Source organism: Arthrobacter sp. Y3221114, from assembly GCF_059092625.1.
This window is the reverse complement of sequence record NZ_JBNHHW010000006.1, coordinates 57,672-115,342: the sequence shown is the minus strand read 5'-3', so window position 1 is coordinate 115,342 and position 57,671 is coordinate 57,672. Positions and strand designations below refer to the sequence as shown.

Genomic DNA, 57,671 nt, shown 5'->3' with positions numbered 1-57,671 from the left:
GCCCTCTGCCGGCGGCCCGTGCCGCCGAGTCGCATCGAGGTCGGCAAACGTGGCAAAATGGACACTTGTGCCACCGGGTCAGCGTTCGTGGCGGCACAGTCCGCCCTGGTGTAATGGCAGCACCCCGGCCTTTGGAGCCGTGGAGTATAGGTTCGAATCCTATGGGCGGAACGACCACCGGCCGGTAAACGGGCGGTGTTGCGGCAGGTAGTATGCCGTTAACCGAAATGCACCGGCCACACCGGAATCAGCGCAGCGAGGAGTGCCACTTAGTGAGCCCCCAGGACGTCCCTGAAAAAAACGTCAAAAACGCTTCAACACCGGCAGCGGTCATCGTCCTGGCCGCGGGGGCGGGCACCCGGATGAAGTCCAAAAAGCCCAAGATTTTGCATGAGATCGGCGGAGTCTCCATGGTGGGCCACGCGCTCGCCGCGGCCCGCGGCCTGGAACCCACGGTGCTCGCCGCCGTCGTACGCCACGAGCGCGACCGTGTGGCGGAGCACATTTCCTCGCTGGACCCGGACGTACTGATCGTCGACCAAGACGAGATCCCCGGTACCGGACGTGCAGTGGAAGTGGCGCTGGATGCGCTTCCTGCCGACCTGGACGGTCCTGTGGTGGTCACCTACGGCGATGTTCCGCTGCTGACCACGGCGCTGCTCAAGGAACTCGTGGCCGAGCACGCGTCCAGCGGAAATGCCGTTACCGTGCTGACCGCGGTCCTCGATGACGCCGGCGGGTACGGGCGGATCATCCGCTCCGACGACGGCAGTGTCCAGGGCATCGTCGAGCACAAGGACGCCACGGAAGAACAGCGTGCGATCCGCGAGGTCAACTCCGGCATCTACGCCTTCGACGCCGGTGTCCTTCGCGCTGCCTTGTCCAAGATCACCACGGACAACGCTCAGGGTGAAAAGTACCTGACCGACGTGCTGTCGCTGGCCCGGACCGACGGCGGCCGGGTGGCCGCCGTCGTCACCGCCGACCGCTGGCAGGTGGAGGGGGCCAACGACCGGGTCCAGTTGGCGGCCCTTGGCGCGGAGCACAACCGGCGGGTTTTGGACGCTGCCATGCGGTCAGGCGTCAGCATCGTGGATCCGTCATCCACCTGGATCGACTCGACGGTGACATTCGGCACCGACGTAACGCTGCTGCCCGGCACGCAACTGCACGGCGCCACGCATGTCTCCTCCGATGCGGTGGTGGGGCCGGAGACGACCCTGACGAACGTGACCGTGGGCGAAGGCGCCTCGGTGGTCAGGACGCACGGCACCGATTCCGAGATCGGGCCCGGCGCCACGGTTGGCCCGTTCACCTACCTGCGCCCCGGCACGGTGCTGGGCGAAAAGGGCAAGATTGGCGCGTTCTACGAAACCAAGAACGTGAGCATCGGCAAGGGCGCCAAGCTGTCCCATCTGGGCTATGCCGGCGATGCCGAGATCGGTGAGAACGCCAACATTGGCTGCGGCAACATCACCGCCAATTACGACGGCGAGAAGAAGCACCGGACCGTCATCGGCTCGAACGTGCGCACCGGCTCGAACACCGTCTTTGTCGCTCCCGTGCGCGTCGGCGACGGTGCCTACTCCGGCGCAGGCGCGGTGATCCGCAAGGATGTGCCGCCCGGAGCGCTCGCGGTCAGCGTCGCGCCGCAGCGGAACCTTGACGGCTGGGTACAGAAGAACCGCCCCGGCAGCTCATCTGCAGAAGCTGCCTCCCGAACTTCCTCCACGCAATCCCCAACTGCAGAAAGTGATCCTTCATGAGCGGAATCAAGGCACAGGGCGAAAAGAGGCTGGTGCTGGCCTCCGGACGCGCCCATCCGGAACTGGCGCGGGAGATCGCCAAAGAGTTGGAGATCGACCTCCTGCCGACGTCCGCCTACGACTTCGCAAACGGCGAGATCTACGTGCGGTTCGAGGAAAGCGTGCGCGGTACCGACGCGTTCGTGATTCAGGCGCACCCGGCTCCCATCAACGAATGGCTGATGGAGCACCTGATCATGGTCGACACGCTGAAGCGGGCTTCCGCTAAGCGCATCACCGTGGTCGCTCCGTTCTACCCGTATGCCCGGCAGGACAAGAAGCACCGCGGCCGGGAACCGATTTCGGCCCGGCTGGTGGCCGACATGTACAAGACGGCCGGCGCGGACCGGCTGATCTCCGTCGACCTGCACACGGCGCAGATCCAGGGTTTCTTCGACGGTCCAGTCGACCACCTCATGGCTATTCCGCTCCTGGCCGAGTATGTCCGCACACGGGTCGACCTGGACAACTTGACCGTCGTGTCCCCGGATACCGGCCGCGTCCGTGTTGCTGAACAGTGGGCCGAGCGACTGGGCGGGGCTCCGCTGGCCTTTGTGCACAAGTCCCGCGACGTGAACGCGCCCAACCAGGCCGTGTCTAAGCAGGTCGTCGGTTTGGTCGAGGGACGCACCTGCGTGCTGATCGACGACATGATCGATACCGGCGGAACCATCTCCGGCGCCGTCCAGGTGCTGAAGAACGCCGGCGCCAAGGACGTCATCATCGCGGCAACGCACGCCGTGTTCTCCGATCCCGCCGCCCGCCGGCTTTCCGAGAGCGGTGCCCGGGAAGTGGTGGTCACCAACACGCTGCCAATCCCGCCGGAGAAGAACTTCAAGGAACTGACCGTCCTCTCCATTGCTCCGCTGATCGCCCGCGCGGTCCGCGAGGTCTTCGAAGACGGCTCGGTCACGAGCCTGTTCGACGGCAAGGCCTGACAACGGCGTTCTGAACTAAGTTCCAACCAGCCATAACGGGTTCCCGAACGGGGCCGGCGGCGGGGGCCTGAAGAAACGGGCCACCCCATCGTCGGCTCCGTTTCCCATGTCCGGCGGAGGATTGCCGCGGAGCGTCGCCCGAAGCATGAACTTAGATGCGCAGCCCTACGGCTGGAGTGGCAAGCGACCGCTGGCTGTGAGCTGGTTCCACCCGGGTAGCCCGCAGCCGATATCTAGGTAGCGCAACGTCAAGACGCGTAGCGTCCCCCCGTGCAGGCGTGGTCCCAGGCTCCTACATTAGGGATGTGGGCCGGGAGCGGCCATGGCAGAATCGGCCGGAGCGCCAGCGGAATTCCCCCTCACCGCTGATGCGAAGGCCGAGAGTGGTCCCGAGGTGGAGCAGTCCTCCGAGACCGGGACTGTGCCTTCGCCACCGTGGATCGTCTGCCGCTGCCGTTCCCGGCCCACCTGCTACTCGTATACAAGGCCCGGCTTGCTGGCTATGGTTAATTTCACGTCCGATTGGGGTTGGGCGCTGGGGGCAGGGGAAGAAAGACGGTCTCGCCATGAAGGCTGGAACTTTATTCAGTCATGCGCTTGTGCCCGGCCCGGACACCGTTCTGATCGGCCGGGTGGAAGCAACAGGAGCGGTTCTTGAAGCGCTGACGGACAGGGAATCCGCGGGCGCAGTCGTGGTCGCGCCTTCCGGATACGGGAAGACCCTGCTCGCACGGCATGTGGCCGGGCATCTTGGGGCGAGTGTTCTGGTCGTCCAGCTGCGGGGCACCGCGTACGCGCGCAGCCGGTCCTACGGCGCGCTGACCTACTTGCTGGCCGAGTTGGATGACTCGCAGTTGGCGCACCCCATGCTGGTTCTGGACGGATTGTCACAACAGTTCAGCCAGGCAGCCGGCAGGAGAAACGTCGTCCTGCTCATCGATAATGCGGAGCATTTCGACGGCGACTCCGCCACACTGCTCAGCCAACTGGTCACACGGGGAGACGCGCGGGTAATCATCCTCGCCCGGGACTTTTCGGCGGTTCCACCGGCGTTCCTGCACCTGGGCCACGACCCGCGAATGCAGCGCATCGACCTGCCTCCGCTGGATCAGGCGGAAGTTGGCGAGTTGGCTGCGGCCGGGCTGGACGGAAGGCTTTCACGCGAGGCAGCGCGGGTGCTGCAGGCGCATTCCGGCGGGAACCCGAGGTTCGTTCCGTTGCTGGTCAGGGACTATGTTTCGTCAGGTGCTCTCCGGGAACGGCACGGTGTATGGGTTCATACCGGGAACCCAGTCAGACTGGGACCGCTCACGGTAAGCACGGTGTGTGCGACCCTGAGCGGCTTAAGCGATGACGTGCTGGATCTCGCCCGCCGGCTGGCCGCAGCCGGCGGTCTGTCATTGTCCGATCTGCAAGCGACCGGCCGCGGCGACGCCTTGGACCAGCTTCAGCACCGCGGAATAGTTGGCATCGGCTACCGTCCGTTACCAGTGGCCGAAATCGCCGACCGGCTCATGGCCGAAGCCCTGCGCGCCACGTCGCCCGACGGCCATTATCGGTCCCGGCCGCTAGCGGTGAACCGGAGGGCGGGCGCCGCCCGCAGCCAGCCAGAACCGGTTCAGCACGGGTTGGTGCCGCCGCTGGACGCGGCCCGGTCCATGGTCTTCCACGGTGAGTACGATGGGTCGGTAGGGCTGCTTCGGAACTGTGCGGAGGATCCCTTTGTCCCGACCTGGCAGAGGCTGCTCAGCCGGGCCCTGCTCTGCGAATCCCTGGTCATCACCGGGCGCGGCGATGACGCCCTCGCGTTCGCCGACGGACTCCGGCCGGACCTTGCAACGGTGTCCGAGGAATTCCGCCTTGAAATTCAACAGCACCGGGCCGCGGCTTACTTGCTGTCCGGCTCGTGGCTGGGCTCTGGTGAAAGTATCCGGCGGTACGGCCGCCACGGTGATTCCGGCGGTACCTGGGAGGAACTGGTTGACGGCATCGTGCTGGCCTTGACCGGTGAACTGCACCGTGCAGCGGGCCTGCTGCGTTCCGCCCGCGCCCAAGTGTCGGAAGCGGACCCGGACGGCTTGGCACCGCTCGCCGAAGCGGCCTGGGCTTACTGCCGCGCCGTGCTCAATGAAGTCGGGGGTGAGACGGGAGGAGAGCCCCCCGGCAGCGGTCCAAGCCCTTGGCTCATCAGCCGCTTGGAACGGCATTTTCGCGCCTTGGCGCGGGCGGCCGGCGGTGACGTCGATGGTGCGCTGCGACTGCTTCGGCAGCAGGCGGCTGCGGACCGATCGGCGGCGGTGGGCACCATGGAGCTGATGACGTTGGCGGCCATGGCGCGACTTTCCGGAGTCGACGAGGACCAACGGATGCTGGAACTTGCCACACGGTGCCAGGGACCTTTCGCGGCCGTCTGTGAAACGTATGCGAAGGGGCTTGCCGCCGGAAACGCCAGCCTGCTTCTCCAAGCGGCCGAGCAAGCGCAACGTGCCGGTCACCTGGCCTTCGCCCGCGACGTGGCCGGCCAAGCTGAGGCGGCCGCAGCCAGAGCTGGACGGGCCGATGTACTCCGCAGGGTCAGGCGCAACATTCGTACGCTCTTGGCGGACGGGGCGGAACCAGGCTACGAGGCCGCATGGCGCGGGCGCCTCACGGCGCGTGAACAGGACGTAGCCCGGTGTGTTGCTGAGGGCCGCAGCAACCACGCTGTTGCCCAGGAACTCGGTGTCTCGACCAGAACGGTGGAAGGCCACTTGTACCAGGTATTTGCTAAGCTGCTCATTCGCAGCCGTCAAGAGTTGGCCGAGATGCTGGCTCCGGAATCTCCGGGCACAACGGCATGAACGTCCCCGGCTCCGGGGGCGGGCGCCGGAACCTCATCGATGCCGTAGCAGGATGTCTGGCCGGCCATGCCACCGGCGGCGCGGTGCTTTACGGGGACACCGGGATAGGGAAGTCAACCCTCGCGGATGAGGTAGTCCGGAGCCTTGGGGACACGGTGCGGGTGCAGCGGGCACGGGCCGAACAAACGCTGGCAAACGTTTCCTACGGGGCGCTCTTTCCTTATCTGAGGGGAGTGACCGCGGCGGAATTGGACTCTCCGCTGGCAGTCCTGCGGACAGTGCGCTCCTCCCTTGCCGAAGGCTCCGACGGCGAGGCACGTCCAGTGTTGCTGATTGTCGATGATGTCCATGACCTGGACGACGCGAGCAGTTATCTGCTGGCGCAACTGGTCATGGCGCGGTCGCTCAAGATCCTGGCGCTCTGTAGAAGCTGGAACTCGCAGCCGCGTGAACTCCTTGGATTGTGCCAGGACGGGATCCTGGAAGCCTTCGAAGTACCTCCGTTGACGACGGCGGAAGTCCGCAACACCCTCGAGCAGATGCTCGGAGGGACGATAGCGGGCGGAACTGTGCAGTTGCTGCAGCACAAGTCTGTGGGAAATCCGCACCTGCTAAAAGCGCTGGCCGCCCACGCTGCGCAAACAGGCGCTGTGGTAGAGCACCACGGATTGTGGCGGATGATCCGGGAACCCGTTGGACTCGATCCAGTCACCACTGATCTGTTCAAGGGACTGGTCAATGGGCTGGATGCATCACAGCGGCGTGTAGTGGACATCGCCGCACTTGCTGGCTCGGTGCCGGCGGCAGTGGCCGGTTCCCTCTTCGACAGCGCGGTGGTCCGATCGTTGGAGGAGGCTGGGCTGCTGGCCGACATGCAGGCCGGGGACCTCACCGTGCGGCTCCGGTTCCCGCCGTACGCCGATGTTATCCGGTCCATGGTTCCCGCAGGACGCAGCGCGGAACTGCTGGACCAGTTCCTTGATGTCCTGCAACGTCTGGAACCATCACCTGGAAGAACCAGTGTGGAGCTGGTGCGTTGGAAGATCGATGCCGGCCGGCCGCCATCACTGGAAGAATCGTTGCGCGCCGCACGTCATGCCAATGACGAGTGTGACCATCCGCTGGCCTTCCGGCTTGCCAATGCCGCGGCCACAACCGGCGATTCTGCCGCGGCCCATGTGGAACTGGCGCGCGCCCATTGGGGGCTTGGCGACAGTACGAATGCCAAAACGGCATTGGACCTGGTCAAGGACACCGCGGACCATCGGACCATCGCGGCCGCCGCACTGCTCCGGGCGTCCCTGGTTGAGCCGGAAGCCGGCTACCGGGTTGAGCTGGAAAAGATTTCTGGCGGTTGGATGGAAGCAGCGGGAGTGCAACCCCCGACAGGCCCGGGCGACGCTCCGGTCGCCGCGGACGCCTGCCTGGATGCAGCAACCGGCGCTTGGTTGCTGAGGGCTTATGCCCACATGTTGGAAGGAGACTTCGGAACGGCCCTTGATCAGCTGGCGGCCCCTTCCGGTGGAGTTGAGCGCGCTGTTGCCCGGCTGCTTGCCGGGACCGTCAAGGCGCTGTGTCTCGCGGAAACGGGCCACTTTCGGCAAGCGGCGGAAGCCGGGACAGAGGCCCTGCAGTTGGTCCAAGCGACTCCCTCGCTGCGGGCACTCTATCCTTTCGTCTTCTCCCGCCACGTGGAGTCCTTGTTGATCTCCGGCCGCTACCAGGAAGCCGAACGTGCCCTGGATGATTACGGCAGGAGCGCTCCGTGCCGGCACCGTTGGTTTTCAGGTACCGAACCCGCTCTCCGAGGACTGCTTCTCTTTCGACAGGGCCGAATGAAGACTGCGGTCCAAGCGTTGGCGGAGGGTTTCGGGCCGCTGCGGCATGAGGATCACGGGATGCTGCTTCCCTCCGCGGTCGGAGCTGCGGCAGCTGCTGAAGCGATGTTGTGCAACGGCGAGCAAGCCACAGACTTCCGCATGGGCTTGCAGGACGAAGCGGGCACCGGGAGGCGCCCGCGCCTGCTCGTGGCCTCTGCCTTCACTGCGGTTGCTGCAACGTGCCGCGAGGGTCCGCCGGGGAAGGCACGCCCGATTCCGGTCCTTCTGCAGGGAGAACTTGAGTCCTGCGCGGCGACGGCCAGGGCCGCGGGATGGGTGAGCGCGGAGAAAGAGATCCTGGAGCAGCAGTTGCTGCTCGGGGACGGTGCCGGGGCGGACCGTCTCGCGGAACTCTGCGCCCCGTTGGATGGACTCGAAACCCAGGCTTTGGCGGCTGTCGCTTCCGGCCGGGCATCATCGGATCCGGGGGACCTGATGACAGCAGCCGAGATGGCGACGCGGGCAGGCAAAGACCTACTCGCGGCCACGGCAATGGCATGGGCATCGGGCATCTACGAGCGGCAGGGGCTTCAGCGCCAGCACAACGGTGCACTGCACCAATTGCGGGTGGCGCTGCGTCAACTCGAGGGTGTAGCGACTCCTGCGATCGAGCGTGCCCGTGGGGGTGGACCGGCCTTGACCGCGCGGGAGCAACAGATTGTCTTCCTGGTGCGTCAGGGTGCCACCAACAAGCAGATCGCGGAGTCCTTGACGCTCTCTCCCCGGACAGCCGAGGGACACCTTTACCGGATATATCTAAAACTCGGGGTTGAGAACCGCAAACAGCTGATTCAGTATGCCGAAGTACTCGATCAGTGAGGCCATCAGTAAGTGTCTGAACGCGCGAATCCAAGTACCGCTTGGCAAGCAGCAAGTAGGCAGTCGGGCCAGCCGTGCGGGAATCAGCCGATTTGGCGGTCCAAGTCGAGTGTCGGCTACTGGGGCAAACAACGTAGCCGCTTCCTAGGCTGAAACTGTCGAAAGCACCGGAAAACACAAGGGGGCATGGGGCTTTCGACGACATCGGTTTCGGGACAGTCCGCAGACATGCGTCGGCGGGCTGTGCATCCATCCCGGCACCGCATTGGGGATACGGGTCTCACCTGAGCCACGGGCAGCAACGCGCTTCACAGCGTCACGGCAGTAGCGCAGCGCACGCTGGTCGAGCGCAGAATCCGTCTGGTGGAACGGATTGGGGACCCGGTTGAACGCATTGGGGAATGGTCATGATCGAAGAATTCGTCAAGGTCTCGAGGGTCCGCCACCCGCATGGACATTCATGCGACGGCCCCGCATCGTCCGAGGCAGCAGGATGGGACGCCGGGGTCGTCCGGGCCCCCGGCAGTCGCCCCGAGGAGATACCCCCGATACCCCCGGGCCAGTCCACGACAGCTAAGGCAGACAAATGATGGACATTTTTGCATCCCTGGAGTCGGAGGTCCGCAGTTACTGCCGGACGTGGGACACCGTTTTCGACCACGCCGCCGGGGACAAGTTGTATAGCGAGGATGGCAGGGAATATCTGGATTTCTTTTCCGGCGCAGGCGCACTTAATTACGGGCACAATAATCCGCTTTTGCTGGAGCCGCTGATTGCGTATTTGCGCTCCGGCTCTGTCATTCATTCACTTGATATGAAGACGACGGCAAAGCGGCGATTCTTAGAGACGTTCCTGGAACTTATCCTGGCGCCACGCGGGCTGGACTATAAGGTCATGTTCACGGGCCCCACCGGGACGAACAGCGTCGAAGCGGCGCTGAAGCTGGCGCGCAAGGTTACCGGCCGGCACCAGGTGCTGAGCTTCACCAATGCATTTCACGGGATGACGCTCGGCGCCTTGGCGGTGACGGGCAATTCAATGAAGCGCCAAGGCGCAGGAGTCCCGCTCAATAACGCCTCAAGCATTCCTTACGATGGTTATTTCGACCAGCCGACGGAAGATTTTCTGTGGCTGCAGCATGCGTTGGAGGACAGCGGGTCCGGAATGGATAAACCCGCCGCAGTCATCGTGGAGACTGTCCAGGGCGAGGGAGGGCTCAGAGCGGCCGGTGGAAAGTGGTTGCGGCGGCTCGCCGATCTCTGCCACCAGCACGGTGTGCTTCTTATTGTTGACGATGTTCAGGCCGGGTGCGGGCGCACCGGCACGTTCTTCAGTTTTGAGGAAGCAGGCATCCGCCCCGACATTGTCTGCCTGTCCAAATCGCTGTCCGGCTTCGGACTGCCGCTTGCCCTCATGCTGTCAAAGCCCGAACTAGACATCTGGAAGCCTGGCGAGCACAACGGCACCTTCCGCGGGCATAACCCGGCCTTCGTCACCGGGACCGCTGCGCTGGAGCACTTCTGGAACGGCCGCGGATTCGAACAAGACATCGCTGCTCGGGCCGCACAGTTGCACGCAGCTCTTGCAACGATGGCGGCCGGAACCGAAGGCGCCCGTGTCCGCGGCCGCGGACTCTTGGCCGGCCTGTATTTTCCGGACCGGACAATGGCACGAAAAGTTGCCGCCGAATCCTTCGCCCGAGGCTTGCTCGTAGAAACCTCCGGACCGGAGGGAGAAGTGGTCAAAACCATGCCGGCGCTGACCATCAGCGCGGAAAACATGACCCGCGGGCTTGACCTTCTTGCAGAGGCGGTCCGGTCGGTTACCGGTGAGCGGCGCGACGAAGTGTCAATCAACCGCGGCGGGGAAGTTCCGAGGGCACGAGCGTCCGCTTCCGTTCTGCAGCAGGCAGTCAGTGAGCCGGCCGAGCACATTGGCAGATAGGTGGAACACGCTCCGGCCGCGCGCCGCAGGGCGGTCCGGAGTTGTGGCGGGCAGGGCACCGCACCGAGGTGCAGCGCAGTCCACGAAGATCGGGGGGCCAGGGTGAAAAACTTCAAGCGCATGGATGGGGCTGCTGTCCGGACGGCGAAGGACTCATTCGCCCTCCCGCGCAGTGCCTCGACGAGCGGCGGGGCGCTGCCGGGCGGATTGCCGGTAACGATGGGCACGGCGGGACGACCGACGAACGTCATAGTGCAGAAGTACGGTGGCTCGTCGGTGGCGAATGCCGCAGGCATTCGACGCGCTGCTCAGCGGGTGGCTGAGACACAGGCCTCCGGATATCAAGTAGTGGCGGTGGTTTCCGCCATGGGCGACACCACCGACGAGTTGTTGGATCTCGCGGCCAGTGTCTCGCCGCATCCACCTGCCCGCGAACTCGACACCCTGTTGACGACCGGCGAACTCGTTTCGGCGGCTTTGCTGGCGATCGCCTTGGCGGATTTGGGGGCCGATGTCCGGACTTTCACCGGCAGCGAGGCGGGCCTCATCACCGACGACTGCCATGGCAAAGCGCACATTATCGATGTCGATCCGCGCAGGATCCGCACCTGCCTGAAGAACGGTCAGATCGCCGTCGTGGCAGGGTTCCAGGGTAAAAGCCGCAAAGGGAAAACGGTCACCACTCTGGGAAGGGGAGGTTCGGACCTGACCGCCGTCGCGCTCGCCGCAGCACTGGGTGCAAGCGTCTGTGAGATCTATACGGATGTGGACGGTATCTATACGGCGGATCCGCGGATAGTACCCAATGCCCGCAAGATTGACGTGCTCGCCAGCGAGGAAATGCTTGAGTTCGCGGCCGCGGGAGCAAAGGTTCTCCACCTCCGATGCATTGAATACGCCCGTCGTTTCGGTGTCCCCATTCATGTCCGATCCTCGTTCGTGCAAAAGCGGGGCACCATGATTCTGCCCAGTCTCGACCAGCCCCATTCGAATGCGCACGCAGGCGAACAGACCCTGGTTTCGGGCGTGGCAAGCGTCAACTCTGCAGCACAAGTCACCGTCACCGGCATCCCAACCTGCTCGAGGACCGCAGCGCGGCTCCTTCAGGAACTCGCCGCATCGGGGCTGCACATCGAGATGATCGCCCAAAATCCGCGGGATGCGGGCGCCGAAACCGCCGATATCACCTTCACCCTTCCATCCGCGGAGGCGCCGGCAGCCATTTCGGTTTTGGACGCGGCCCAGAGCTGCATCGGTTTTGAAGCGCTCTATCACAATGACGAAGTGGGCAAGGTCTTGCTCACTGGACTCGGGATGCGCTCTTCGCCCGCTACCTTGAGCACTTTCTTCAAAGCGCTCTCGGACGCCGGAATCAGTCCTGAAATGGTCTCGATTTCGGAGCTGTGCATCGCGGCTGTGGCACGCACCGACGAGCTTGCCGATGCTGTCCGCGCGCTCCAGATCGCCTTTGGCCTGACGCCATTGGAAAAAGAAGCCGCGCCATTGGAAAAGGAAGCCGTGAGGGACCGTACGCAAGACACACTTCCGCCGTTCGTCGTTCAGGCGGCTGCCTCTACCCGGCCAGGATCTTCCCTCTGACGTCGGGCTGGAAGGAAAGGCCCAGGCGCAGACCCTCTGCCGAGCCGGCACAAGGACATTGGCTTTCTGCACCACGTGAGCAGGGGTTAACCGCAGTAACCCCATCTACCCAAAAGCACCGCCGATACGGGAGGTACCAATGGCTCCAGCCGAGGACTCGTACTCTGGATCAGAGGACACCACCATGCTCGTCGGTCAGTTGCCGGTGCGGAAGCGGCGGGCCGGTGCCCACAAGTCGGCTCCGGAAACATTCGCCACGCTGGCCGCCCGCACCGGCCAGGCCCCGGCAGGACTCAACGGACGGGCCGGCAGCACGGTTGCTCCCACGACCGCAGTGTACTCAGGGGGCCCTGCACCGACCCCTCGAACTTTGTTGGACATCCTTTTTCACACCGTGGACGAGTACCCGGACGCCCTAGCGCTGGATGATGGCACCACCTCGTTGAGTTACCTGGCGCTGCTGGGGCGGATCGAGTCCCTGGCCCTGGACCTGCGCGAACGCGGGATCGGTGCCGGCGACCGGGTCGGCGTCCTGATGGCCGCGGATACGGTCGACCTCTACATCGCGGTGCTGGCCGTGCTCGTCCGCGGCGCGGCATACGTCCCTGTCGATCCTGACGAGCCAGGGGACCGGGCTGCGAGCGTCTGGGAAGAGGCTCAAGTATGCGCTGTAGTCGAATCCGGGCTGCGGGTCCGTCCCGTTATGGACGCGCCCTCCCATGGGGAAGTTCGCCCGCCCACCGCCGACGATGATGCGTGGATCATCTTCACCTCCGGCTCGACTGGCAAGCCCAAGGGGATTGCCTTTTCCCACCGGTCGGTGGCCGCTCTCGTGGACGCCGAAGCGTCCGTCTTCTGCACCGAGGAGCCGCTCGGGCCCGGCGATCGTGTGCTGGCCGGTCTTCCCATCAGTGCCGACACTTGCGAAGAGATGTGGCTGGCCTGGCGGCACGGCGCCTGTTTGGTGCCTGCCCCACGCGAGGTGGTCCGCTCCGGCGAGGAGCTGGGTCCGTGGATGGCGGCACGGGGGATCACCGTCGTCCCTACGGTGCCGGCCCTGGCTGCACTCTGGCAGGCGGAATCGCTGCAAAACGTGCGGTTGCTGATCTTCGGCCGCGAGGCGTGCCCCGCGGATCTTGCGGCGCGACTGGCCGCCCCCGGCAGGGAGGTCTGGAACACCTACGGGCCCACCGAAACCACCGTCGTCGCCTGCGCTCAGGCCGACGGGTCGACTCCGGTGCGCATCGACCGGCCGTTGCCCGGCTGGCAACTGGCCGTGGTGGACAAGGGCGACGCGCCTGTCGCTTGGGGCGAAGAAGGAGAACTGGTCATCGGCGGCGTCGGGTTGGGCAGGTGCCTCGATCCCAGCAAAGATGCCGAGAAATATGCTCCCATGGACACCCTGGGCTGGCCTCGGGCATATCGCACCGGAGACCTTGTCCGCGCCGATCATGAAGGTCTGGTATTTATCGACCGGGCCGACGGTCATGCCGAACCTGCCGCACGGAGACTCGAACTTAGCGAGACGGAGCGCGGTGCGGCGCCGTACGAGGTGCGCTCGGACGATTCCGTACCCGCGGCTGACGCGGCTCGTGAGGCGGCGGCAGCTACTTTGGACCCGTTGCTGTTGCAGTCCTCGCACCGCCAAAGTGTGCGGTGGTCGCCGGGTGAGCGTCTGGAGGCGCTCTTCGAGAGCCGATGCGACTCGCTGCGCCGCGAAGGCCGAGCCGGCCAGTTGGCGGTCGACTCCGGGGACTCGACGTTGACCTACGACCAGCTTGACGCGCGGGCCAATCAGCTGGCCCGTCACCTGCTCGCCGACGGAGCACGGTCCGGCGACCGTATTGCGCTGCTGTTCGACGATGCGCTGTGGTCCTACGTCTCGATGCTGGCGGTGCTGAAGATCCAGGCGGCGTATGTGCCGTTGGACGCCGGATTCCCGCCAGACCGGATGGGTTACATCATGGAGGACTCCGGCGCCAGCTGCGTGTTGACCCTGAGCCACCTGGCCGACCTGTTGCCGGAAAACTGCCCCCGCGCCCTGAGTTTGGATATGGCCGCCGCGGACATCGCGGGCCTGCCCGGCTCCCGGCTCACCGACAGCGAGAAGCCCGACCCGGTCGAGAACTTGGCCTACATCATCTATACCTCGGGGTCCACCGGCCGTCCCAAGGGGGTGGCCATCGAACACACCAGCATCTGCAACTTTGTCCGGGTCGCCGCCGAGGTCTACGGATATCAGAGCGATGACCGCGTCTATCAAGGGCTGACCATCGCCTTCGACTTCTCCATCGAGGAGATGTGGGTGCCGTGGATGGTCGGTGCGACTCTGGTGCCCAAGCCGAGTTCGAAGAGCCTGCTCGGGGCAGACCTGGAACGGTTCGTCATCGACAACCGTGTTACCGCGATGTGTTGTGTACCCACCCTGCTGGCCACACTTGAGCATGAGCTCCCTGGCCTGCGTTTTCTGCTGGTCTCCGGTGAGGCCTGCCCGCGGGATCTGGCCGAGCGCTGGCACCGGCCGGGCCGGAGGTTCCTCAACGTCTACGGGCCTACCGAAGCGACCGTGACCGCCACGTGGGACGTTATGCATCCCGACAAGCCGATCACACTAGGCCAACCACTGCCGACCTACACGATCATGATCCTGGATCCCGAGGAGCCACGGGCCCTGCCACGGGGCGAAATGGGTGAGATCGGCATCGCCGGGATCGGGCTGGCGGTCGGTTACGTGAATCATCCCGAGAAGACAGATTCAGTCTTCATCCCCGACTTCATGGGCATTCCGAACAACCCCTCCGGACGAATCTATCGCAGCGGCGATCTTGGCCGCATCACCGACGACGGGTTGATCGAGTACCACGGCCGGATCGACACCCAGGTCAAGATCCGCGGATACCGGATCGAGCTGTCCGAGATCGAATCGGTGCTCCTGCAAGTCCCCGGGATTGCTCAGGCAGTGGTCGAGACGCATGAATCAGCACCGGGGATGACCGAGCTCGCCGCGTTCTATACGTTGCGCAAGGGTGTCTCCGATCTCGCGCCCGAAATCATCAGGGAGGAGCTCCGCGACCGACTGCCGAGCTACATGGTCCCGGCCTTCTACGAGCAGCTTGAGACCATACCGATGCTGCCCAGCGACAAGGCCGACCGTAAGAACCTGCCGACGCCCAGCAACCGGGTGGGCGCTTCGGTCGACGCCGAGTACTGCGAGCCGGCGACGGACGCAGAGGCGGCGCTGGCGGAGCAGCTAGCTGACGTGCTGGGATTGGGACGCGTCTCCGTCGAGGCTCACATCTTCGACAATCTCGGGGCCAACTCGCTGCTGATGGCGCGCTTCTCCGCTGCGCTGCGCTCAAACACCGACCTGCCGCCGGTCGGTCTGCAGGTCATTTATGAGCATCCGACGATTCGAGCGCTCGCTGCGGCGATCGCTTCTCCGACCGCCGCCGACGTGTGGGCGGAACAGGAAGCGCCCGCCCGGCCAAAACGAGGGCGGATTTCCACTTTCGACATCGTGCTGTGCGGTGTCCTGCAAGCAGCGCTCTCCATCGGCTACTCCTACGCCTTCATCACGGCGATCGTGGCCGGCTATACCTGGGTCATTGCAGGGGCCGACGTTCTGGAGATCTGGGGACGTTCGATCGTCGTCGGGGTCAGCTTCTTTCTGGCCCTCAGCATCGTGCCGATCCTGCTCAAATGGCTGATCCTCGGACGGTGGAAAGAGCAGAACATCCGCATCTGGTCCCTGGCATACGTCAGGTTCTGGTTCGTCCGTGCGCTGGTTAGACTCAACCCGCTGGCCTTCTTCGTGGGCACTCCGATCCTTCCCTTCTATCTGCGGTTGCTGGGGGCCAAGATCGGCGCCAACGTCACCATCCTCACCCCCATTACTCCGGTGTGCACCGACCTCTTGACGATCGGCAGCGGGACGGTGATCAATAGGGATACGTTCTACTTGGGTTACCGGGCCCATAACGGGTGGATCCAGACCGGGCGGGTCACCCTTGGCCAGGACGTCTTGATCAGCGAGAGGTGCGTGCTGGACATCGACTCGACGATGGGTGACGGAGCGCAACTGGGCCACTCGTCGTCGCTGCAGCGACTGCAGTCCGTACCCGCCGGCGAAAGCTGGCACGGATCCCCTGCGGTACCAACGGACGTGGACTACCGTTTGGTTGAGCCGCTGCCGGTTAGCCGGCGGCGACGGGTCACCTACAGTGCGTTCGTCCTGATCAGCAACACCGTCCTGTTCGGCCCGCTGCTTCTGCTGGCCATCGCGCTGCTCCTGCCGGCCTACGTGGAAACCGGTCATGTGGACCATGCGAACCCGGGGTTCTACCTGGATCTGGCATTGGCTTCTTTCGTCTTGCTGTTCGGTGGCATGCTCGTCGGTCTGGCAGCAATGTTGACGGTTCCTCGAGTGCTTAACCTCTTGATCAAACCGGGGGAGGCCTATCCGCTGTATGGTCTGCGCTACGCGGCCCACCGACTCATCTTCCGGATGACCAACGTCTTCCAGTTCATGCATATCAGCGGGGACAGCTCCCTGGCCGTGCACTACCTCCGGTTGCTCGGCTACAAGCAGCCCAACCTGGAGCAGACAGGGTCGAACTTCGGGACGGAACTCGACCACGACAACCCTTACCTGACCACCGTGGGATCCGGAACCATGATCTCCGACGGGGTGTCGATCAGCAACGCCGCCTACTCGAGTACGTCCTTCCGTGTTTCCGAGGTAAAGATCGGGGCGAAGAACTTCTTCGGCAACGACATCTCGTATCCCGCCGGCGCTCGTGTCGGCGACAACGTTCTTTTCGGCAGCAAAGTCATGGTTCCCATCGATGGCGAGGTCCGGCAAAACGTAGGCCTGCTCGGTTCACCGGCATTCGAGATTCCCCGATCGGTCGATCGGGACACAGCATTCCTCAAGGTAAACCGCCGGGAGGAAATCGTCCGCGGGATACGGGCCAAGAACCGGCACAATGCGCTGTCGATTGGACTGTATCTGGCCAGCCGGTGGGTTCTCGTCCTCGCCGGCATGCTGGCGTTCTCACTCGCCATCATCCTCTTCCCCGGTGTACCGGGCCCCGGGCTCTATGTGGGCACGGTCAGCTTCGGCGCCTTTATGATCGCCTTCTTCATCGTGCTCGAGCGTGCCGCCCAGGGATTTAAAGCGATGGTCCCGACCGTCTGCTCCATCTATGACGTGAAATTCTGGCGGCACGAACGGTTTTGGAAGTTCATCTCGTATCCGCTGTATTTCTTCGACGGCACCCCGTTCAAGCCCCTGTTCTGGCGCCTGCATGGCGTGCGGATGGGTAAGCGGGTCTTTGACGACGGCTGCGTCATCCCGGAGAAGACGTTGGTGGCCGTCGGCGACGACACGACCCTCAACCTCGCCAGCGTCGTGCAGTGCCACTCGATGGAGGACGGCGTCTTCAAGCTCGACGCCATTACCATCGGCCGGGAGGCCACCTTGGGCGTCGGCGCCTACGTGCTCTACGACGTCGCCATGGGCGACGGTTCGGTGCTGGAGTCCGACTCCTTCCTGATGAAGGGTAGCCAAGTGCCGGAGGGCGCGCGGTACGGTGGCAACCCGGCACGGGAAATTGTCTAGGCACCGGAAGGCAGGGACGAAGATGGGCCCCAGTCAGGACAGCCAGGGACGCGACGTGAGCCCTGCGGCCGGTGAGTCGATGCAGAACCGGAGGCGTCTGGTCGGCATCGACGCGGCCCGCGGTCTGGCCCTCGTCGGGATGATCGCCATTCACATCCTGCCGGACGCGAATGAGGAAACCCACGAGCCGACCCTGGCGTGGATCCTTTTCGCCGGCGACTCGGCTGCGCTGTTCGCCCTCCTCGCCGGAGTGGGTCTGGCCTTCTCCTCCGGCGGGTATAGACCGCACACGGGGCGGCGAATGGCGGGGGACCGTCTGGGACTGGCCGTGCGGGCCGTCCTGATCGCAGCGATAGCCCTGACGATCGCGCCCTTTTTGCAGCAGGAGGACCCTCCTGCCTACGGCATCTTGATTTACTACTCGGTGTTCTTCCTGCTCGCCATTCCTTTCCTCCATCTGCGGCCCAAAACATTGTTCATCAGCGCAGCGGTCTTCGGCATCGTCTCGCCGATCCTGCTGCAGAAGCTGGATCCAATGCTCCCGACATCGTCGACGTTCAACCCCACCGTGGGGCATTTCTTCTTCGAACCGGCCGGCGTGGCCTCGGATCTACTGCTGACCGGCTCATATCCGGCGCTGGCGTACATGTGCTACATCCTGACCGGCCTGGGGATCGGACGACTGGACCTGCGAAAGCCCAAGGTGCAGGGATATATCGCCGTTATCGGTGCAGGCTTGGCGATCTTGTCCAACGCAGCCTCAGCCATCCTGCTGTATGCCATGGGAGGCTTCGAGCGGCTGCTCGCCACCAGCGGGCTGACGGAGGAAGAGTTGGACAATGGTCTTGTCTTTGGGCCCGGGATCATTCCGGACACCTCCGCTTGGTGGCTCGCTATCGCGACACCGCACTCCAACATGCCGCTGGCAATCGCCAGCAGCCTCGGTCTCGGTCTGTTGGCGACCGGCCTGTTCCTCCTGGCCGAGCGGGCGGCCGCGCGCTTGCTGGCACCCCTTGCCGCGATGGGCTCGATGACACTGACCCTCTACTCCGCTCACCTGCTCGCGCTCAGCCCGGAGGTGCACTACGAGGCACCCTTTGTGTGGTTCATCGTGCATCTATCGGTCGCCGTGGCGTTCGGTGTAATCTGGCGCCGCTGGCTGGGACAAGGCCCCTTGGAGAGACCGGTCGCCGCGGCTGCCAGAAACTTCGGACAGATCGCGGACGACGGGTCGTCCGGCTCTCCTGCGGCATCCGGAACGGTTCCCCGCTGATTAGGGACCTCCTGCCCCGGGCGCATAGGCCGGGAAGTACTTCGGCAACCTTGTGGGCACCACAGCATCCATACTGAACTGGCCAAGCGAGGTCTACCCCTGGGGCCTTCATCCTTGTGCCTGCATGCCTGCCACGGAACGCCTGCATGCCTGCCACGGAACGCCTGCATGCCTGCCATCGACGTTCGCTGGCCGACAGCCCGGACGCTAGAATGCTGTCGTGATGTTGGACACATGAGGGTGACATGAAACGGCACTGGCCCCGAACCCTGTATCAGAGGCCAATTGTCGTCATCGCAGCGCTCGGGCTGGTCGTTATCCTGGTGGCGCTTGTCCTGGCCATGGTGCGGAAGGACAATTCCGGGCCGCAGGCGCTGGCTGCCACAGCGTACGAGCACCTGGAAGAGTTTCAAGCAATTGCGGACGAGCACGGTGACCGGGCGACCGGCACCTCCGGATACGAGGCCGCGGCTCAGTACGTAGAACAGCAACTCGAGGGTGCCGGTTATCAAAGCTGGCGCCAGTACTTCACTTTCGAAAGTCGCGGCGAGAACTATGAGTCCTTCAACATCATCGCCGAGACCGCTGGCGGCAATGACGAGAACGTGATCATGCTTGGCGCACACCTCGACGGAGTGCCGAACAGTCCGGCGATCAATGACAACGCTTCCGGCGCGGCGGCTCTGCTGGAGGCCGCGCAAGAACTCAGCCAACGTAATGAACCCAACAACAAAGTGCGCTTCGCGTGGTGGGGAGCGGAAGAGTTTCCGGAGGCGTTCGGCTCCCAGCACTATGTCGAGGACTTGGCAGAGGACGACAGCGGCGAACTCGACCACATCGCCGCCTATTTGAACGTCGACATGGTCGCCTCACCCAACTATGTCATCGCGGTCTATGACCCACGTAGAACCGATAACGACTCCCTGCGGGCCGTGCCCGACGGTTCGTTGGAGATCATGAACTTCTTCACGGACTACTTCGACTCCCGGGACCAGCCCTGGGTGTCCACAGACTGGGACTTTTATTCCGATCAGGTCGCGTTCGTTGAGGAAGATGTTGCAGTGGGCGGCCTGTTCACCGGCAGCAACGAGAGAAAGTCGGCCCGGGAGGGCATCCTCTTCGGCGGCGCTGCGGGGCAGCCGCGCGACCCGAACTACCACAAGCCAGGCGATGACATTAGCAACGTCGATCTGGAGGCTCTAAGCATCATGACCGACGCGATCACCCACGCCGCCACCAGCCTGGCTGAAGACAGCAGCGCCCTCGAGTAAGCGGCGGCTAATCAATTGTCAGGTCCGGAGCATGGCTGCCACCAGTGTGGGGAATGGCCCGTTTTCGGACTCTGATCTACTGGTCCGCGCAGGCCAGTCGAAGTTGCGGGTTCCTCCTGGTGCATGATTCGGGCCAGCGGCCTGATCCTGCTAAACTTCAACCATTGCCTAGGCGAGGGAGGGCCGGAACCGGTCCTCCGTTATCGACGGTGGCTAGCAGCTTCGTTTCTCTGCGCTGGTATCGGTGCGGCGGGTCGGTCTCTAGGCACCCGCCTCATAACCACCCAGCATAAGGAGAACGTCATGTCCGACCAGAAGCTTGCAGCTGAAGTCCGCAGCGAATTCGGCAAGGGCGCGGCCCGCCGGGCCCGCCGCAACGCCCAGATTCCCGCCGTCATTTACGGCCACGGGGCAGAGCCGCTGCACGTGCTGCTCCCGCAGAAGGCCACCACGCTGGCGCTGCGTACCTCCAACGCGCTGCTGACCCTGGACGTTGACGGGAGCGAGCACCTGGCCCTGGCCAAGGACATCCAGCGCGATCCCATCGCCCAGATCATCGAGCACGTTGACCTGCTTACCGTCCGCAAGGGCGAGAAGGTTCACGTCGACGTCAACATCCATGTTGAGGGCGAAGTCGCCCCCGGTGCTGTTTTGGACCTGGAAGAGTTCACCGTTCTGGTCGAAGCCGATGCGACCGCCCTGCCGGAGTCGCTGACCATCAACGTTGAGGGCCGTGAGGTTGGCGAGCACGTTCACGCCACCGACATTCAGATGCCTGCCGGCGTCAGCCTGCTGATCCCTGAGGACACCGTGATCGCCGCGGTTTCCGCTCCGACCGTGGCCGAGCCTGAAGCCGCGGAAGAGGGCGAAGGCGCTGAGCCGGCTGCCGAAACCCCGGCCGAGTAACAACGCTGCCTTTAAAGCCCCCGGCGACTGCATCCCGCATTCGCCGGGGGCTTTGGTCTATCCCTAGGATGATCATGAATCCTTCGCATCTACCGTCCGAGGAGCACCCGTCCACGTGAGCAGCGACACCTGGCTGATAATCGGCTTGGGCAACCCAGGCCCCGGCTACAGCGGCAATCGACACAACGTCGGCCAGATGGCCCTCGACGAACTGGCCGGCCGGTTCGGTGGTTCGTTCAAGTCGCACAAGGCGCACGCACAGGTCCTGGAAGGGCGATTGGGAATCGGCGGGCCCAGGGTCGTGCTCGCCAAGCCACTGACGTTCATGAATCTGTCAGGAGGGCCGACGGCGGCGCTGTGCAGGTTCTTTTCGATCGAACCGGACCATGTGGTCGCCTTGCACGACGAGATCGACATTCCCTTCAACACGATCAAACTCAAGATCGGCGGGGGGGAGGGCGGGCACAACGGCCTCCGCGACATGTCCAAGGCGCTGGCGACCAAAGAGTACTACAGGGTCCGCATAGGCGTTGGCCGCCCTCCCGGGCGGATGGACACGGCGGACTATGTGCTGCGCGATTTTTCGACGGCGGAAAAGAAGGACCTGCCCTTCCTCCTGGACGATGCAGCAGACGCCGTCGAACTGCTCCTGGCCGACGGGCTCCTGGCCGCGCAGCAAAAGTACCACGCCAATGCAAAGCAGGGGTGAGCGCCAGGAGACCGTGCCCTGACCCATCGTCGGACGGCGGAGGACAGCACACCCGGGCGCGGAACTCCGGGTACCCGCGGGTCATGGGCACCGCATCCTGGCCGAAGAACGAGTGGTGACTACTCGTGTCAGGCCGCCCGCGCCTGTTTACGCTGAGAAAGTGTTGCTGGCGCCCTCAAGGCGGTGTCGCAATACCGTGCGCCTGGAGCCCAAGGATTCAGGCGCCTCCAGCGGACCGGCGGGGTTGGCTAAAGCCAGAGGAACCGCGTAGGCGGAACCTTCCCCCAGGCCCCGTCGGTCCTTGCTGGATAACCAGGGAGCTGCACGCCTTGGCAAGCGTCACAAAACCGTCAATTGGCACACAGGGTTGAGCGTGAATAGAATCGTTTCAGCCATTGCGGCTCCCTGAGCGGGGCCGACGATGGGCGGCCTGAAGAGACCGGGCCACCCCCATCCCATCGTCGGCCCCTTTTTCATGACCATTCCGATGCAGGCGTGCCACAGGCAAACGTCGGGTTGCGCTGCGTCGGGGGCGTTTAACGCAGCGCAACCCTTCGGTCAGGGATTTCACCCACCTGCGCAGGGCGGGCTCGTCCCCGTCTACAGGGACTGCGACGTCCGGTTCGAGCCGGACGCGCCGCAGGCCTAGTTTCGGACGACGCGAGGAGCCTTGGCCCCCGCGTGCGCATGGACCTCCGTCTGCCGCAGCGCCAGAAGCTGCCGGATACGGCGCAGGGCAATGGGTCCGGTGGAGGTCTTCCCCAGCCGCTCGACAGCCGCGCTGAGTCTTTCGGCAGCCTCGGCGGCCGAAGAAACGCGCGGCGCCGTTCGGACAGACGAGGGGTCGAGCAGCGCCTTCTCCAGTTCGGCGGCCAATGACTGCTGGTCTTGCACGAGGATCGCGTCGCCGTGCTGCACCATGGTCTCGGTAAACGCAATCTGGTGCCCGTCGACGACTTCCCGCAGTTCCGGCCGCCGGGGCACCGCGATCGGCAGATGACCGGCCTCACGGGCATCGAGGATCGAGCCTGGCCCGCCCTGGACGACGACGACGGTGGCAGTTCGATACAGTGCCAGCAAGTCCTCGCGAGGCATCCTGGTGACCCCGTCGGCGTGCCGGGGCGCACGGCTGGCACCGTGCTGCACCAAGCACGACGGTGGGTCGGGAATACCTGCCAGCCACTCGTCGAGCCAGTCGACCAGGCGGTCGAACGTGTGATGGTCGGTTCCCAGGGAGACCACGATCCGCGGAGCGGGATGCGCGCTGTTCACAGCACCGGTCCGATATTCACGGCTTCGGGATAGAAGCGCCGCTGTTCTTCCCACTGGATGCAGAAAAGCTCGGATAACGGGTAGCAAAGGCGGCCGCTCAGAGTCGGCATGGTGATCCGATCGAAGCACTCTATGTAAACAGTGTGGATGCCGAGCAGGCGGGCGATCAGGAAGAACGGAACACTCACGCCGGCGCCAACGGAAACTACGACATCCGGGCGCTCCCGGCGGAGCGTCGGCCAGGCCAGAAGCAGGTTCCTGATGGCATTACGGACATTCCGGGTGGTTGGATAAAAGCACCACGTGACCTTTTCGTTTTGCAAGGCAGCCTCGACCTCGGGCCGCTGGAACGTCACCCAACTCCGGGCGTGCTGGCTCCACCACTTATCCAACGGCAGCAATTGGGCCAAGTGCCCGCCTGCCGACGTCACGAACATGATTTTCATGCGTAATCCTCCCCCTACCGAGATGCGCCCCACGGCACCCCGAGCCACCGACCTCTCCGGTGATAAGGCGAGCCTATTGACACGTGCTGGTGGATTCACGAGTGGTGCGTACCGGGATCCCGGGGCTGCACCGGTCGTGGCCCTTGCCGCTACCGGGCTTGCCGGAGAATGCGCGCGGGGATACGCGTTGCTTCCCCGGAGCAGAGCCGGAAGACACTCATCTTTACGGTGACTGGTACGGGCATTACTTGGCCTGGGTGCACGATTGCTACCTGCATGTTGCACAACAGGAGACGCTCCCTCCATAGACGCGGTACGAAATCGGCTTTAGACTGTGGACCACACCGGTTGGGGATCGGGCCTTGCGGACCTTGGGGGAACGCAGCTTGTGGCCGGTGCTAATGCATGGCCGGTGGTAATGCACGGCTATGTCTGAGCGACTTTGGGGGGAGACGCTGATGACTGCTGTATTTAATGGGCCGTTTCATGGTCCGCTGACCGACTCTATTTCGCCGGGGCGCCGCCGCCTTGCAGAGGACATCTTCGCGGCACTGCAACCAGGCCACCAAGGGGTGCTGGTGATCGGTGCTGCCGGCATGGGGAAATCCACCATCGCCCAGCAGGTGCTGAAATGGTTCGGCCCGGAAACGCACGTCGAATTTGTCCGGGGAAGCCACGCCTCGTCCCGCACCCGCTACGCCCCGTTGGGGATCCTGCTCGGGGGAGTGGGCGACGACGGACTGGAGCACCCGGCGCTCGTGCTCGAGGGAATCGCTGCTACGCTGCTGAACCGTGCCAAGGGCAAACGGATTGTCCTGTTTGTGGACAACGCCGAGAATCTCGACGCCTTCACCTCCGCTGCCCTAACCCAATTGGCACGCGCCGGAGTCGTTACTCTTTTCGTGGCCAGCCAGGACGTTGCCGCCGGCGACGGAGCCTTTATGCAACTGTGGATCGACGGAGACCTCCGCCGCTTCGACGTTGCTCCGCTGGACCCGACAGACAGTGAGGCGCTGCTGGCCGAGATTCTCGGGGGCAACATATCTTCCCTCGCTGCACGGTCGTTGTGGCAGAACACCGGTGGGAATCCGCGCTACCTGCGGGTCTTGGCCCAAGACCAGGTGGCAGCACGGACTTTGGTTGAGCAGGACGGGACGTGGGTGCTGGCGCAGCCGCTCGTTTTCACCGGCGACATCGCAGAGGTGATGCGACCACGGCTGCTGCAACTGCCTCCCGGGCACCGGCGGCTCGTCGAGCAACTGGCGCTGGCGGGCGGCGTCACGCTCTCGGCTCTTCAGCGGTTGGCCGACCCGCTGGCTCTGGAACACTTGGAGGCCCGCGGTACCATCACGGTCGAGCTGGGCGCCGACCCGCTGGTGCGGGTGGGAGGACAATTCCTGGCCGGAGTCGTCAAGAGCATGCTCACGCCTGGACGGACGCGTGAACTGTGGGATGAGGTGGCGCACGTCCTGCACCCGGAGGAGGTGCCGGAGCGCTACTTGCCGGATCTCGGCATCTGGGCATTGGAGGGGGGCGCCGCGCTGAACCCGGAAGAGACCCTGCGAGCCGCTGCTGCCGCCAACGACCAACTGGAGCCGGGACGCGCGCTGCAGTTGGTCCGGGCACTGGGCCGGCAACACCGCGGCGCGTCCGGCCTCCGGGAAGAGGCCCGGGCACTGCTCCTGCTGGGAAAGCCGGGCCAGGCTGCCGACCTGCTGGCAGCCTCCATCCCGGAGGACGGCAAGGAACCCGTGGCTGCCCTGGTCGCGCTGGCCGGCGAACGTCTCGCCGTTTCGCGGGTCACGGGCGGATCCATCGACCCCTGGTTGGAGGAACTGAGGAACCTGCGCGAAAGGCTCGCCGCAGAACTGCATACGGTGACGGAGACCAACGAAGGCGGCGAGGTACGCGGTGATGCAGCCCGGACGAAGGAAATACTGGAAACCACGATCGATGAAACCCTGCTGATCGAAGCAGAGCAGGCCGCCTTCGACGGCAGTTACGGACAAGTCCCCGAGCTGGTCAAATTGCTGCGCGACGACTGGGACAAACCGCCGCAGATCAGGCTCCGCGCCGGAGCGCTTCTCTGCGAAGCATTTGCGGTCATGGGCCGGCAAACGGAAGCCCTTGGCGTGGGAAACATGTTGCTGGCGGAGCTGGCGGATCGGCGACTGCCCAAGGGGCTGCGCAACTTCGTGGGGACCCGGATCTTCACGTCGCTCATCATGGCAGGCCAACTTGATTCATGCCTAAGCTATTGCGAAACCTTCGCGGCGCAGGCGGGGACCTCCCTGTACAGCGGCGGGAGCGAGCTGGCCTTGGGGCTCGTCCACGCCCGCGCCGGTCGGGCGGAAAAAGCCCTTGTTGCCCTGCTACCGGCCATCAGCCAGCTAAAAGTCTCCGGCAACAGCGGCGGCGTCGTCCTTGCCAACGCGGCGGCCGCCTACTCCTACTCGCTGCTGTCGGATGAAAAAAATACCCGCCGCCATCTGGCCGCTGCCGCTGCTTCACCGGAACGTCCCCGCCAGGTGGCGCGCCGCGCCACGGAATACTTCAGCATCCTTGCGTCCCAGCGGCTGCAGCGGGGGGACGACGCAGCCGCGGTGCTGAATCAGACCGGTGTCGAAGAACTGGCCGCCGGAAATTCTGCCGCGGCCATGATTTTTCATGCCGCCGCCGCGCGGGTGGGCGGCAGGTCCTATGCCCGCAAGCTGCAAACATCGGCTGCCGCCTGCGACGGCGAAGCCGCACGGCTCTGCATTGAGTACAGCGAGGGCCTGATGTCCCAAGACCCCGGGATGCTGCTTAAGGCTGCCGATGGCGCAGCGGCGCTGGGCGACATCCTGTTCAGCTACGACGCCGCCCGTGCCGCCCAAAGCGCGGCGGTCACCGGAGGCGACCGCGCAGCGGCCCGCAAGGCGCGCGCCTTGGAAAACGCGGGCTACCGCATGCTCCGGGACAGCAGCACCATTGTTGCGATGCTGGCGTCCCTGAGTCCCTTCGAGCTGACCTTGGCGCAGCTGGCCGCCGAGGGCAGCAGCAGTGCAGCGCTGGGCCGGAGGCTGCATCTGTCGCCACGGACCGTTGATTGGCACTTGGGGAAGATGTTCGCCAGGCTCCATGTCTCGGGCCGCGCCGATTTACGCGAACTGCTGGGAGCGGCGGGTTCGGCATCATGACTGACGCTGGTAACGGGCGTCGGTTGGTGGGACGGGACACCGATGTCGTGGCGGCCACTGAGAACATCCGCAGTGGCAACGGGACATGGATCGTCGCTGAACCCGGGCTAGGCAAAAGCGCCCTCGCGGCTGCCGTGCTGCAGGAACTGGCGGGCGACGTGCGGCCGTTTCGAGTACATGGGAGCCGGACCTTCTCCTCGGTCCCATACGGCGCTTTGGCCCCGCTGCTCACGAATTTGACGGCGCAACAACTCGACTCGCATTTCTCCACCATGCGTACCCTGACGGAGCGGCTGCAGTCCGATACAGCCGGCCTGAAGCCAGCCCTGTTGGTGGTCGACGACGCCCAAGACCTGGACGCGAGAAGCGCGGAAATTCTTGGCCAGCTGGTCGCCTCGATGCAGGTCAAGGCGCTGCTGCTCAGCCGACCCAGCCTGGCCGAACCGCCCACGCTGCTGGGAGAAGCGGTCGAGGGCGTGCTGCACCGCCGGTCACTGGATCCGCTGACCGACGGGCAGGTGCACCAATTGTGCAACCAGGTACTTGGCGGAGAGACCGCGGCCAGTGCCAGTGCCATATTCGCCCGGGCGAGCGGCGGTAACCCGCTCTTCCTGCTAAGCCTGCTGGAGCAGGCCCGGCAGGCTGGACGATTAGTTCAGACCCGCGGCGTGTGGCTCTTGCGCGATGTGCTGCCGGAGGCGGACGTCCGCCTCTCGGAGCTGATTGAACGGGAGCTCAGCGAATTGAGCGCCGACGAGCGCGAGGTATTGGATTTCGTGGCTCTGCTCGGGTCAGTCCCCCTGACGGTGATGTTCGAATGCGGGAACGTGCAGGCCATCGACCGGCTGATGGAAAACGGACTCATCGAGATCTCGCCGCCGCCCGAACCGCGGGTCTGGCTGCGCAACCCGGTTCACGCCCGGGCCCTGCCGACTCTGGTGCCGGTATTCCGGAGGCTGCGGCTGTATCGGAAAATGGAGGACGTCCTGCCGGGCGGCGGATCGGGGGAGATGCTGTTCCGGCGAGCAAAGTGGGCGCTCGATAGCGGCGTGCAGCTGCCCGACGATGAGCTGGTGAAGGCGGCCGCGGCGGCCAACAATGCGGGAGAAACAGAGCTTGCCGTGCGGTCAGCTGGCGCCGTGATGACAGTTGAGTTCCGCTGGGCGGCGCAGCTGCAGCGGGCCAGGGCGATTTGCCCTTCCGATCCCACGTCCGGCCCCCTCATCGAGGGGTTGGTCGCCGCCGCCGGTAATGCGGAGCAGGCCCGGGATGCAGCACTGCTGGCGGTACAACGGCCGTATTCCCCCGATATTTGGACGCACCGCAGCCTGGAGGCCTGGGCCGCCGAGGCAGAGGGCTTGCCGACGCGCTCCAATTCAGCGCCTGGTATGAATCAGGCCGGCATGCTGGACCGGAGCCTCCGGCTGCTTGGATTGCGCCATCTTGTGTCCGACGGCGAATACACGGCGGCGAGCGGGCCCCTGGCGGTGCTCGTTGCGGAGGCGTCCTCTGCCCAGGACCTGGATTGCCTGGTGCTGGCGCGCGCGCTGTTGGCCCAGGTCTATACGGTCACCGGTCGAGCGGATCACGCGGTAGGGGAAACGACCAAGGCCCTGCAGGCGCTCGAAGCGCATGAGCCACAGGTAGCAAGCCGGATGTTTGTCGTTGTCCGCCATATCACCGCGCTGCTGACGGCGGGGCGTTGGGATGACGCCGCCGAAGCAGTGGCTGGATTCCGGGCCGCAAGGCCCAACGAGCTGGTCCATTACGGCGGAGCAGTCGACGTAGCGGCCGGGATCATCCTCGGGCGCCGGGGCGATTATGCCGAGGCTTACCGGATGCTGGCCGGGGCTGCCGGGGAACTGGAGCACCACGACCCGTTAGGCCTGCGCCCGGTGGCGCTCGCCGTCGGTGCGTATCTGGCGATGTTGAACGGGCAGGATGAGCCTGCCGGACAGTACCTGTCCGATTACGCGCTGACGGAGACCGGTAACGCTACTCCCTCCGGCCTCTTCAGCGAAGGCCTGGCTGCTGCCGCCCGGCTTCTCCAGTTCCCCGGCACCAAGGCGCTGTCCGAGCTGCAATCCCTGGCAGACACCGCGGGGAACCGGGGCTGGAGCTCCCTCGAACTCGCCATGGGCTTCCTGGCCATTCAGCTGGGCGACATGGGCCGGATCGGCCAGGTCGGGACGTTGGCCGCTTCCCTTGAGGGGAGGGAGGCCGCGTTGGCAGCCCATTACTGCGAGGCTGCGGACACAGGGGGAATCGAGCAATTGGTGCACACGGCCGAGGAAGTGCACTCATCAGGGCTGGTCTCCCTTGGGCTCCACACCCTGTCCGAGGCGCTGCGGATTGCCAAGGCGGAACGCAACAGGACCGCGCAAAGGCGCATTAACGCACTGCTCGGGCAGTGGCAGGAGACGGCACCCGTCGCCCGCGAGGTCCCGTCCTCTACGTCGCTGACACGCCGGGAACGCGACATCGCGGCGTTGGTCATCGCGGGCAAGCGCAACGCGGAGATTGCTGACGCGCTCTCGCTGTCGGTACGGACCGTCGAAGGCCACATCTACCGTATGTTCGAGAAACTCGGTATCAACCGCAGGGAGCAACTGGGGCGCGAACACCTGTAGGAGCGGCCCGTGGGTATGACCACTGCCAGAGGCAGGTATGCCGCCGGTAGTGGTCGTTCCATGTCCGGGTATCAGGCGTCCCGCTACCGGCAAAGCCCTCCTCTTCGCACCCGCGGTTGCCGCTTGCGCCGCAATATTGGAAGCAGAAACCTGAGTAGCGCGGCGGACAATCAGGTAGCCGGTACGCGCACGCACTCAGGCGCGCTTCCGTAGGCTTCTGAGGGTACGGAAAACACCGGCCCTGCAAGGACGCAGGGAGTTCACGGATCGCTTGGGCGCGTAACCCGTACATGTATAAAGGACGGCTGCGGCACCCGCTGCCGGACAAAAGCGGGAAGTGCATTTCTGGGGGGAGATGTGCAATGGGGGATTCTGTAACCCGTGTGCTGCTGGTTGCGGCAGGGGGACTGGCCAGGGAAGTCCTGGCATCGATGCGCTCTGCGGGTGGCTGGGACGTAGTCGGCGTGCTCGACGAGGACCCGGACGTCCATGGACGTTCCGTAGATGGTGTACAAGTCCTCGGGCCTGTCGAGGCGGTTCACCGGTACCCGGATTGCCGGCTCCTGGTATGCCACGAATCACCGGCCATCCGCCAGCAATTGGTGGACCGGTTGGCGGAGTGTGGAGCCGGGCCCGAACGCTACGCCACCTTCGTCGGCCTCCGCGCACCGCTTTCTGCGGGCGTCCGGGTCGGTGCAGGCAGCCTTGTCCTGGGGGAAAGTGTCTTGGCCGCGGGAGTGACCCTTGGAGAACACGTCGTCATCATGCCGCGGGTGTCACTTGCGCACGATGTCGCAGTGTCAGCATTTGCCACCGTGGGGGCAGGTGCGGCCCTTGCCGGCCAGGTGCAGGTGGGGCGTGGCGCTTGGCTACAGATGTGCTGCAGCGTCGCCTCCGGTGTTGCCATCGGCCGGGACGCGACGGTGGGCATGGGCTCCGCAGTCCTGGGCCACGTGCCGCCCGAAGAATGCTGGGCGGGGGTGCCGGCACGCCCGGTAGCCGGCTCTGTAGACCAGAGGGCCCCCGGTCAACTGTCTCTTGGCGAGGGAGCGCAGGAGGCCGTTTTCAGCCGGAGTGCGGGGGGAAGCGTCGGCCGCTCGGCCTTCGAACGGCTGGCTGCAGCGGCAGCTCTGCTGAGGGCGCCATGAGGGCCGCGAGGACATCGCTTGTTTGCGAGGCCGCCGGCGGAGCCAACGCCAGCCGCCGCCGGCCAACTTCGCGCCGGTCAATGATCACTACGCCGGACTTTCCGGTTCTTGAAGGGAAGCGCTAGCCATGCATGATGCCCAGGTGTCCACGGACAACTACCTGCAACGCACGGTCGCCCCGCTGGTGGGTGTCGCCGCGGAAACGTTCGGGTTCGAGACGCCGGCTGCACCGAAACTGTCCATACCGACGCTCCTGAAACCGGCTATTCCACGTCTGGGAACGCGCGACGGCACGTCCAAGCCGTGGGCCCGTCGCTACCAGGCCAAACTGCTCGCTACGGACACTGCCATCATCGTGCTCTCGGTGGGTGTGGCACTGCTGCTCGTTGGTGATCAGGCAACCCGGGCCGGTGTGACCCTTGCGCTGGTCACCGGCGCTGTCATGGCCTCGGCCCTCGCGGTCGGGAGGACCCGGGACCTGCGGGTGATCGGTGTGGGAGCCGCCGAGTACAAGAAAGTGATCAGGGCAAGCTCCGGCGCCTATGGAATGCTCGCCGTCGTCCTCCTGGCCCTGCAGGCGGACGAGTTGGCACCCTTATTCGTGGCGGGGGTGCCGGTCGGCGTCGTCGCACTCTTGGCGGGACGCTGGAGCTGGCGACGGTGGCTGACGAGGCAGCGGGAGAACGGACACTACCTTTCAAAGGTCGTCGTCCTCGGTGCCTATGAAGACGTCGTTTACGTGATAGACCAGATCGCCAAGAAATCCGGCGCCGTGTACCAAGTGGTGGGGGCAGCGCTGGACGGCGTCCCGGCCGACAGCGGCGCCCTCGCGGCACGGCAGGTCCCCGTGGTGGCCGGCCTGGACGACGTTGAGCGGGCCGTGGGACTCCTTGGCGCAGACGCCGTCATCGTTGCGGGACAGGTGGGGCAGCGCAGCGGCTACCTGCGGGAACTCGGCTGGCGGCTGGAGGAGAGCGCCACCGAACTGGTGGTCGCGCTGTCGCTGACCAACGTCGCCGGTCCCCGGATCCAGATGCGCCCGGTGGAGGGCTTGCCGCTGATGCATGTCGAGAGGCCGCAGTTCTCCGGTTACCGGTACTTGCTTAAGCGGTTCGTCGATGTCAGCGTCTCCGCCGCCGCTCTTCTTGTCCTGCTACCTGTCTTCGCCGCCTTCGCCGGCCTGATCCGCTGGGACTCACCCGGCAAGGTTTTTTTCAAGCAACGCCGGGTGTGCCGCAACGGACAGACGTTTGAAATGTTCAAGTTCCGGTCCATGACCGCCAACGCCGAGGCAGAACTTGAGGGCCTCAAGGCTATGAACGAAGGCAGCGGGCCGCTGTTCAAGCTGCGGTCCGACCCTCGCGTCACCAGGGTGGGCGCCTGGATGCGCAAGTACTCACTGGACGAACTCCCGCAATTCTTCAATGTCCTGCGGGGCGAAATGTCCCTGGTCGGGCCCCGGCCTCCGCTGCCCTCGGAAGTGGCGGGCTACGAGGGCCACGTGGGCCGCCGGTTGTACATCAAGCCGGGGCTGACCGGGCTTTGGCAGATCAACGGACGGTCCGACCTGAGTTGGGACGAAAGCGTCAGGCTCGACCTCTACTACGTGGAGAACTGGTCGCTGACCGGGGACCTCATGATCATGTGGCGCACGTTGAAGGTGATGGTGAATCCAACCGGCGCTTATTGAGGGCCCGCCGTCCATGCGATGAGCGCTCGCTACAAGCAGGAACAAGCGAACCAAGCAGTGAAAGGGGAAATTGATGGGGGCGGATATACAGGCGGTCAACCGCCTGGATTTGGGACGCTACGTCCCGGACACCGCGCTGGCGCCGGAGCTCGCCGGTAGGGCCGGGGCCATGCTGCGGCAGTTGCAGTGGGACGCCGCGGTGGCGGGATGGACGGCCGAACGGCTGAAAACAGAAGGTGATGCGCGCTCGCATGAGCTGCTGGTCGCAGCGCTGCGGCGGTCTCGGCCGCAGGACCTCGTGTTGTCGGAAGAGGGCGAGGATGATCCGGCGCGCCCGGGGGCGGAACGGGTCTGGATTATCGATCCGCTGGACGGCACGCGTGAATTCTCCGAAGGGCGCCGGGACTGGGCGGTCCACGTGGCTTTGTGGTGCAGGGGCAGCCTGCGGGCGGGGGCCGTCGCGCTGCCGGGACTTTCCACGACCCTGGATACCTCCGACCCCGCCGTCCGGTTGCAACCGTCCCGCTTCCCGCCCGGCCGCCGGTTGCGGATCGCAGTATCGCGGACCAGGCCTCCCGCCGTCATTGACGCACTGGTGGAGGAAACGGGCGCGGCAGTGCTGCCGATGGGCTCTGCCGGCTACAAGATCGCCGCCGTCATCCGCGGCGAGGTGGACGCCTACCTGCACAGCGGCGGCCAGTATGAATGGGATTCTGCGGCTCCGGTCGCCGTGGCCCGTAGCCGTGGCCTGCATGCCAGCAGGCTGGACGGTTCGCCACTGGTCTACAACCAACCGCGTGCGTACTTGCCCGATCTGCTGGTCTGCAGGCAGGAACTGGCAGGAGACCTGTTGCAGCGGCTCAGCCTGTTGTCCAGGAAATAGGCGTTACGTACCGGCCGGCACCATCAAAGGGGGAAGAAAGAAATGAATGAAACAACCAGTGGACCGCGCTATCACGTGAGCCACCTTAAACTGCTCGAGTCGGAGGCGATCTATATCATCCGTGAAGTCGCCGCCGAACTGGAGAAACCAGCGCTCATGTTCTCCGGCGGCAAGGACTCGATCGTCATGCTGCATCTCGCGGCGAGGGCCTTCGCGCCGGCACCGATACCGTTTCCGGTAGTACACGTCGATACCGGCCACAATTTCGACGAGGTCTTGCAGTTCCGCGACTCCTTGGTCAAAGAACTCGGGGTGAACCTGGTCGTCGGCTCGGTGCAGGATGCCATCGACCGCGGGCTGGTGCAGGAGGAGCCCAACGGGTCCCGCAACCGCATCCAGACGGCCGTGCTGCTGGAGACCGCCGAAAAATACGGCTTCAACGCCCTCATGGGCGGGGCGCGCCGTGACGAGGAAAAAGCCCGGGCCAAGGAACGGGTTTTTTCTTTCCGTGATGAATTTGGCCAGTGGGATCCCAAGAACCAGCGTCCGGAATTGTGGGGCCTGTACAACCCCCGAATCCATCTGGGCGAGAGCATTCGCGTGTTCCCGATTTCGAATTGGACCGAATTGGACATCTGGAGCTACATCGCGCACGAGCAGATCACCGTCCCGCCGATCTACTACGCCCATGAGCGGGAAGTTTTCGAACGCAACGGCATGCTCTTCGGAGTGCATCGCTTCTGCCAGCCGCGAGGCAACGAGCGCACCTTCAGGGAGACGGTTCGGTACCGCACCGTCGGCGATGCCACCCTCACCGCCGCTGTCCGTTCCACGGCGACGACGGCCGCGGACGTGATCGCCGAGGTAGCGGCGACCCGCATCACCGAGCGCGGCGCCACCCGCGGGGACGACCAAGTCAGCGAAGCGGCCATGGAAGACCGCAAGAAAGAGGGGTATTTCTGATGGATCTGTTGCGTTTTGCCACTGCGGGTTCGGTCGATGACGGGAAGAGCACCCTGATCGGGCGCCTGCTCTACGACTCAAAATCCATCTTCAGCGACCAAATGGAAGCGATCGAACGCACAAGCCGGGAACGAGGCGACGAGTACACCGACCTGGCCCTGCTGACCGATGGGCTGCGCGCCGAACGGGAACAAGGGATAACCATCGACGTTGCCTATCGGTATTTCGCGACGCCGAAGCGCAAGTTCATCATCGCCGACACTCCGGGCCATCTGCAGTACACCCGCAACATGGTCACCGGCGCCTCCACGGCGGACGTCGCGATCGTCCTCGTGGACGCCCGGAAGGGCTTGGTGGAACAAAGCCGGCGCCACGCCTTCCTCGTGTCGCTGCTGCAGGTGCCGCACCTGGTGCTGGCCGTCAACAAGATGGACCTGGTGGACTGGTCGCAGGAAGTGTTTGAACAGATCCGCGAGGAGTTCAGCGGGTTCGCCAGCAAGCTGGAAATCACCGACCTCTCAATCATCCCGGTGTCCGCGCTGCAGGGCGACAACGTGGTCTCCCGGTCGCAGAACATGCCGTGGTACGAGGGGCCGTCACTGCTGCACCATCTTGAGAACGTACACATTGCGAGTGACCGCAATCTCGTGGACGTGCGCTTTCCAGTACAGTACGTGATCCGGCCACACCAAAACCGCAACCACGACTATCGCGGTTATGCCGGCCAAGTCTCCGGCGGCGTCATGAAGGTGGGCGACGAGGTGATCGTCCTGCCCAGCGGCCTGGCTTCGCGGATTTCAGCCATCGACACCCCGGACGGACCGGTAGACGAGGCCTTCGCTCCGATGTCGGTTACCGTGCGGCTCGAAGACGATCTGGACGTCTCCCGCGGTGACATGATCTGCAGGCCGAACAACAAGCCCTTGGTGGCCCAGGACATCGACGCGATGGTGTGCTGGATGAGCGACAAGCCGCTCCAGCGGGGGCAGAAGCTTGCGGTCAAACACACCACCCGCAGCGCGCGGGCCTTGGTCAAGGACCTGCAGTACGGGCTGGACATCAACAGCCTGCATCGTCGTCCCGACCCCGACTCGCTCAGCCTCAACGAAATCGGCCGGATCAGGATGCGCACCACGTCGCCGTTGCTCGCCGACGAATACAGGAGGAACAGGCAGACCGGCGGTTTCATTCTGATAGACGAGGCTACGAATGCGACGGTCGGCGCCGGAATGATCGTCGCCACGGCCTGATACCGGCGCCGGCACCAACAACCCTGCCCGTGGATTTATGCCACGGGCAGGGCTGCGGGCACCGAGGTCGGAACGAGAGGGACCGTCGGATCCCGTGGGCGCGCTAGCCGTCGGCCGCCGCACCAACTGGCATCTGCCCTGATTTGACCAGGTTGAGGAGCTCCCCGACGGCCTCCTCGACGTCGACCCGGGAAGTGTCGACCACGTAATCGGCGTCCTGCGGAGTCTCGTAGGGTGAACTGATGCCGGTGAAATCAGGAATCAGGCCGGCCCTCGCCTTCGCGTACAGGCCCTTGCGATCGCGGGCCTCACAGACCTCCAGGGGGGTCGAGACATGCACCAGAAGGTAGCCGCCCGCCTCCCGGGCCACTGCCGCAACCTCCCGGCGTGCAGCTTCGAAGGGTGCAATCGGGGCGCAAACCGCTATGCCTCCGGCCCGTGAAATCTGTGCCGCCACCCAACCGATCCGACGGACGTTCAGCTCACGATCGGCCGGCGAGAAGCCCAGCCCCGCCGACAGCATCCGGCGCATTTCGTCTCCGTCCAGCAGGATGGCCTCGCGGCCATCCATACTCTGCAAGCGTTCGGTGAACCGGCGGGCCAAGGTCGACTTGCCAGAGCCGGACAGCCCTGTAAACAACACCACCAGGCCCTCCCGCCGCGTCCCGGCCGCATCCGCGGCGGGCCGCGCGGGCGAGGTAAGCGACGCATGATCCGCCGTGAAATCAAGGACAGCCGCGGCGCCAAGCCGCTCCAGCGCATGGCTCCGCAGCAGGGAATGGTCGTCGGCATCCGGAATGACCAGCAAACGCACCAAGGCGCCGGCTACGCGATGGGCGCAGTCGTTCAGGGCGTCCAGCAGCTTCCTGAGGTCCCCGGTGGCGGAGACCGAACTGCTGACCACGGCGGTCAGCAACAGGCGGCAATCGGCCTCATATGCGGCGGACACCGCCTTGGCGATCTGTCCCGGCTCCGGCGAAACGGCAAACGCCGCAACAAGGCAGGGGCCGTCCGCCTCCGACAGGGGAGCGGTCAAGCGGAGTCTCCGCGCCGGCGGGTGTTCTGCCGGCTGTAACGGCTTCAGGGTACCGCTCAAATAGACCGCACCGTTGCCGCCAATGCATGGCGCCTCCGCGTGGTCTGGCTCTTCGTGGCTGACGCGTTCAACAACAGCGAGCCGGGCCAGCGGCGTACCTTCCGGATCAGACAGGAGCAGGGCACCCTGGGCGGCGCTTTGCCGGGCGATATCGGACGGCACGGGCAGCGTGAACTCACGGGGCCAGCCGTCCGGTTTGTGGCCCGGCCGGCAGTAGCCGTCCGCTGGTGCATACAAGCCGCCCGTGAGCAGCTCGAGCTCGTCAAGGCTGGCGCCGGACAGCGCGTAAACCGGTTCCCGCAGGGAAGCTGACCAGTCCCTCACTGGGCCACCTCCGACGCCGGTTGGCCAGCCGCGGCGCGGGCGCGTTCGTGGTTCTCGGTCCAGGCCAGGGCAGGGAAGCCCCGGCGCCGGCGGATATGCATCCAGACCAGCGGTGCCACCAGCAAGACCGCGACCAGGATTAACCCCGTGGTGGTGTTGTCAACGCCCAGCATCTTCAGCGAGGAGGCCAGGAGGACAAAAGCCAGGGCCCGCCTGACGAAACCGCCGCTGAGCCGGGACGACATCTGGGCCCCGACCCAGACGCCCGGAATACTGCCCAGAATGAGTGGCAGGGCGATTCCCAGGTCCAGCGAACCGAACAGCATATGACCGACGGCAGCGGCCACGACAAGCGGTACGGCTTGCACCAAATCCGTGCCCACTAGCTGGGAAGCCTTGAGCCCCGGATAGATTATCATGAGACCGATGATGATGATGGACCCTGACCCGACGGATGTCAGGCCCACGATTATGCCGCCGACGACGCCGAGCAGCACCGTCGGCAGGATCCGGGCGGCTACTTCCGGTCGATCCAGCGGCAGCTTCGCGCCCTGCCCGTTGCGCGACTTGGCTCGTTCGACCAACCGGATGTAGGCGCGGACGACCAAAAGCACGGCGGTGAGCATCAGGGCGCAGCCCAAGGCGAATTTGATTCCGTCTTGGACCAGGGCGTCGTCGCCGAGCGCCTTGAGTATCAGAACGCCGCAGAAAGCCGATGGAACGGCTCCGATAGCCAGCCATTTAACCAGCTGCAGGTTCACGGTCTTTCGCCGCAGGTGGACCGCCGATCCGACCGGCTTCATGACTGCGCTGGCCAGGAGATCGCTGGAGACAGCCGTCAACGGCGGAACGTTGAAGAAGAGCACCAGCATCGGCGTCATCAAAGCGCCGCCGCCCATGCCGGTCAGCCCGACGACGATGCCGATGCCGAACGCGGCGAAACCGATAGTGACGTCCATGAAACGATATTTTGGCAGCCCTGCTGCCGCGGAAATAGAGTATTTTTCCTTGCCGCTACTGGAATAGTTACGCCAGTCCCCGCGGCACGAAAAGGCTTCAGAGATTCAGGTGCGTCCCATTGTTTTCGCCGGCAAGGCCGCGCCGCTGCCTCTTCACTCGTGCGCCAGTCGGCATGCAGAAGGGGAATTCAGCGCGCCATCGTCAATGAATTCGCGGAATGCGGTCAAATCCTCCGGACGCGAGTCGATGGCGGTGTCACCCACGGCGAAATGGTCTTCCTGGGTAGGGCCAAAGTGGTTCCAATAAACCAACGCGCGCAGCCGTGGCAGTGCAGCGAGGTCGTCGGCGGCGGTCCGGAAGAAATCGGCCTTGGCGCCGGCTGGTGGAAGTTCCGCCGCAACACCCCATTCGGCGAGCATCTGCGGCTTGTCCGGGTATTGTTCCGCCGCCCAATCATAGAAACCGGGCCAGGCCCCGCCGCTCGAGCGGTTGACGAGCCCAGCTAGGTCCGTGGTGCCGGACCCGGGGTAGGCATAGGGATCCTGCGCAATCCAATCAACCACGTCGTCGCCGGGGTACAGATCGGCGAACCAGTCTTGCACGGTCCACTTTTCGGCACCGGTGTAGTTCATCACCGTTACCACGTTGTCCACCCCGTTGGTACGCAGTGTCGACACGACATGGCGGAAAAACCGGCGGAAATCATCGGCAGTCTGACCGGAATCCGGGTCCGTGTTAACCTCGTCTTCCATCTCCGCATTCAGCGACAGGAAAAACGGCTGCTTCGCATGCGCGTCCAGGTGGCGGGCCAATTGGAGAAGGTAATGATCGGCGGCGCCGTCGGCAACCTGACGCCAGGTCAGCCCGTCTGGTTTCCAATTGTAAAAAAGAATCCTGTTTCGACCTGGTTCGCTGCTGCGCGCAAGTTCAATCCCGTCCGGAAACATCTTTCCCTGGCCTCGTTTGTAATAGCGCACCACGTCCACGTTCCGTCCGGCCGCCGCCTCAAAATCGGTCAGGGCGGCATCCCAGTCCTGGCCTGGCAGCGGGTTGGCGGCCACGCCGAGCAGAACGTTGCAGGTCGGCTGCGACCACCGATCGACCTGCGAAAATGGCAGCGAGCAGGAGGCAAGGGATACCACGGCAGCAACTAATGCAGGCAGCAGCACACGACGTCTCATCTGCGTCTCCTCCGCAGTGCGCATTCACACCTGATGAGTGGCCGCCTCTGCCTGGCTGACGGCGTGTCCCCGGCCGGCCTCCGGGGTGCCTGTCGACCCGGCGGCGGCCTCCGGAACTTCCCGCATCCGCGTCCCGCGCAGCAGCGACGCCCGGCGACGCCACACCGCCGCCGCATACATCAACGCGGCTGCCGCCAGCACCGCCACCTGGACCGCCGGCGGCCACACCAGCACATGTGCGGCCAGCCACGGCGCCGCACCGAAGACCAGCAACATGAAGGCGGCCATCGCCACGACCTCCCGCGAGGTCGGCACACTGTGCAGCGTCCGGTGCACCTGGACCAGACACAGGACATTTTTGAGCACGATCGCAGAGGCCCACGCCGCCGCAGCTCCGAAGATGCCAAGCGCCGGGACCAGCAACAGGCAGAGCACCACATCGGCGGCCAGCGCCAGCGTGACGTTGATCAGGGACAGGCTGCTCCGCCCTGCCATTAACAGCAACACGTCCAGCGGACCCATGGCCGCGCCGATCAGCATGGCGCAGGCCAGCAGTTGCAGGCTTCCGGCCGCGAGGGCGAAGGACGAACCGAACAACAGCTTCAGGAGCCATTCGGCATAGGCAGTGATCAAGAGGTACACCGGCCAGGTCAGCATGACCGCCCACAGCGTCATCTTCCGTGCCACCATCTTGGCCTGGTCCAGCTGTCCGCGCGCGAGGAGCCGCGCAAGTTGCGGTTCACTGACCTGTTGCATCGCGCTGGTGGCCATCTGACCCACCACCAGGAATCGCGTGACGGCGGTGTACAGCGCGGCGGCCGACGGGCCGGCGAGCACCGTGACCAGCGCGATGTCCGCCCGCTGCAGCCCGACCTGCGCCAGCCGGGCCAAGCCGCGGGGGATCGTAAACTTCCAAAATGCGGCGCGCGCAGCGTTGGCCTTGATGGGGTAGTCGATGACGGCTGTGCCCGATGAGGCGCCGGTGAGCGAGCCCGGATTCGCCCGCAGGATCCGCAGCAGCCCTGCGGCCGCGAGAACCAGCCCCAGTAGGTAGGGCGCCGTCCACGCCAGGGCCAACCCTACGGCGTCGGCACCTGATACGCCTGCCAGCAGCACGCAGGCAAGCTGCAGGCAGGGGCGCAGCAGACGCTCGACGACGATCGTCGGCCGCATGTGCGCAAGTCCCCGTGAGACGGCCAGTAGAAGCTCGTAAATTGCGCCAATGGGCAGCGCGGCGGCGAAGACCACGATCACGTCCCGTGTCGCCGGCGCACCTCCGAGCAACTGTCCGAGTGGCCCGGCCAGCAGCATGCCCGCGGCCATCACGACCAGGCTGGCGGCCAGGGCGGCCAGCAGGCCTTCCACGACCAGCCGGCGGTTGTGCCCGCTCTCGGAGCGAGCGTTGTTCCACGCGATAAACCGGATGAGCCCCTGGTCCACGCCGAGTTGACACAATGCCAAGGCAATCAGGAACAGCGACGTCACGGCGAACAGGGAACCGGCGGTCTCCAAATCCCAGAGCCGGGAGATCAGGACGATGACCACGAAATTTGCCCCGGCAGAGATCCCGCTGCCCAGGATGTTCACACTGCCTGAGCGTGCTATCCGGCGGACCGCAGCTTGGCCGTCGTCGTCATCCGGCCGGACGCGCCCGTTTCCCTTGGCGAACACGGATGACGCCACCGGTCAGCTGCGGGAGAGCGGCCGGGACCGCTCGCCGGTCTCCGTCGTGCCTGGTCCGTCGGCTAGGCCGCCGTCGACGGAACCGCCTACCGGTACCGGTTCGGGGCTGGCCGTTTCCTGGCGTTGGATCGCGGGCTGGGGCGGTGTGGCCCTGCGCCGGCTGGAACTCCTTCGGAGGAGCACTGATCCAAGCATCGCAGCCCCACCATTGCCGAGCAGGTCGCGGGCCGCCGAAGCTTCCGTGGCGGTGGACCGCCCCTGTGCCGCGACCAACACCGCCTCACGGCAAGCGCGCATCAGGGAGCCGCCCGTGGCCGAGTCGGCTGCAGGTCCAACAACGAGCACCAAATCCGAGGCGTTCTGCAGCGTGGCCAGCACGGTGTCCAGGGCACGGTGCTGAACCAGCGCCGACAGGCGCTGCGGCTCCCGCCCCGTTTCCAGCACTGACACGTGCTCGGAGACCTGAACCAGCAGCGTCCGGGCCTCGGACGGCGGAAGCTGGCCGTTCAGAAGTTCGCTCAGACCATTTCCTGCCGCTCCGTCATCCTGCGCAGAAGCGGACGCCTTGCCATCAAGCGGTGCCGTGCCGTCCGCCATCACCACCACGGTGCGGAGACCGGCCTCCTCGAACGCCTGCACCAGCCCTTCGGACACCTGCCGTGCCGCCGTTCCTTCCGAGAGCCCGGCAAGCAGAACAGTGTTGTTTGGCAGGAACGTCACGCGCTGCAAGGCGTTGCTCAGCCGGCGATAGTCGTCCAAGGTGGCCTCCGCGTTCCCCCCTGCCGGGAGCGCTTCCACCGTGCCGAGCACCGGACCTATTCCTGCGGAAACCAGATCCGGTCCGTCAAGAATCCGCTGATGCAGATGCTCGCGCAACAGAGCCAGCCCGACCCCCACTGCCATGGCCAGAAGGACTATCCCCCCGGCAATCAGCAGTGGGTCCACGCCATCAGGCACGGTGGGGAGGCTGGCCGGGTCGATGATGTCGCCGGGATCCAAGGATCCTGCCTGCGCGTCCGAAGCCTCGAGCCTTATCTCCGCCAGTTGGTTGGCGTACAGGGAGACCTGCTGCTCGAGGTCCAGTACGGCCGCTTGATCTGGTTTTTCTGCGGTCCGCGCAGTGTTCAGCGCGGCGGAGGCCTCGTCCAGCAGTTGCGTAGCAGACGCGATCTGCTCATCGTGCATCGCCGATCGGGCCTCCAGTACATCTGCGGCCCGGTCGCTGCGGTACTGCAGATAGGCCTCGGCCAGCGCCCCGGCCACGGACTGCGCTTGAGCCGGTGAGGCCGCGCTGTAGGTGATGTGCACTACCTGGGAATTGGACGGCACCTCCGTGGCGATGAGCTGCCCGGCGTCTTCGCCGAGCGCATCCGAGACCGATTCCCTGGCGAGTTCGACCACGGCCTGCGTGTGGACCAGCCCGGCCTCGGTGGTCAAGGCGGCGAGCTGCTCGTTTCGCGTCGGCGGAGTTGCGGGCGAGAACGGATTGCCCGACAACGGTTCCAAGAAGACAACGCTGGTCGACGAATATTTGGGCACGCTGCCCGCGACATAGGCTCCGGCACCAAGCACTCCCAGCAGCACCACAGCCAGCAGCAACAACCAATGCCGGCGCATGGCACGGCCAAAGAATGCTGGGCGCGCCGATGAATCGTCCATGATTAAACCCCCAACTTTTGCCGACTGGCTTTCGCCTCCGGCATCCCCAAAGTTTCCCCAAAAAACGCCCGCCAAATGCCCCCAAGCGATGCGTGATGCCCAGTCTTGCACAGAACCACAGAGTGCGGAATAGCCCGCCCGCGCAAACATTAACGCTTTCATCAATAGCACGGGCGTTTTCACAAAATTCTTGACAGGATTCCGTGCCGCCGTGATTATTGGCAAGTCTGGGGCGAACGGCCGGCGCATTCCGCGCCGGGTGAACGGCTCCCAGCCATGGGGGAGTCGTAATGGGGATCAACATGTCGAGCGGTCGCCCTGCTGTTGGGCCGCGTGCGGATGCGGCAAGGCCGGAAGACATCGGCGTGCATCGCGTGGGGCCGCTCACGACGGCGGGGAAACACGGCGGCGCGCTACAACGGCGGCAACGTCCGGCGGTCCTGATGCTCGGCGGATTCGGCCGCAGCGGGTCCACCCTGCTGGAACGTTGCCTGGCAGAATGCCCTGATGCCGTCGGCGTGGGCGAAGTGCTTCATCTGTGGGAACGGGGGCTGCGCGACGACGAGCTCTGTGGCTGCGGCCTGCCGTTCAGCGAGTGCGGTTTCTGGCAGCAGGTTGGCGAGGCTGCATACGGCGGCTGGGCACGGGTGGATTCCGTACAGGCAATTCGGGACCGTTTCGCGGTCGTGCGGAACCGCTTCCTGCCGGAGCTGGCGTCCGGGTTGCCGTTGCCGGGACACAGGAAGCCCCGGGAACGCCTCCTGCATCGGCTCGACTCCCTGTACGGGGCGATTGCCCAGGTCAGTGGTGCCGGTCTCATCATCGACTCCAGCAAACATCCCGCTTACGCATACCTGCTTCGTGCCGCCAAGGTCCGGCTTCGATGCGTGCTCGTGGTCCGGGACCCGCGCGGGGTGGCGTACTCATGGGCCAAGGTCGTGAGGCGTCCCGAGAGCACGGGCGCCGATGCGCTCATGCCCCGGTACTCGACGGCGGCCGCGGTCACCCGCTGGACCGTCTACGGGGTCCTTTTCCACGCCCTGACGCTGCTGCGCGTGCCGGTCATGACCGTCCACTATGAGGATTTCATGGCCAGGCCACGCGAAACAGTTCATGATGTCCTCCGATTCGCCGGCGTGAACCCCGGTGCGGCGATGGAACACATTACGCCACAGGAGGTGCAACTCGCTGCCCATCACACCGTGGCCGGCAACCCGATGCGGTTCCGCACCGGCGCGCTGCCAATCCGTTTGGATGAGGCCTGGCGGCGGCAGATGCCGGCCCGGGACCGGCGGATCGCCGGCGTGCTCAGCGCCCCGCTGCGCGCCGCGTATGCCGTGGCGCGCAGCACGAATCTCAAATCCCGCGGCCGCGGGCGTTGAGTGCCCGGACCACCGCTGGCGCCTTCACCAGGTTCAGCACCAGTGCCAGCGCAAGGTAGGCCCGCGGTTCCAGCAGGCTGCCGGCCAACGACCCGGCCGCCGTGCGCAGGGCGTCCCTGCGGTTCCCCTGTGCAGCCAGCGCGAAGGCCCTCTGGCCCTGCATCCACGCTCGGCCCCGGCGGTCTGCCGTGATCGCATGATGTTTGGCCATCAGATACTCCAAGCCGTCTGCCATCGCGTCCCAGCGGCGGGAAAAATATGAACCGTCGGGGTGCCACAGCACGTCGGCTCCTACCTGCGCGAGTACTGCCACTTTGCCGTGCTGGGCTGCGCGCAGCAGCAGGTCATAGTCCTCGCCGTAGCCGTACGGCAGATCCTCGTCCACCAACCCCACTCTCTCGAGCAGGTGCTCACGCAGCAGGAGATAGGTCGACGGATGTGCCCCGGTCAGCCTGCTGGCGGTGAGTTGCCCGGCCGTGATCTCCCGGACGTTGGGGAGGCGGACCAACCGTTTTTCCCCGTAATGGACTTCGATGCCGGTAACACAGGCCGTGGCGGCCCGGTCGACCATGGCCTGCACCTGCTGCCTCAGTTTGTCGGGACGCCAGGCATCGTCGTCGTCGCAAAACGCCACCAGCGGTGCGTCGGCGGCGAGCAGGCCGGTGTTGCGCGAGCCGGCCAGTCCTGGAGTGCGCCGGTTCGACATGACCCGCACTTGGCGCCGGGGATCGGTTCTGGCCAGGGCCGGGTCCTCAGCGCAGCGGTCATGGACCACGGTCACACGGATGTCGCCGAGGTAATCCTGCGCCATGACGCTGCCGATCGCCTGGCGGAGCAGCTCCGGCCGGTTGTGCGTGGCTATGACGACATCGACGGCTGCATCGACCTCCAGCCCGGTAGGTGTGTTCATGACGTCCTTCCCTCGTTCGAAGACCTCTGTTCGCGCCGGCGTTGGCTGCGTGCGGCCATGGCCGCGGCCAAGGCCAGTCCGGCCGCCAGGCTGGACCCGATCGCAGTGGGGAGCCCTGTGCGCTTGCTGCGGTCGGGCAGCACTGCCGGCCGCGAGATATAGCCGGGTTCCGGATCATGGACGCTCAGGGCAGTCAGTTCTGCCTCGAGCTGTGCGTGTTGGCGGCTGAGCGTGTCGACTCGCAAAGCAGTGTTCGCGGCGGCCGGGATTGACCGGTCATGCATGCTGCGCTCGATGACCCGCTTCTGGGCGGCAATTGCTTCCGCCCGGTCCCGGGTGGCCGCCGCAAGCGATTCGCTGCGCACCTCAAGAAAGTTTTCCGACAGCGCGGCAACCGCGCGGTAAGCCGTCCGCGCCTCGGGCGCTGAGACGTAGAGTTGAAGGATCCGCGAGTTGACCACGGGCGAAACCGTGACGTCGTCCAATAGCGCGGCAGTACCTCCCGGGTAATCCAGGCTGCGGGCCGTCCGCCCCAAAACCCGATCAGAGAGCAGTAACTGCACGGCCGAGTCGATGGAAACATCCATCACGAGGGCATCGCTGAGGGCCAAGTCGGAGACGGCCACGACCACCACGTCGGTGCGGGCGGTGTATTCGGGTTCCTTGGCGACGTGTAGTCCCAACCCGGCGGCCAGCGTGGCGGCAAGCACGGCGCAGCCGGTCCGCCAGTTGGCGCGTATCATGCCGCGATACTTTGATCCATGTCGGCCGTTCGGTTGCCGGAGCGGTGCCGGCCGATGCAGGGGTCGGTCCTGAATCTTCATCTCGGCCACTGCTATCTGCGCCAGCTCGGAGTGACGCCCAGCAGCCGGGCGAGCCGTTCGTCGTCATCAACGAAATCGTCGCGGAGCTGGCGGCGCAAGCGCTCCGGCATCGGCTGGCTGGGACGGGAATTGGAATGCACAGTCGTGGGCGGGCGGCCATCCGGCAGCCCCAGGTGCTCCAGCAACTGGTCCCACTGCGGCAGCCCCGGCTGGAAAAAGTCGTCGGCGTCCAGCACCAATACGTGCTCCCGCCCTACGGCGTCGAACATGCGTTCCAGTTGTGCCGCATACCGGCCACGGGCACGGTAGGCGTGGTGCTGGTGCGCGAACGACTGATAGCCCGGGTCGGTGATGATCCGTTCTTCTTCACCGGCCAGGCGGCCCGGTTCGGCTCGCAGCGCTTCGGCGAAACCGAGTGTCTCGAATCCCCGGCCGTACTCCTGCTTGTAGGCGGAGAACGCCCGCTCGGCCGGGTCGCGCAGCAGCACGATAATTTTCACCGGTCCCAGCTCCTGTGCGATCCGCCAGGGTGCCAGGGGGTGGAAAAGGTAGTACGGGCTGGCTTCGCCGGTGATCTCTTCCCCACCCGCGCGGCGCAGGGGAAAATGCCCGGCATAGAACCGCGTCCCGCGCCGGAAACGGTCCGCGGTGTCGAAGAAGTGAATGCCCTTGTTCAACAGCGGCGGACGCACCCGAGGGTGCTGCGCCAACATGCGGAACAGGCTGGTGGTGGCGCAGCGTTGGGCGCCGGCGATCAAGAATGACGGACGCATCCGGAAATCGGCGCTGAGCTGGCCCACTGACGTGGCCGCGGTGCGGGCAGCAGCGCGGGCGGAACTGCTGAGCCGTTCGGTCATAGTCATCGATCTCTCATTTCTTGCCGAAGGTGGTGAGGGCGGGATGCTCCAGCCGGTCTGCCAGTACCCGCTGGTGCCAGCGTGCCAACGGGCGGACTGCGGTCCCGTCACGGGTCAGGCTGTCGAGAGTAAACCGGGTGGCGATCGTCAGCAGGTAGCCCAGTACCAGCGCGTCCAGTACCGCGGGGTCGCGGGCAGCATCCGGCCCCGCGCTGCGGCAGACTGCCTGTGCCAGCACGGGGCGGCAGCCGACGCCGAGAGAACGGCGGGCGGCGGCCAGATCGTCCACGGCCCGCAATGCCGGGTGGGCCAGGTAGTGGACAACGTCGCTGCCCAGCGGGACGTCCTCGGCGTACCGTTCCCAGTCCCAGACCAGGGGTGGTCCGGCGGTGGCAGCCAGGTTCCAGGCACCAAAGTCGCCGTGCCACGCGCCAAAAGGGACGTCCAAGCCGGCGAAGCGCTCGCCGTAGGCATCGGCCAGCTCCGGCAGCACGCTCTCGCTCGTGCCGTGCAGCGTCGTCAGCTGCCGCCGCAGCCGGGTGAACCAGGACCCCGACTCCACGGTGCAGGAGCCGATGGTGCCGGTTGCAGCGATCGCCGCGGCCGCCTCTACCGGGACCCCGTTCTGTACGCGGCGCCTGTCAGGGCGCAGCGCGGTCATCAGCAAGACCGCGTTGCCGCGCCAGTTGCCGTGGTGAATCACCTCCGGCACTGCAAAAGAAGCCGACCGTTGACGGGCCAGGGCCCGCAGCGCGCCGTGCTCATGGTCCACCAAGGCGTTCGTTAAGTCGTTGAGTCCCACCTTGGCGAATCCGATTTCCCGCCCCTCTGCCGTGTGGACGTTCAGGACCGGCTTCCGGTTCGCCCTCGCGGAGCCTACGGAGAGGGACAGCATCACCGGGGCGCCCACGATGTCGGTCAAGTAGTCGCTGATGGATCCGGACCCGGGAGTGACGTTCAGCCCGTAGGGCATCAGCGCCGCGCCCCCCGGCGACGCCAGCAGCTTGGCGAGCAGCCACCGCTGCGCCGAACGGCTGAACGAGTCGTTGGCGCTGGGGCGGTCTACCGCATCTGCTGCCGCCGCCCTGCAGTGGGCCGGGACCAGCAGGCGCGGCCGTCGCGGGCCGGGCACCAGGCGGAAGGCATGCCGTCCGGGCCCGACGGGGCCGGCGCTGACGATTGAATCCGGGAACAGCTGCTCCACGGTGGCCACCAGATCCTCCAGCGCCGGGCTGTTGCGGATTGTTTTCATGAAACCGGCTCCTTCGATCGCTGCTTCCGGTGGCTCGCCCAAAGGTGGGGCGGATGCCGCTGTTCCAGTTCCCGCCGCCACAGCAGGCCGACGCCTATCATCAGGGTCATCAGCGGGGCGGCGATGGTGTCGTAGAACGGCAGCACGCAGAGGAAAAAGAGGAAGACGTAGAGCATGGCTGCCGACTCCCGGTCGCGTGTCCGTAGCGCCGGCAGATACCTCCGGAAGATGAACCAGAGGAACAGGAGCGTACCGAGTATGCCGGTGCAAAAGATGAGGTACCAGAGTGCACCCTGGGTGCCCAGCTGCGGCGGCGAGCACTGGCTGCAATCCGCGGTAGCGCCGGCTGCGATGGAGTAAAAGTTGTTCTGTTGGGTCCGCGGGGCGCCGAAGCCGATGACGGGCGATTGGTCCAGCATCGTGGAGATGCTTCGCTTGGCCAGATTGAACCTGCCCTGGTTGCTGTGCGGATTTTCCAGCCGTGCCTGCACCAGATAGCCCAAAGGAGTCAGCAGTACCGCCATCAAACCGGCCACGAAAGCGGCGGCCATCGCAATGAGAACCAGTACTTTGCCGCGCAAGGCCATCCGAATGCCTGCTGCCAGGGCCAGGACGGCAAGACCGAGCCACAGCGCGCGGTTGAGCGAGAAAATAACCGGCGGCACCGAAGCCACCAATATTGCGGCCCAAAGCGCACGTTGCCACCAATTCCGCACATAGGCGTAGGAGAGCATAAAGAACGGCAGGAACATGCCGAAGTTTGCGCCCCAGGAATTCGCATACTCGAACGGCGCCTTTGGCCGTGGGTTGTCGAATCCGAGAATGCCCTGCACCTGGGCCAGGCCGGGGTGGATCAAGCCGTTCAGGAACGCGTTCGAGGCCAGCTGGGCCGGCAGTGCCGCCTCCAGCAGGGACGGGAAGTCCACCCGCGAGAGGAACTGTCCGGCATATCCGCCGACGACCGTGATGACAAACATCCACGCCATCAACAGCACGATGCGCCTGCGGGGGAGTTCCCGCTCGGAGGTGTTGCCGATATACAGCATGACGATGGTGACCGCGACGAACCACGCCATCCGGTAGGCCCACGGCAGAAGGCGCTCAGGTCCTTCTTCGGGCAGCAGCCCCGGGACCGGAATCCAGAGCACGACGACACCGATGGCAGCTACGGCGAGGAACAACCACCAGATCCCGAAACCGTGGGGGAGCAGCACCGCGCGCCGGCGCAGCAGATAGTAGCCCAGGGGCGCTGCCATGAGCAGGAAACCCAGCACCCCGAACCCCAACAGCCACCACACCGGAAAACCGGCAAAGAACACCACGAAGGGCCACGCGTGCAGCGCCCCCCGATTTTTTGCCCCCAACATCAAGATGCCCCCTGTGCCGTTATTTACCAGGACCATTCCCAGCCGTAAGCGCCCTCGAAGCCGCCCATCCGGAACGAAGCCGAACCGTTGCCCTCCGGGACATCCAGGATGATTAGCCCCTCGGCGTCGCCGCCGGGATTTACCGGATTGGGCAGCAGTTCGGCCTCGGGCACACAGCCCTCGCTGTTGCCGACTGGATCCACCACCTGTTCGCCGTCGCCGTCCCAGGCGCGGAAATCGTGCACCGACATGGCGAAATAGGGCCAGCCGGATTCCGGCAGCTCGGGGTGCGCCTTCACCGAGAAATGGATGGCGACAAATTGCCCGTTGATGCTCGGTAGGGCGGTGTCCGCCGTGCACGTGAAATCGGCTTGGATCTCACTGGCCTCCATCTCGGCGAACTTCTCCCCGGTCGGTTCGCCGAGCACTCCAGCCTCGCCGACTTCCGCCGGCAGGTTGCCGTGGTGGTTGAGGTCGAGCTTCGCCAGCGGATCCTCCTGGGCGGCAGCGCCAGGCGTGTCCTTCTTGGCGGCTGCGTCAGGCGATTTTTTCTTGGCCGCACCAGGCGTGGTCGCGGGGGACGGAGTAGCCGTGGCCCCCTTTTCATTGCCGATGCCGGACTTGGTTCCATTAGCCGGAGTCCCGGTTGCCCTCCCGTCCACTGTGGGCGAACCGTCCGCCGCAGGATCGGCACCATTGCTGCAGGCGGACAAGGCCAGGACCAGGCCGAGCGCGGCACAGCCATGGGCAATCGTTCGTTTCATTCTTCCCCCCAGATGAAGCTCAAGAACGAGGCTGCCGCACCCCGGATCCAATGCGCCGGGGAACGAAGCTGACCCGATCGTATGGCCATTGACGGTGCAGAAAAAGGTTTCAGATACCCGGTCTGCCCCAACACCGTTACCGGGGTCGGAAAGACCGGGTATATGACCCGTAGCGGTCCGGAGGAATTCGAGTAGAGCGAAAGAAGAACTGGTAGCCGCAAGCCATTGCCGAGTGTTTCCGTGCTCTTTGATCCCCGGCAGTATTGGTGCAGCCTAGGGTCTTTTCTTTGATCCCGAATTGCATATCCGGGATGCCGAATGAGGGGGCCGCAGCTATTCCGCCGCGAAAGCGGAACCGGGGGAGAACAGGAATAACAATGCGAAGACTCTTATCCATATTTACGGGGCTACTGCTGGTCGCCGGCATGGGATTGGCAACGCCCGGCGCGGCCGTGGCCGCCGACGTTAGCCACAACCAGGTGGTGCGGGCGAACCCAGTCAACTACACGCCGCACGTGCTCGACGGCATCGTGTTCTCCATCGCGGAAGCGGGGGACATGATCATCCTTGGCGGCTCGTTCACACGGGTGCAGGCGAGCACGGGAGGCCCCGAACTGGTCCGCAACCGCATCGTCGCGTTCAACAAGAACACCGGCGCGATCAGCAATTCGTTCGCACCGAACTTCAACAGCACGGTCCGCAGCGTGGTGGCATCCGCGGACGGGCAGTCCGTGTACGTCGGCGGGCAGTTCGGAACCTTGAACGGAGCCAGCGTGCAGAAGGTCACCAGGCTCTCGGTGAGCAACGGTGCCCGCATCAGCGGTTTCAATCCGGGGCAAATCAACTCGGTGGTGCATGACATGAAGTTGGTGGGCAACCGGCTGTTCATCGGGGGTGAATTCGACACCATTGGCGGGCAACCACGCAGCAAGCTCGCCGAGCTGGATGCATCGTCCGGTGCGCTGCGACCCACCGTGAACTTCGAGTTCGTCGGTGGCGCGACAGGCACCGGCGACGCCGGGATCAACGTCTTCGTCCACAAGTTCGACACCACCCCGGACGGCAACACCATGTTCATCACCGGGCACTTCGCCACGGTCAACGGTGCGGATCGAAACCAGATCGCCAAAATCAACCTCGCCGGTGCGACAGCTTCCGTGGACCAAAACTGGCACACCGACCGCTACGATGCCCGCTGCAACTTCCAGCGGGCCTACTACGTGAACGATTTGGACTTTGCCCCGGACGGGTCGAACCTGGCTGTCTCGACGTTTGGCGGCTATGGCTCCGGTCCGCCCAGCCTCTGCGACAGCATTGCGCGCTGGGAAACCGCCGCTTCCGGCCAGCAGCTTGACCCGACCTGGATCAACTGGGTCGGCGGCGACAGCATCTATGCCCTGGAGCACGTCGGCGCGCACATCTACTTCGGCGGACACAACCGCTGGACGAACAACCCGTTCGTCGGTGACGCGGCGGGACCCGGTGCGGAAGTCCGCGAAGGCATTGGCGTGCTCAGTTCTGCCAACGGCATGGCCTTGGCGTGGAACCCCGGACGGGACCGCGGTCGTGGAGTCTTCGACCTGCTGGCCACCGCCACCGGCCTGTGGGTCGGGTCCGACACCGATCGGATCGCGAACTCCCAGTACCGGGCAAGGATCGCGCATTTCCCGCTGGCAGGCGGCTACGCGGCGGCTACGGCTAGCGCACCGAGGCTTCCCGTCGATGTCCTGAAGTCGGGATCCGGCACGGTCCAGCAGGTCTACTTCGACGGCCGCAGGGCCACTCCCGTCACCGGGGCGCCCTCCGGCAACGTGGACTGGGCCAATGTCCGGGGCGGCTTCGTGGCCGGCGGTTCCCTCTACCTGGCCATGGCCAACGGGACCATGGAAAAGCGTTCCTTCAACGGAACGCAGATCGGCGCGGCCGAGCAGGTCAACCTGCGGAACTTGAACAGAACGGACCTGGCTTCATTCGGCCGGCAGACCTCCAGCTACAAACTGGCCAACCTGGGCCAGGAGCTTCAGGACATGACCGGCCTGTTCTACTCCAACGGACGGATGTACTACACGGTCCAGGGCCAGCCCAACCTGTACATGCGCTATTTCGAGCTGGACGCCGGCACCATCGGCGCCCAGCAGCACGTCATCACCGGTGCGGCCGCAGGCATGGACTGGCGCAACGTGAGCGGCATGTTCCTGGCCGGAAACACCCTGTACTGGGCCTCCGCCAACGGCAACCTCAATGCGGTGAACTGGACCGAACCCGCCGGCCGTGATGGCCGGGTGTCCGGAACCACCGCGGCGGTCAGCGGCCCGGGCCTGGACGGCGCCAACTGGGCCGGCCGGTCACTCATCGCACGAGCCAGCACGTCCGCTCCGCCGCAGAACCAGGCTCCGGTGGCATCGTTCACGCAGGAATGCGACGGGCTGACCTGCGTGTTCGATGGTTCGGGTTCATCCGATCCTGATGGTGCGATCGCTTCTCACGCCTGGCGGGTCGCGGGTGGACCTACGGCTACGGGCGAGGTGTTCTCGCACACCTTCACCGCGGCGGGCAGTTACGGCGTGACGCTGACGGTGACGGATGCCGCCGGTGCAACCGCGTCGGTGACCCGGACGGTGACGGTTTCGGGTTCGTCGGAGCCGGAACCGTCCGCCAGGGTGGCGTTCGTGGGTTCGGTGGCCAGCTCCAACACCGGGTCGGTCATGAACCACAGCGTCCAATTGCCGGCGCAGGTCGAGGCCGGCGACGTGCTGGTCGCGGCGTTCACGGCGAACTCGGGAACCGTCGAACTGACGCCGCCGGCGGGATGGACCTTGGCGGCTGAGGCCGGGACGACGTCCATGCGCTCGGTGCTGTACTCGAAGGTTGCCACGGCGCAGGATGCCGGGGCGACGGCGACGGTGCGCACGGCCGAATGGACGCGTGGTTCCCTGGCAGTCACGGCCTACCGCGGGGCGCAGGTCAGTGCCGCGTCCTTCGGCTTTGAGCGGGAAACCGTGAGCCGGGCAACTCACACCACGCCGGTGATGGCTGCGGCGGCCGGTGACTGGGTGCTCTCGTACTGGGCGGATAAGACCGCGTCGACGACGTCCTGGACGGCACCTGCCGGCGTGACAGTTCGCCAGACCGGCGCCGGTACGGGCGCCGGGCACCTGAGCTGGCTGGTAGCCGACAGCAACGGCCCGGTCTCCGGTACCAGGGCGGGTGGCCTGACCGCTACCGCTGACAGCGCCACCGCCAACGCCGTGATGGGCACCATCGTCATACGTCCCGCGGCGCCGTAAAGGCAACAACTGGCAGCAAGCAGACCCCGCCGGCTCAGTGAGCCGGCGGGGTCTGCCTACTTTAACAGGCCTTCGTCCGACTCGATGGCCGAAAGGGCGATGTCCTTGTAGCCGACCGATTCGAACAGGATCGTGATGCGGTCGGGCTGGGTCCCCATGACGATGCCTGGCCCCCACTCGCGGTGCTTCACCGGACGCTGGATCTCATATCCCGCCGGCATTGCCGCCTCCCGGGCTTCGGCCGCAGCCTGGGACCCGGCCTCGCAGTTGTCGCAATTGCCGCAGTAACCGTCCGTCTCTTCGCCGAAGTAGTTCAGCAACCAGTCGCGCCGGCAATGATCCGTCTCGGCGTAACCGCGGGCCATTTCGATCCGGGACTCGTCGATCCGGTGCCGCGCATCGGCTTCCGCCAGTGCACTTTCCGCAGCCGACGCCGGGTCCGCGCCGCCGACCGCCCGGTAGCCCTTGCGGTTCACGGTGATGCTGCCGCTGTGCTCCAGGAAGTTGAGCAGGCGGGACTGTTTCCGCTGCGACAGGCCGGTGTGTTCGCGCAGTGCGGCGGGCCGGAGCGGACCGTGGTCCCGGACGGCGCTGAAAACGCCTGCGAGCTCGTCCGGGTCGGGGGCGCCGCCGGCGAAGAAACGCTGCAGGCCCAGGTCCTCGGACCGGTAATGCAAAATGGCCCGCGCCGGTTCACCGTCCCGTCCTGCGCGGCCGATCTCCTGGTAGTAACTGTCCAGCGAATCCGGGATGTCCGCGTGAACCACAAACCGCACATCCGGCTTGTCGATCCCCATGCCAAAGGCCGAGGTGGCCACCACCACGTCCACCCCGTTCTCTTGGAAACGCTCGTGGATCGCCTCACGGTCCGCCGCCTTCCGGCCTGCGTGGTAGGCGTCCGTCCGCAGGCCGCGCTCGGCCAGCTCGGCGGCGTATCTCTCGGTGTCCCTGCGGGTGGCCGTGTATAACAGGCCTGGCCCGCCAAGTTCGGCCACCTGGTCCACCACGGCCCGCCGCTTGCCGCCGTCCTCGTGATGCCGCAGGACCTGGAGGTTCAGGTTCGGCCGGTCGAAACCCTGCACGTTGATGAACGGGTCGCGCATGCCCAGCCGGTCGATGATCTCCGTCCTGGTGTGCGGTGATGCGGTGGCCGTCAGCGCGATGACCGGCGGGTGCCCCAACCGCTTCACCACCGAGGTCAGCATCAGGTAGTCGGGCCGGAAATCGTGTCCCCACGACGAGATGCAGTGCGCCTCGTCGACCACGAGCAGCGAGATGTCCTGTTCCGCCAACCGCAGCAGGGTCTCTTCACGGGCCAATTGTTCCGGCGCCAGGAAAAGGAACTTCGCCTCGCCGCTGGCCATCGCGTCCCACGCCGCCCGTTCCGAGGACGCCCTCAGCTGCGAATTCACCGCGAAGGCCAGCTGTGCGCCCAGACCGCCGTTGATGGCATCCACCTGGTCGTACTGCAGCGCAATCAGCGGGGAAATAACGACGGCGGTGCCCGGCAACGCGACCGCAGGAACCTGATAGATGGCGGACTTTCCGTGACCCGAAGGCATCACGGCCAGGACGTCCTCACCGCGGGCGGCCGCAGCCATGGCGTCCAACTGCCCTTCGCGGAGGACGTCCCAGCCGAAGGATTCTTTGGCCACCCTGCTCAAGTCGTCGTGGTCGGGCGTCCGGGAATGTTCGGGCATCAGGCTCCTGCAGGTCGGGTCAATGAAGGGGTTCCAGTTCGTTTCTAACGAATCCGCAGGGGTTTGTATATAGCCGTCAAGGGCGGCGCGACGACAGTCCAGCCGTCGCTCGCGGTGACCGGGGCCTGCGGGTAAGGCATGGCTCAGGTGACCCCGCACCCGCTGAAGTGGGATGATTAGCGCAGACTTGTCTTGCGTATTGTCGGCCAATAGCGGGACAAACTGGTTCCAGCCATCGATCCAAGGAGCACCCCAGGTGTCTGTGGTATCCACCCCCGCAACCCTCAAGCATGCCGCCGGCATGATCGACAACGCCGAGGCGCGGCGCATCCGCAACGACTTCCCGATCCTCGACCAGCAGGTGAACGGCTCGCCGCTGGTCTACCTGGATTCGGGCGCCACGTCGCAGAATCCGCTCTCCGTGCTGGAGGCGGAGCAGGAGTACTACGAACAGCGCAACGCCGCCGTCCACCGCGGCGCGCACATGTTGGCGGTCTCCGCCACCGATGCCTTCGAGAACGCGCGGGAAACGGTCGCAGGCTTCATTAATGCCGGCATCGACGAAGTGGTCTGGACCTCCAACGCCACCGAAGCCATCAACCTGGTCGCCTATGCCTTTTCCAACGCCAGTGCCGGCCGCGGCGGGGAGGCCGCGTCGCGTTTTGCGCTGGGGCCCGGCGACGAGCTGGTGGTTACCGAGATGGAGCACCACGCCAACCTGATCCCCTGGCAGGAGCTCGCCTTCCGCACCGGCGCCACGTTGCGCTTCATCCCGGTAGACGACGCCGGTGCGCTGCGCCTCGACGAGGCAGCGCAGGTCATCGGTCCGCGCACCAAGGTGGTGGCGTTCACCCACGCCTCCAATGTGCTGGGGACCATCAACCCGGTGGCGGACCTGGTGGCGCTCGCCCGGGAGGCGGGCGCCGTCGTCGTGCTCGATGCCTGCCAGTCGGTGCCGCACATGGCCGTGGACGTGAAGGCGCTGGACGTGGACTTCGCCGCCTTCTCCGGACACAAGATGCTGGGCCCCACCGGCATCGGCGTGCTGTACGGGAAGGCGGAGCTGCTCAACGCCATGCCGCCGTTCCTGACCGGCGGTTCCATGATCACGACCGTGACCATGGAGCAGGCCGAGTACCTGCCGTCCCCGCAACGCTTCGAAGCCGGGACCCAGCGCATCTCGCAGGCGGTGGCCTTGGCCGCGGCGGTCGACTACCTCCGGGAGACCGGGATGGACCGGATCCATGCCTGGGAGGCGGAACTGGGGCAGCGGCTGGTGGCCGGGCTTGTGGCCATCGACGGTGTCCGGGTGCTCGGCCCGGCCGCCGGCACCGAGCGGATCGGGCTGGCCGCCTTCGATGTCGAAGGCGTCCATGCCCACGACGTCGGGCAGTTCCTGGACGACAAGGGCATCGCCGTGCGCGTCGGCCACCACTGCGCGCAGCCGCTGCACCGGCGGCTCGGCCTGGTGGCCACCACCCGCGTCAGCACCTATCTGTACAACACCACGGACGACGTCGACGCCTTCCTGGAGGCCGTCGCCGGGGTCCGCCCGTTCTTTGGAGTTAACTGACGTGAGTGCTGAACTGCAGCAGCTGTACCAGCAGATCATCCTGGAGCACGCCAAGAAACGGCACGGGGCGCCCCTGGCGGATCCGCCGCCCGGTGACAAGTCGGGCGAGTCGCACATGCTCAATCCCACCTGCGGCGACGAAATCACGCTCCGCGCCGCCGTGCACGAGGACGGCGCTGCAACCATGCTCTCCGGCGTCAGCTGGGACGGCCAAGGCTGCTCCATCTCGATGGCCTCCGCATCGGTGCTGAGCGATTTGGCGCAGGGCATGGAGCGGGAGGAGCTGCTGAAGGTGGTGGACAACTTCCGCGAGTTGATGCGCTCGCGGGGGAGCATCGAGGCCGACGAAGAAATCCTCGGAGATGCGGCCGCGTTCTCCGGCGTCTCCCGGTACCCGGCGCGGGTTAAGTGCGCCATGCTCGCGTGGGTGGCGCTGGAGGAAGCCTTACTGGCAGCGAACTAGAGGACGTCGGTGTCTCCGCTGGCCCTGAGCTGTTCCACCGTGGACTTCACCTTCTGGGCGTGTTCCTTGGTGGTCACCAGCAGCGCGTCCGGGGTGTCGACCACGACGACGTCGTCGATGCCGATCAGCGCGATCACGCGTTTGGTGTCGGAGACCACGACGCCCGTGGCCGACTCCGCGAAGACCCTCGCCCCTTCGCCGAGCACCGTGAGCCCGGAGGTTTCGCTGGCGGTGTTCAGCCGTCCGATGGCGGCGAAGTCGCCCACGTCGTCCCAAGAGAAGGAACCGGGGATCATCGCCACGTCCCCGGCGGCCGCCGCGGGTTCGGCGACCGCGTAGTCGATCGCCGTCTTGGGCAGGTCTGGCCAGATCCTGCGCATCACCGCGCCGCGGGCCGGGGTGTCCCAGGCCTCGGCGATCTCGGTCAGCCCGGCAAAGAGCTCGGGTTCGCTGGTCTCCAGGTGCTTCAGCAGCAGGTCCACCGGCGCCACGAACATGCCGGCGTTCCAGGAATACTCCCCCGTCTCCAGGTAGCCGCGGGCCACCTGCTCGTCGGGCTTCTCCACGAACTCCGCCACCGCCTGCGCGGAAGGCGCCCCGGGGACCTGCAGCGCCCCGGCAGAGCGGATGTACCCGAAGCCGGTGGCCGGATGCGTCGGCGTGATCCCGATCGTGACGATGTAGCCCTCGGCCGCGGTGTGCACCGCCTCGCGAACCACCTGCTGGAAGTCCTCCACCGGGGTGATCACCTGGTCCGCGGCGAAGGAACCCATGATGATCCGCGGATCCCGCCGGTACAGGATCGCCGCGGCCAGCCCGATCGCCGCCGCCGAGTCCTTCGGCTCCGGTTCCAGCACCAGGTTCGCATCCTGCAGCTCGGGCAACTGTGCGCACACCGCATGCCGGTGCAACTTGCCGGTCACTACCAGGGTCCGCCCCTGGCACAACGGCTCCAGGCGGGCGTAGGTGGCGCGAATCAGTGTGGACCCGGAACCGGTCAGGTCGTGCAAAAACTTCGGCGCCGCCGCCCGGGACAACGGCCACAACCGCGTCCCGGTCCCGCCCGCCGGAATCACCGCATAAAAACGATCCATGGCATTTAAATGATCGAAGCCTATGGCCGTCACGCTTCGCTCCTGACCGAGCCCAGCACGTGTTCGCGGAGGGTGTTGAGCAGCGCCGGGTTGGTGGCTTCGGCGTTCAGCCGCAGGAAGGGTTCGGTGTTGGAGGGGCGCAGGTTGAACCACCAGGAGCCGTCGTCGGCGATCACGGTGGTGCCGTCGAGCCGGTCCACGCCTACCCCGGTGCCCGCGTAGGCGGCCG

At 65.4% G+C, this 57,671-nt stretch carries 38 protein-coding genes and 1 tRNA gene (1 of these 39 only partly in view); 23 read left to right on the top strand and 16 right to left on the bottom strand.

Features of this window, described 5'->3' with window-relative positions; translation table 11 throughout:
- Positions 1 to 99: 99 nt before the first annotated feature.
- From AC5RV3_RS13870 to pth, 12 genes are all read left to right on the top strand, one after another.
- Positions 100 to 171, top strand: a tRNA-Gln gene (locus AC5RV3_RS13870).
- Positions 172 to 272: 101 nt separating this feature from the next.
- Positions 273 to 1,766, top strand: a complete 1,494-nt coding sequence (gene glmU / locus AC5RV3_RS13865; protein ID WP_494122645.1) for a bifunctional UDP-N-acetylglucosamine diphosphorylase/glucosamine-1-phosphate N-acetyltransferase GlmU — start codon at positions 273 to 275, stop codon at positions 1,764 to 1,766.
- A complete protein-coding gene (locus tag AC5RV3_RS13860) occupies positions 1,763 to 2,743 on the top strand; it encodes a ribose-phosphate diphosphokinase (RefSeq protein ID WP_493978678.1) in 981 nt (326 codons plus the stop codon). The genes glmU and AC5RV3_RS13860 overlap by 4 nt, the downstream gene beginning before the upstream one ends.
- Positions 2,744 to 3,375: 632 nt before the next feature.
- Positions 3,376 to 5,583: a helix-turn-helix transcriptional regulator gene (locus tag AC5RV3_RS13855; RefSeq protein WP_494122644.1), complete on the top strand. Its 2,208-nt coding sequence runs from the start codon at positions 3,376 to 3,378 to the stop codon at positions 5,581 to 5,583.
- Positions 5,580 to 8,282: a LuxR C-terminal-related transcriptional regulator gene (locus AC5RV3_RS13850; protein WP_494122643.1), complete on the top strand. Its 2,703-nt coding sequence runs from the start codon at positions 5,580 to 5,582 to the stop codon at positions 8,280 to 8,282. The genes AC5RV3_RS13855 and AC5RV3_RS13850 overlap by 4 nt, the downstream gene beginning before the upstream one ends.
- A gap of 589 nt (positions 8,283 to 8,871) precedes the next feature.
- Positions 8,872 to 10,227 carry a diaminobutyrate--2-oxoglutarate transaminase gene (gene ectB / locus AC5RV3_RS13845; protein WP_494122745.1) on the top strand — a complete coding sequence of 452 codons (1,356 nt, stop codon included), beginning with the start codon at positions 8,872 to 8,874 and terminating at the stop codon, positions 10,225 to 10,227.
- Positions 10,228 to 10,329: 102 nt separating this feature from the next.
- Positions 10,330 to 11,826 carry an aspartate kinase gene (locus tag AC5RV3_RS13840; RefSeq protein ID WP_494122642.1) on the top strand — a complete coding sequence of 499 codons (1,497 nt, stop codon included), beginning with the start codon at positions 10,330 to 10,332 and terminating at the stop codon, positions 11,824 to 11,826.
- 139 nt (positions 11,827 to 11,965) lie between these two features.
- Entirely contained in the window at positions 11,966 to 17,446 is a 5,481-nt protein-coding gene (locus AC5RV3_RS13835; protein WP_494122641.1) for a Pls/PosA family non-ribosomal peptide synthetase, read from the top strand.
- A gap of 22 nt (positions 17,447 to 17,468) precedes the next feature.
- Positions 17,469 to 18,719: a heparan-alpha-glucosaminide N-acetyltransferase domain-containing protein gene (locus AC5RV3_RS13830; RefSeq protein WP_494122640.1), complete on the top strand. Its 1,251-nt coding sequence runs from the start codon at positions 17,469 to 17,471 to the stop codon at positions 18,717 to 18,719.
- 245 nt (positions 18,720 to 18,964) lie between these two features.
- The gene (locus AC5RV3_RS13825; protein ID WP_494122639.1) at positions 18,965 to 19,990 is read left to right on the top strand and encodes a M20/M25/M40 family metallo-hydrolase; all 1,026 of its coding nucleotides are present in this window, start codon (positions 18,965 to 18,967) and stop codon (positions 19,988 to 19,990) included.
- A 303-nt stretch (positions 19,991 to 20,293) separates the two neighbouring features.
- Positions 20,294 to 20,896: a 50S ribosomal protein L25/general stress protein Ctc gene (locus AC5RV3_RS13820; RefSeq protein ID WP_494122638.1), complete on the top strand. Its 603-nt coding sequence runs from the start codon at positions 20,294 to 20,296 to the stop codon at positions 20,894 to 20,896.
- 115 nt (positions 20,897 to 21,011) lie between these two features.
- Positions 21,012 to 21,605 carry an aminoacyl-tRNA hydrolase gene (pth, locus tag AC5RV3_RS13815; protein WP_494122637.1) on the top strand — a complete coding sequence of 198 codons (594 nt, stop codon included), beginning with the start codon at positions 21,012 to 21,014 and terminating at the stop codon, positions 21,603 to 21,605.
- Positions 21,606 to 22,250: 645 nt separating this feature from the next.
- On the opposite strand, the gene AC5RV3_RS13810 is transcribed toward pth, so the two are convergent.
- Together AC5RV3_RS13810 and pssD are read right to left on the bottom strand one after the other, a co-directional pair.
- Positions 22,251 to 22,877: a glycosyltransferase gene (locus AC5RV3_RS13810; RefSeq protein ID WP_494122636.1), complete on the bottom strand. Its 627-nt coding sequence runs from the start codon at positions 22,875 to 22,877 to the stop codon at positions 22,251 to 22,253.
- Entirely contained in the window at positions 22,874 to 23,323 is a 450-nt protein-coding gene (gene pssD / locus AC5RV3_RS13805; protein WP_494111524.1) for a PssD/Cps14F family polysaccharide biosynthesis glycosyltransferase, read from the bottom strand. Before pssD ends, AC5RV3_RS13810 begins: the two co-directional genes overlap by 4 nt.
- A gap of 458 nt (positions 23,324 to 23,781) precedes the next feature.
- On the opposite strand from pssD, the gene AC5RV3_RS13800 reads away from it, so the two are divergent.
- The 7 genes from AC5RV3_RS13800 (at position 23,782) to cysN (ending at position 35,066) form a co-directional block, all read left to right on the top strand.
- Positions 23,782 to 26,502, top strand: coding sequence for a helix-turn-helix transcriptional regulator (locus tag AC5RV3_RS13800; protein WP_494122635.1), 2,721 nt, complete (start codon positions 23,782 to 23,784; stop codon positions 26,500 to 26,502).
- The gene (locus AC5RV3_RS13795; protein ID WP_494122634.1) at positions 26,499 to 29,132 is read left to right on the top strand and encodes a helix-turn-helix transcriptional regulator; all 2,634 of its coding nucleotides are present in this window, start codon (positions 26,499 to 26,501) and stop codon (positions 29,130 to 29,132) included. The genes AC5RV3_RS13800 and AC5RV3_RS13795 overlap by 4 nt, the downstream gene beginning before the upstream one ends.
- 362 nt (positions 29,133 to 29,494) lie before the next feature.
- The gene (locus tag AC5RV3_RS13790) at positions 29,495 to 30,280 is read left to right on the top strand and encodes an LbetaH domain-containing protein (RefSeq protein WP_494122633.1); all 786 of its coding nucleotides are present in this window, start codon (positions 29,495 to 29,497) and stop codon (positions 30,278 to 30,280) included.
- A 127-nt stretch (positions 30,281 to 30,407) separates the two neighbouring features.
- On the top strand, positions 30,408 to 31,970 hold the full coding sequence (locus tag AC5RV3_RS13785; protein ID WP_494122632.1) for a sugar transferase: 1,563 nt from the start codon (positions 30,408 to 30,410) through the stop codon (positions 31,968 to 31,970).
- Between the two features lie 73 nt (positions 31,971 to 32,043).
- Positions 32,044 to 32,853, top strand: coding sequence for a 3'(2'),5'-bisphosphate nucleotidase CysQ (locus AC5RV3_RS13780; protein ID WP_494122631.1), 810 nt, complete (start codon positions 32,044 to 32,046; stop codon positions 32,851 to 32,853).
- A 42-nt stretch (positions 32,854 to 32,895) separates the two neighbouring features.
- Positions 32,896 to 33,816 carry a sulfate adenylyltransferase subunit CysD gene (gene cysD / locus AC5RV3_RS13775; RefSeq protein ID WP_494122630.1) on the top strand — a complete coding sequence of 307 codons (921 nt, stop codon included), beginning with the start codon at positions 32,896 to 32,898 and terminating at the stop codon, positions 33,814 to 33,816.
- Positions 33,816 to 35,066, top strand: a complete 1,251-nt coding sequence (gene cysN / locus AC5RV3_RS13770; RefSeq protein WP_494122629.1) for a sulfate adenylyltransferase subunit CysN — start codon at positions 33,816 to 33,818, stop codon at positions 35,064 to 35,066. Before cysD ends, cysN begins: the two co-directional genes overlap by 1 nt.
- Before the next feature lie 103 nt (positions 35,067 to 35,169).
- Here cysN and cysC read toward each other — a convergent pair whose 3' ends face one another.
- The 5 genes from cysC to AC5RV3_RS13745 form a co-directional block, all read right to left on the bottom strand.
- Positions 35,170 to 36,486, bottom strand: a complete 1,317-nt coding sequence (gene cysC / locus AC5RV3_RS13765; protein WP_494122628.1) for an adenylyl-sulfate kinase — start codon at positions 36,484 to 36,486, stop codon at positions 35,170 to 35,172.
- Positions 36,483 to 37,445, bottom strand: coding sequence for a sulfite exporter TauE/SafE family protein (locus AC5RV3_RS13760; protein WP_494122627.1), 963 nt, complete (start codon positions 37,443 to 37,445; stop codon positions 36,483 to 36,485). Before AC5RV3_RS13760 ends, cysC begins: the two co-directional genes overlap by 4 nt.
- A gap of 153 nt (positions 37,446 to 37,598) precedes the next feature.
- Positions 37,599 to 38,627: a glycoside hydrolase family 26 protein gene (locus tag AC5RV3_RS13755; RefSeq protein WP_494122626.1), complete on the bottom strand. Its 1,029-nt coding sequence runs from the start codon at positions 38,625 to 38,627 to the stop codon at positions 37,599 to 37,601.
- Between the two features lie 24 nt (positions 38,628 to 38,651).
- Positions 38,652 to 40,298 carry an oligosaccharide flippase family protein gene (locus AC5RV3_RS13750; protein WP_494122625.1) on the bottom strand — a complete coding sequence of 549 codons (1,647 nt, stop codon included), beginning with the start codon at positions 40,296 to 40,298 and terminating at the stop codon, positions 38,652 to 38,654.
- Between the two features lie 15 nt (positions 40,299 to 40,313).
- Positions 40,314 to 41,969, bottom strand: a complete 1,656-nt coding sequence (locus AC5RV3_RS13745) for a GumC domain-containing protein (protein WP_494122624.1) — start codon at positions 41,967 to 41,969, stop codon at positions 40,314 to 40,316.
- 290 nt (positions 41,970 to 42,259) lie between these two features.
- On the opposite strand from AC5RV3_RS13745, the gene AC5RV3_RS13740 reads away from it, so the two are divergent.
- Positions 42,260 to 43,351, top strand: a complete 1,092-nt coding sequence (locus tag AC5RV3_RS13740; protein ID WP_494122623.1) for a sulfotransferase domain-containing protein — start codon at positions 42,260 to 42,262, stop codon at positions 43,349 to 43,351.
- On the opposite strand, the gene AC5RV3_RS13735 is transcribed toward AC5RV3_RS13740, so the two are convergent.
- From AC5RV3_RS13735 to AC5RV3_RS13710, 6 genes are all read right to left on the bottom strand, one after another.
- On the bottom strand, positions 43,326 to 44,261 hold the full coding sequence (locus AC5RV3_RS13735) for a glycosyltransferase family 2 protein (protein ID WP_494122622.1): 936 nt from the start codon (positions 44,259 to 44,261) through the stop codon (positions 43,326 to 43,328). The two genes, AC5RV3_RS13740 and AC5RV3_RS13735, sit on opposite strands and share 26 nt — an antisense overlap.
- Positions 44,258 to 45,004, bottom strand: a complete 747-nt coding sequence (locus AC5RV3_RS13730; protein WP_494122621.1) for a hypothetical protein — start codon at positions 45,002 to 45,004, stop codon at positions 44,258 to 44,260. The genes AC5RV3_RS13735 and AC5RV3_RS13730 overlap by 4 nt, the downstream gene beginning before the upstream one ends.
- Positions 45,005 to 45,096: 92 nt before the next feature.
- Positions 45,097 to 45,948: a sulfotransferase gene (locus AC5RV3_RS13725; protein WP_494122620.1), complete on the bottom strand. Its 852-nt coding sequence runs from the start codon at positions 45,946 to 45,948 to the stop codon at positions 45,097 to 45,099.
- A 7-nt stretch (positions 45,949 to 45,955) separates the two neighbouring features.
- Positions 45,956 to 47,194 carry a hypothetical protein gene (locus AC5RV3_RS13720; protein WP_494122619.1) on the bottom strand — a complete coding sequence of 413 codons (1,239 nt, stop codon included), beginning with the start codon at positions 47,192 to 47,194 and terminating at the stop codon, positions 45,956 to 45,958.
- The gene (locus AC5RV3_RS13715; RefSeq protein ID WP_494122618.1) at positions 47,191 to 48,561 is read right to left on the bottom strand and encodes an O-antigen ligase family protein; all 1,371 of its coding nucleotides are present in this window, start codon (positions 48,559 to 48,561) and stop codon (positions 47,191 to 47,193) included. The genes AC5RV3_RS13720 and AC5RV3_RS13715 overlap by 4 nt, the downstream gene beginning before the upstream one ends.
- 23 nt (positions 48,562 to 48,584) lie before the next feature.
- A complete protein-coding gene (locus tag AC5RV3_RS13710) occupies positions 48,585 to 49,325 on the bottom strand; it encodes a hypothetical protein (RefSeq protein ID WP_494122617.1) in 741 nt (246 codons plus the stop codon).
- A gap of 377 nt (positions 49,326 to 49,702) precedes the next feature.
- On the opposite strand from AC5RV3_RS13710, the gene AC5RV3_RS13705 reads away from it, so the two are divergent.
- The gene (locus tag AC5RV3_RS13705) at positions 49,703 to 52,612 is read left to right on the top strand and encodes a PKD domain-containing protein (protein ID WP_494122616.1); all 2,910 of its coding nucleotides are present in this window, start codon (positions 49,703 to 49,705) and stop codon (positions 52,610 to 52,612) included.
- 56 nt (positions 52,613 to 52,668) lie between these two features.
- Here the strand turns inward: AC5RV3_RS13705 and AC5RV3_RS13700 are convergent, their stop codons facing one another.
- Positions 52,669 to 54,312 (bottom strand): RecQ family ATP-dependent DNA helicase, encoded by a 1,644-nt coding sequence (locus tag AC5RV3_RS13700; protein WP_494122615.1) that lies wholly within the window; start codon positions 54,310 to 54,312, stop codon positions 52,669 to 52,671.
- A 256-nt stretch (positions 54,313 to 54,568) separates the two neighbouring features.
- On the opposite strand from AC5RV3_RS13700, the gene AC5RV3_RS13695 reads away from it, so the two are divergent.
- Entirely contained in the window at positions 54,569 to 55,885 is a 1,317-nt protein-coding gene (locus AC5RV3_RS13695) for a cysteine desulfurase (RefSeq protein WP_494122614.1), read from the top strand.
- A gap of 1 nt (position 55,886) precedes the next feature.
- Positions 55,887 to 56,348 carry a Fe-S cluster assembly sulfur transfer protein SufU gene (gene sufU, locus AC5RV3_RS13690; protein ID WP_494122613.1) on the top strand — a complete coding sequence of 154 codons (462 nt, stop codon included), beginning with the start codon at positions 55,887 to 55,889 and terminating at the stop codon, positions 56,346 to 56,348.
- On the opposite strand, the gene AC5RV3_RS13685 is transcribed toward sufU, so the two are convergent.
- Together AC5RV3_RS13685 and AC5RV3_RS13680 are read right to left on the bottom strand one after the other, a co-directional pair.
- A complete protein-coding gene (locus AC5RV3_RS13685; RefSeq protein ID WP_494122744.1) occupies positions 56,345 to 57,442 on the bottom strand; it encodes a mannose-1-phosphate guanylyltransferase in 1,098 nt (365 codons plus the stop codon). The two genes, sufU and AC5RV3_RS13685, sit on opposite strands and share 4 nt — an antisense overlap.
- Positions 57,443 to 57,471: 29 nt before the next feature.
- A protein-coding gene (locus AC5RV3_RS13680) for a phosphohexomutase domain-containing protein (protein ID WP_494122612.1) crosses the window boundary here: on the bottom strand, positions 57,472 to 57,671 show its end. The gene runs 1,297 nt beyond the window's last position; the window shows 200 of its 1,497 coding nt (coding positions 1,298–1,497); its start codon lies off the right edge, out of view — the gene reads right to left on this strand; the stop codon is at positions 57,472 to 57,474.

Bases quoted from the DNA above. Each gene is read 5' to 3' on its own strand.
- AC5RV3_RS13820 (WP_494122638.1), top strand. From the start codon at position 20,294: ATGTCCGACCAGAAGCTTGCAGCTGAAGTCCGCAGCGAATTCGGCAAG.
- AC5RV3_RS13860 (WP_493978678.1), top strand. From the start codon at position 1,763: ATGAGCGGAATCAAGGCACAGGGCGAAAAGAGGCTGGTGCTGGCCTCC.
- AC5RV3_RS13705 (WP_494122616.1), top strand. From the start codon at position 49,703: ATGCGAAGACTCTTATCCATATTTACGGGGCTACTGCTGGTCGCCGGC.
- AC5RV3_RS13800 (WP_494122635.1), top strand. From the start codon at position 23,782: ATGACTGCTGTATTTAATGGGCCGTTTCATGGTCCGCTGACCGACTCT.
- AC5RV3_RS13760 (WP_494122627.1), bottom strand. From the start codon at position 37,445: ATGGACGTCACTATCGGTTTCGCCGCGTTCGGCATCGGCATCGTCGTC.
- AC5RV3_RS13745 (WP_494122624.1), bottom strand. From the start codon at position 41,969: ATGGACGATTCATCGGCGCGCCCAGCATTCTTTGGCCGTGCCATGCGC.
- AC5RV3_RS13710 (WP_494122617.1), bottom strand. From the start codon at position 49,325: ATGAAACGAACGATTGCCCATGGCTGTGCCGCGCTCGGCCTGGTCCTG.
- AC5RV3_RS13795 (WP_494122634.1), top strand. From the start codon at position 26,499: ATGACTGACGCTGGTAACGGGCGTCGGTTGGTGGGACGGGACACCGAT.
- AC5RV3_RS13740 (WP_494122623.1), top strand. From the start codon at position 42,260: ATGGGGATCAACATGTCGAGCGGTCGCCCTGCTGTTGGGCCGCGTGCG.
- AC5RV3_RS13685 (WP_494122744.1), bottom strand. From the start codon at position 57,442: ATGGATCGTTTTTATGCGGTGATTCCGGCGGGCGGGACCGGGACGCGG.
- AC5RV3_RS13825 (WP_494122639.1), top strand. From the start codon at position 18,965: ATGAAACGGCACTGGCCCCGAACCCTGTATCAGAGGCCAATTGTCGTC.
- AC5RV3_RS13725 (WP_494122620.1), bottom strand. From the start codon at position 45,948: ATGACTATGACCGAACGGCTCAGCAGTTCCGCCCGCGCTGCTGCCCGC.
- AC5RV3_RS13780 (WP_494122631.1), top strand. From the start codon at position 32,044: ATGGGGGCGGATATACAGGCGGTCAACCGCCTGGATTTGGGACGCTAC.
- AC5RV3_RS13755 (WP_494122626.1), bottom strand. From the start codon at position 38,627: ATGAGACGTCGTGTGCTGCTGCCTGCATTAGTTGCTGCCGTGGTATCC.
- AC5RV3_RS13735 (WP_494122622.1), bottom strand. From the start codon at position 44,261: ATGAACACACCTACCGGGCTGGAGGTCGATGCAGCCGTCGATGTCGTC.
- AC5RV3_RS13830 (WP_494122640.1), top strand. From the start codon at position 17,469: ATGGGCCCCAGTCAGGACAGCCAGGGACGCGACGTGAGCCCTGCGGCC.
- cysD (WP_494122630.1), top strand. From the start codon at position 32,896: ATGAATGAAACAACCAGTGGACCGCGCTATCACGTGAGCCACCTTAAA.
- AC5RV3_RS13835 (WP_494122641.1), top strand. From the start codon at position 11,966: ATGGCTCCAGCCGAGGACTCGTACTCTGGATCAGAGGACACCACCATG.
- AC5RV3_RS13785 (WP_494122632.1), top strand. From the start codon at position 30,408: ATGCATGATGCCCAGGTGTCCACGGACAACTACCTGCAACGCACGGTC.
- cysN (WP_494122629.1), top strand. From the start codon at position 33,816: ATGGATCTGTTGCGTTTTGCCACTGCGGGTTCGGTCGATGACGGGAAG.
- pssD (WP_494111524.1), bottom strand. From the start codon at position 23,323: ATGAAAATCATGTTCGTGACGTCGGCAGGCGGGCACTTGGCCCAATTG.
- AC5RV3_RS13715 (WP_494122618.1), bottom strand. From the start codon at position 48,561: ATGTTGGGGGCAAAAAATCGGGGGGCGCTGCACGCGTGGCCCTTCGTG.
- AC5RV3_RS13790 (WP_494122633.1), top strand. From the start codon at position 29,495: ATGGGGGATTCTGTAACCCGTGTGCTGCTGGTTGCGGCAGGGGGACTG.
- AC5RV3_RS13700 (WP_494122615.1), bottom strand. From the start codon at position 54,312: ATGCCCGAACATTCCCGGACGCCCGACCACGACGACTTGAGCAGGGTG.
- AC5RV3_RS13850 (WP_494122643.1), top strand. From the start codon at position 5,580: ATGAACGTCCCCGGCTCCGGGGGCGGGCGCCGGAACCTCATCGATGCC.
- AC5RV3_RS13720 (WP_494122619.1), bottom strand. From the start codon at position 47,194: ATGAAAACAATCCGCAACAGCCCGGCGCTGGAGGATCTGGTGGCCACC.
- ectB (WP_494122745.1), top strand. From the start codon at position 8,872: ATGGACATTTTTGCATCCCTGGAGTCGGAGGTCCGCAGTTACTGCCGG.
- AC5RV3_RS13730 (WP_494122621.1), bottom strand. From the start codon at position 45,004: ATGATACGCGCCAACTGGCGGACCGGCTGCGCCGTGCTTGCCGCCACG.